The organism is Agriterribacter sp. (assembly GCF_035497235.1).
Lineage (GTDB): Bacteria > Bacteroidota > Bacteroidia > Chitinophagales > Chitinophagaceae > Agriterribacter.
On the sequence record NZ_DATJEB010000041.1, the window covers coordinates 1 to 43,674 of the forward strand.

Annotated in this window: 36 protein-coding genes; 22 read left to right on the plus strand and 14 right to left on the minus strand. The window is 42.6% G+C overall.

Annotation, left to right across the window (positions count from 1 at the left end; translation table 11 throughout):
• Nucleotides 1-288, minus strand: a 288-nt coding sequence (locus VL121_RS14525; RefSeq protein ID WP_325406552.1) for a hypothetical protein, incomplete at its 3' end; no start/stop codon positions are given.
• A gap of 211 nt (nt 289-499) precedes the next feature.
• On the opposite strand from VL121_RS14525, the gene VL121_RS14530 reads away from it, so the two are divergent.
• The 4 genes from VL121_RS14530 (at nt 500) to VL121_RS14545 (ending at nt 6,041) form a co-directional block, all read left to right on the plus strand.
• Nucleotides 500-3,529 (plus strand): amidohydrolase family protein, encoded by a 3,030-nt coding sequence (locus VL121_RS14530; protein WP_325406554.1) that lies wholly within the window; start codon nt 500-502, stop codon nt 3,527-3,529.
• Between the two features lie 34 nt (nt 3,530-3,563).
• The gene (locus tag VL121_RS14535; RefSeq protein WP_325406556.1) at nt 3,564-4,850 is read left to right on the plus strand and encodes an amidohydrolase family protein; all 1,287 of its coding nucleotides are present in this window, start codon (nt 3,564-3,566) and stop codon (nt 4,848-4,850) included.
• A gap of 137 nt (nt 4,851-4,987) precedes the next feature.
• The gene (locus VL121_RS14540) at nt 4,988-5,629 is read left to right on the plus strand and encodes a SanA/YdcF family protein (RefSeq protein ID WP_325406558.1); all 642 of its coding nucleotides are present in this window, start codon (nt 4,988-4,990) and stop codon (nt 5,627-5,629) included.
• 139 nt (nt 5,630-5,768) lie between these two features.
• Nucleotides 5,769-6,041, plus strand: a complete 273-nt coding sequence (locus VL121_RS14545) for a hypothetical protein (RefSeq protein ID WP_325406560.1) — start codon at nt 5,769-5,771, stop codon at nt 6,039-6,041.
• 3 nt (nt 6,042-6,044) lie between these two features.
• On the opposite strand, the gene VL121_RS14550 is transcribed toward VL121_RS14545, so the two are convergent.
• The 3 genes from VL121_RS14550 to VL121_RS14560 form a co-directional block, all read right to left on the minus strand.
• Nucleotides 6,045-7,160, minus strand: coding sequence for a TolB family protein (locus tag VL121_RS14550; protein WP_325406562.1), 1,116 nt, complete (start codon nt 7,158-7,160; stop codon nt 6,045-6,047).
• A gap of 42 nt (nt 7,161-7,202) precedes the next feature.
• Nucleotides 7,203-7,958, minus strand: a complete 756-nt coding sequence (gene fabG / locus VL121_RS14555) for a 3-oxoacyl-[acyl-carrier-protein] reductase (RefSeq protein ID WP_325406564.1) — start codon at nt 7,956-7,958, stop codon at nt 7,203-7,205.
• A gap of 70 nt (nt 7,959-8,028) precedes the next feature.
• Nucleotides 8,029-9,537 carry a GH3 auxin-responsive promoter family protein gene (locus VL121_RS14560; RefSeq protein WP_325406566.1) on the minus strand — a complete coding sequence of 503 codons (1,509 nt, stop codon included), beginning with the start codon at nt 9,535-9,537 and terminating at the stop codon, nt 8,029-8,031.
• Nucleotides 9,538-9,757: 220 nt separating this feature from the next.
• Between VL121_RS14560 and VL121_RS14565 the strand changes: the two genes are divergently transcribed.
• The 4 genes from VL121_RS14565 (at nt 9,758) to VL121_RS14580 (ending at nt 17,423) form a co-directional block, all read left to right on the plus strand.
• Complete coding sequence (locus tag VL121_RS14565) at nt 9,758-12,478, plus strand: DNA methyltransferase (protein WP_325406567.1); 2,721 nt, start codon at nt 9,758-9,760, stop codon at nt 12,476-12,478.
• Nucleotides 12,475-14,124: an RNA-binding domain-containing protein gene (locus VL121_RS14570; RefSeq protein ID WP_325406569.1), complete on the plus strand. Its 1,650-nt coding sequence runs from the start codon at nt 12,475-12,477 to the stop codon at nt 14,122-14,124. The genes VL121_RS14565 and VL121_RS14570 overlap by 4 nt, the downstream gene beginning before the upstream one ends.
• A 142-nt stretch (nt 14,125-14,266) precedes the next feature.
• The gene (locus VL121_RS14575) at nt 14,267-16,234 is read left to right on the plus strand and encodes a DEAD/DEAH box helicase (RefSeq protein WP_325406572.1); all 1,968 of its coding nucleotides are present in this window, start codon (nt 14,267-14,269) and stop codon (nt 16,232-16,234) included.
• Nucleotides 16,224-17,423, plus strand: a complete 1,200-nt coding sequence (locus tag VL121_RS14580; RefSeq protein ID WP_325406574.1) for a GIY-YIG nuclease family protein — start codon at nt 16,224-16,226, stop codon at nt 17,421-17,423. The genes VL121_RS14575 and VL121_RS14580 overlap by 11 nt, the downstream gene beginning before the upstream one ends.
• A 51-nt stretch (nt 17,424-17,474) precedes the next feature.
• Here VL121_RS14580 and lptB read toward each other — a convergent pair whose 3' ends face one another.
• Nucleotides 17,475-18,272 (minus strand): LPS export ABC transporter ATP-binding protein, encoded by a 798-nt coding sequence (gene lptB / locus VL121_RS14585; protein ID WP_325406576.1) that lies wholly within the window; start codon nt 18,270-18,272, stop codon nt 17,475-17,477.
• Nucleotides 18,273-18,468: 196 nt separating this feature from the next.
• Here lptB and VL121_RS14590 point away from each other — a divergent pair, with 196 nt between their 5' ends.
• Entirely contained in the window at nt 18,469-19,422 is a 954-nt protein-coding gene (locus VL121_RS14590) for a methylenetetrahydrofolate reductase (protein ID WP_325406578.1), read from the plus strand.
• A gap of 116 nt (nt 19,423-19,538) precedes the next feature.
• Here the strand turns inward: VL121_RS14590 and VL121_RS14595 are convergent, their stop codons facing one another.
• Complete coding sequence (locus VL121_RS14595; RefSeq protein ID WP_325406580.1) at nt 19,539-21,479, minus strand: peptidylprolyl isomerase; 1,941 nt, start codon at nt 21,477-21,479, stop codon at nt 19,539-19,541.
• Between the two features lie 4 nt (nt 21,480-21,483).
• The gene (locus tag VL121_RS14600; RefSeq protein ID WP_325406582.1) at nt 21,484-22,911 is read right to left on the minus strand and encodes a redoxin domain-containing protein; all 1,428 of its coding nucleotides are present in this window, start codon (nt 22,909-22,911) and stop codon (nt 21,484-21,486) included.
• A 185-nt stretch (nt 22,912-23,096) separates the two neighbouring features.
• On the opposite strand from VL121_RS14600, the gene VL121_RS14605 reads away from it, so the two are divergent.
• Nucleotides 23,097-25,517: a hypothetical protein gene (locus tag VL121_RS14605; protein ID WP_325406584.1), complete on the plus strand. Its 2,421-nt coding sequence runs from the start codon at nt 23,097-23,099 to the stop codon at nt 25,515-25,517.
• A gap of 181 nt (nt 25,518-25,698) precedes the next feature.
• Here VL121_RS14605 and VL121_RS14610 read toward each other — a convergent pair whose 3' ends face one another.
• From VL121_RS14610 to VL121_RS14635, 6 genes are all read right to left on the minus strand, one after another.
• Entirely contained in the window at nt 25,699-26,682 is a 984-nt protein-coding gene (locus VL121_RS14610; protein ID WP_325406586.1) for a Gfo/Idh/MocA family protein, read from the minus strand.
• Nucleotides 26,683-26,773: 91 nt separating this feature from the next.
• A complete protein-coding gene (locus VL121_RS14615; protein WP_325406588.1) occupies nt 26,774-27,589 on the minus strand; it encodes an HpcH/HpaI aldolase family protein in 816 nt (271 codons plus the stop codon).
• Between the two features lie 10 nt (nt 27,590-27,599).
• On the minus strand, nt 27,600-28,775 hold the full coding sequence (locus VL121_RS14620) for a sialidase family protein (protein ID WP_325406590.1): 1,176 nt from the start codon (nt 28,773-28,775) through the stop codon (nt 27,600-27,602).
• Nucleotides 28,776-28,892: 117 nt separating this feature from the next.
• A complete protein-coding gene (locus VL121_RS14625) occupies nt 28,893-29,204 on the minus strand; it encodes a chaperone modulator CbpM (protein WP_325406592.1) in 312 nt (103 codons plus the stop codon).
• Nucleotides 29,205-29,220: 16 nt separating this feature from the next.
• Nucleotides 29,221-30,117 (minus strand): J domain-containing protein, encoded by an 897-nt coding sequence (locus VL121_RS14630; protein ID WP_325406594.1) that lies wholly within the window; start codon nt 30,115-30,117, stop codon nt 29,221-29,223.
• A 226-nt stretch (nt 30,118-30,343) separates the two neighbouring features.
• Nucleotides 30,344-31,930, minus strand: a complete 1,587-nt coding sequence (locus VL121_RS14635; protein WP_325406596.1) for a hypothetical protein — start codon at nt 31,928-31,930, stop codon at nt 30,344-30,346.
• A gap of 507 nt (nt 31,931-32,437) precedes the next feature.
• Here VL121_RS14635 and VL121_RS14640 point away from each other — a divergent pair.
• The 8 genes from VL121_RS14640 to VL121_RS14675 all read left to right on the plus strand — a co-directional run bounded on the left by VL121_RS14640 (nt 32,438) and on the right by VL121_RS14675 (nt 39,651).
• Nucleotides 32,438-32,848: a hypothetical protein gene (locus VL121_RS14640; protein WP_325406598.1), complete on the plus strand. Its 411-nt coding sequence runs from the start codon at nt 32,438-32,440 to the stop codon at nt 32,846-32,848.
• On the plus strand, nt 32,845-33,051 hold the full coding sequence (locus VL121_RS14645) for a helix-turn-helix transcriptional regulator (RefSeq protein WP_325406600.1): 207 nt from the start codon (nt 32,845-32,847) through the stop codon (nt 33,049-33,051). The genes VL121_RS14640 and VL121_RS14645 overlap by 4 nt, the downstream gene beginning before the upstream one ends.
• Before the next feature lie 42 nt (nt 33,052-33,093).
• Nucleotides 33,094-34,524 (plus strand): 23S rRNA (uracil(1939)-C(5))-methyltransferase RlmD, encoded by a 1,431-nt coding sequence (gene rlmD, locus VL121_RS14650; protein WP_325406602.1) that lies wholly within the window; start codon nt 33,094-33,096, stop codon nt 34,522-34,524.
• An 88-nt stretch (nt 34,525-34,612) separates the two neighbouring features.
• Nucleotides 34,613-35,317 (plus strand): rhomboid family intramembrane serine protease, encoded by a 705-nt coding sequence (locus tag VL121_RS14655; protein ID WP_325406604.1) that lies wholly within the window; start codon nt 34,613-34,615, stop codon nt 35,315-35,317.
• 18 nt (nt 35,318-35,335) lie between these two features.
• Nucleotides 35,336-36,280: a rhomboid family intramembrane serine protease gene (locus VL121_RS14660; RefSeq protein ID WP_325406606.1), complete on the plus strand. Its 945-nt coding sequence runs from the start codon at nt 35,336-35,338 to the stop codon at nt 36,278-36,280.
• 9 nt (nt 36,281-36,289) lie between these two features.
• A complete protein-coding gene (locus VL121_RS14665; RefSeq protein ID WP_325406608.1) occupies nt 36,290-37,438 on the plus strand; it encodes an endonuclease/exonuclease/phosphatase family protein in 1,149 nt (382 codons plus the stop codon).
• 90 nt (nt 37,439-37,528) lie between these two features.
• Complete coding sequence (gene cysS, locus VL121_RS14670) at nt 37,529-39,031, plus strand: cysteine--tRNA ligase (RefSeq protein WP_325406610.1); 1,503 nt, start codon at nt 37,529-37,531, stop codon at nt 39,029-39,031.
• Between the two features lie 11 nt (nt 39,032-39,042).
• The gene (locus VL121_RS14675; protein WP_325406612.1) at nt 39,043-39,651 is read left to right on the plus strand and encodes a DNA-3-methyladenine glycosylase family protein; all 609 of its coding nucleotides are present in this window, start codon (nt 39,043-39,045) and stop codon (nt 39,649-39,651) included.
• Nucleotides 39,652-39,889: 238 nt separating this feature from the next.
• On the opposite strand, the gene VL121_RS14680 is transcribed toward VL121_RS14675, so the two are convergent.
• Complete coding sequence (locus VL121_RS14680) at nt 39,890-40,174, minus strand: hypothetical protein (protein WP_325406614.1); 285 nt, start codon at nt 40,172-40,174, stop codon at nt 39,890-39,892.
• Between the two features lie 123 nt (nt 40,175-40,297).
• Here VL121_RS14680 and VL121_RS14685 point away from each other — a divergent pair, with 123 nt between their 5' ends.
• The 4 genes from VL121_RS14685 (at nt 40,298) to VL121_RS14700 (ending at nt 43,590) form a co-directional block, all read left to right on the plus strand.
• Entirely contained in the window at nt 40,298-41,221 is a 924-nt protein-coding gene (locus VL121_RS14685; protein ID WP_325406616.1) for a PfkB family carbohydrate kinase, read from the plus strand.
• A 95-nt stretch (nt 41,222-41,316) separates the two neighbouring features.
• Nucleotides 41,317-41,853 carry a gamma carbonic anhydrase family protein gene (locus VL121_RS14690; RefSeq protein WP_325406618.1) on the plus strand — a complete coding sequence of 179 codons (537 nt, stop codon included), beginning with the start codon at nt 41,317-41,319 and terminating at the stop codon, nt 41,851-41,853.
• Between the two features lie 117 nt (nt 41,854-41,970).
• Nucleotides 41,971-43,089, plus strand: coding sequence for a glycine cleavage system aminomethyltransferase GcvT (gcvT, locus tag VL121_RS14695; protein WP_325406620.1), 1,119 nt, complete (start codon nt 41,971-41,973; stop codon nt 43,087-43,089).
• 27 nt (nt 43,090-43,116) lie between these two features.
• Nucleotides 43,117-43,590 (plus strand): SRPBCC family protein, encoded by a 474-nt coding sequence (locus VL121_RS14700; protein WP_325406622.1) that lies wholly within the window; start codon nt 43,117-43,119, stop codon nt 43,588-43,590.
• Nucleotides 43,591-43,674 lie beyond the last annotated feature (84 nt).

The following is a 43,674-nucleotide window of genomic DNA, read 5'->3' on the forward strand; positions in this document are numbered from 1 at the left end:
ATCCTTCATCGGGCGGTAAGTATCGTCTGGTACCAGCGTTCCGGGGTAAAGCAAGGCACCGGAAAAGGGATGCAGCAAACCTTTGGAAGAAAGTATTTGGATAACGCCATTGCGGTCGGCATACACTTTGTATAACGAAGTGCCACTGTCGGCTATATTATATTTAATGCTATAATCCTGCAGGTAGGATGCATCGGTATGTGTAGTTTGATGATCAGCTTCCTTTTTTTGCGAACATGAAAAAAGGCAAATGGCAGGGATTAATGTAAACAATAATTGCTTTCTCATTGACATAGTCGTAAAAATGAATGAATGATATAACCCAGAGAATTATTTCCGGACTGGCGAGGGTTTTTCAAAAAGGTCAGGTGAATAACCGGTAAGAGAATAAGCGCTGGCTTTGATACTCATGCCTTGTATTAAGGCATAAGCGGATGTGGCAAAAAACAATTTTAAACTTATCTTTCCTGCTCTTATTACAGATATAAAAAATCTGCTTATGAAAAAAATAATGCTTGTCTTGTTTTTGTGCGTAGCGGCCGGGGTGATATACGCCCAGCAAACATTTCCGGTAAATGGCGTGGCCGATGAACGCAGCGGAACCTATATTTTCACCAATGCTACTATAGTAAAAGATGCACAAACCACTTTGCCAAATGCTTCACTCCTTATACAACAGGGAAAGATCATAGCAGTGGGTAATCATATTACTGTTCCCAAAGATGCCGTTGTGGTAGATTGTAATGGAAAGTATATCCTTCCTTCATTTATAGATATGTACAGCGATTATGGCATACCTGTACCCCAAAGAGCATCGCGAGCCTTTAGTTACAGCACTCCCGCTCAGTTAACTTCAAATACAAAAGGCGCATATGGCTGGAACGAGGCCATTAAAGCGGATGCAGATGCTGCCGCTTTGTTTGCTACGGATAACGATAAGGCAAAAGATTTTCGTGCTATTGGCTTTGGCGTGGCGTTAACGCATCGTAAAGATGGCATTGCCCGCGGAACGGGAACATTGGTTACCCTGGCAGATAAAAAAGAAAACCTGGTTATTATAAAAGAAAAAGCATCGGCTCATTATGCTTTTAGTAAAGGCACATCTACCCAAAGTTACCCTACCAGCTTAATGGGTGTAATTGCTTTATTACGTCAAACCTACCTTGATGCGGCCTGGTATAAAAACAATCCAACGGCAGAAGGCGTAAACCTGAGCCTGCAGGCATGGAATAACAACCAGCCATTACCACAGGTATTTGATGCCGGTGACAAATGGGCGGATTTAAGGGCAGACAGGATAGGAGATGAATTTGGTGTTCAATATATTATTAAAGGAGGTGGTAATGAATACCAGCGCATAAAGGAAATAGCGGCTACGGGGGCCGCGTATATTTTACCCGTTAACTACCCGCAGGCAATGGATGTGGAAGATCCGGATAATGCCCGCTTAGTTTCATTAAACGATTTAAAGCACTGGGAGCTGGCTCCGGTAAATACCGCCGCTTTTGAAAAAGCCGGGATCAATTTTTGTTTAACCCCCGCCGATTTAAAGGACTCTAAACAGTTTTTACCCAATATTCGTAAAGCTATTAATAACGGACTGAGTGAGCAGAAAGCATTAGAAGCTTTAACTAAAACACCGGCAATGCTCCTGGGCGTTTACGACAAAGTGGGTAGCATTGAAGCAGGTAAGCTGGCCAATTTCCTTATTACTTCGGGTCCTGTTTTTCACGAAAAAACGATAGTATACCAAAACTGGGTGCAGGGTGAAAAATATACGGTTCAGGATGTGGATTGGGAAGATATAAAAGGCGTGTATTCACTTGTATTGCATTCGGCAAAAGGGGATGTAACCTATACAATAGATGTTAAAAGTTCACGCGCGGCCAGTATCATCAATGCGGATACCCTGCAGACAAAATTTAGCTTTAACGGCAAATTAGTGAACCTGAGCTTTCCACCCGGTAAAAATTCAAAATCGCTTATACGACTGAGTGGTGTGGTGAATAACGATGATGCATGGAAAGGCAATGGCAGTGACGAAGAAGGGAATGCGTTGTTATGGTCGGCAAATTTTATTAAACCCGCAGCCGGCAAAGCAGACAGCGCACAACATAGATATGTAGCCCCTCTTGCAAAGATCACCTATCCCTTTGGCAGTTACGGATGGGATGAGCGGCCCCAGCAGCAAACAGTACTTTTTAAAAACGCTACGGTATGGACGGGAGAAGCGGAAGGAAATCTTACCAGCACAGACGTGCTGGTAAAGGATGGAAGGATTGCACAGGTTGGTAAAGATATTTCCGCCACGGATGCTACAATTATTGATGGCACCGGTAAATATCTTACTGCCGGAATTATTGATGAGCATTCGCATATTGCCACAGCTTCCATTAATGAAGGCGCACAGTCTGTTACTTCGGAAGTGCGCATAGGTGATAACCTGAACCCCGATGATATTAATATATACCGTCAGCTCGCCGGCGGGGTTACGTCTTCCCAGATTTTGCATGGATCGGCAAACACCATTGGCGGACAATCGCAGCTTATTAAACTGCGCTGGGGCGCGGATGATGAGGGATTAAAATTCAAAGGAGCCGCTCCTTTCATTAAGTTTGCGTTAGGTGAAAATGTAAAACGCACCACATCGCCTGCCAACAACCGTTTTCCCGATACCAGGATGGGTGTGGAGCAGGTGCTCATAGATGCCTTTCAGCGGGCAGTGGATTATGAGCGTGCATTGAAAAGCGCTTCTGTAAGTAAGGGGAAAAAGAAGCAGGCGGTAAATCCTTTTGCTGCCATAAGAAGAGACCTTGAGTTAGACGCGCTGGTGGAGATCATGCATCAAAAAAGATTCATTACCTGCCACTCCTATGTGCAGAGTGAAATAACCTATGCCATGCAGGTAGCCGAAAAATTTGGTTTCCGTATCAATACCTTCACGCATATACTGGAAGGGTATAAAGTAGCAGATAAGATGAAGGCGCACGGGGCAAATGTGTCAACGTTTTCCGACTGGTTTGGCTACAAGGTGGAAGTAACCGATGCCATTGCCTATAACGCGGCTATTATGCAAAAAATGGGGTTGAACGTATGCATCAATTCAGATGACGCGGAAATGGCCCGCCGCCTGAACCAGGAAGCTGCCAAAACCGTAAAGTATGGCGGCGTACCGGAAGCGGAGGCATGGAAGATGGTAACCATTAATCCTGCTAAAGCGCTGCATATTGATGATCGTACGGGAAGCATTAAAGCGGGTAAGGATGCCGACCTGGTATTATGGAGCGATAATCCATTGAGCATTTATGCCAAGCCCGAAAAAACAATGGTGGATGGTATCGTGTATTTTGATCTTGCGCATGACATACAATTACGCGGCGCTATTTCGGCTGAGCGTAACCGTATTATTCAAAAAATGGTGGGAGAAAAGAAACCGGGATCGCCGGTAGCCGCGTTTAAACCGAGTAGCTATATCACTTTAAGTTGCAGCGAAGATCACGGGCAGGATGATCATATCATCCTGCAATAGCAGCGGTTCGTTTCTTCATTTTAAAAAATCAGGTATGAAAAAAATATTTTTCCTGGCAGCCATACTTTCTCTAACGCTTAGCGTTCATTCGCAGGATGATGTATACCCCGCAAAAGCCTATAAGGGATTATTGTTTATTACTAACGGTACTGTACACATAGGAAACGGGCAGGTACTGGATAATGCCACTATAGAAGTGAAGGATGGAAAGATCGTTAGGGTGGGAACGGGTATTGCTGTACCGCAGGACGATGTAAAAGTGTTTAATGTGGCTGGAAAACAGGTATACCCCGGGCTTATTCTTCCGCAGAGTGACCTGGGACTGAAAGAAATTTCAGGTAGTGTGCGTGGCTCCAACGATTACCGGGAATTGGGCGATATCAATCCAAACATCCGGTCCATTGTTGCCTATAATACAGCTTCAACAATGATTAATGTACTCAAAGCCAATGGTATTTTACTGGCAGGCATTGTGCCGCAGGGCGGAACCATCAGCGGTTCTTCTTCGGTGGTGCAGTTAGATGCATGGAACTGGGAAGACGCCGCGTATGCAACCGGTAACGGTATGCATATTAATATGCCATCTTTTGCGGTGCCTGCGGCTGCCGCTAAACCTGAAGAAGTGATCCGGGAGGCGCTGGAAAAAACAGAAAAGATCAAAAGCTTTTTCAGGGAAGCGCGGGCCTACCTGCAGGAAGCCACACATACTTCTACCAATCTTAAGCTGGAAGCGGTAAAAGGACTTTTTGATAAAAGCCAGAAATTGTTTGTACATGCCGGACAGGTAAAGCAAATGCTGTTAGCCATTGATTTTGCAAAGGAGTTTGGGTTTAATGTAGTAATTGTGGGCGGTGAAGCAAGCTGGCAGATTGCTTCGTTGCTGAAAGAAAACAATGTAGCGGTTATATTAAACGCTGAACATCATTTGCCATCAACAGAAGATGACGACTATGACCAGCCCTTTAAAACGCCCGCCATACTCCAAAAAGCAGGGGTATTATTTGCTTTGAATGATGACGCAAGTAATGCGCGGTACCGAAACCTGGCTTTTAATGCGGGCACGGCCGCGGCTTTTGGCCTTACCAAAGAAGAAGCCCTGAGTGCCATTACCTTAAACGCTGCTAACATTTTGGGTATTGCCGCCAGAACAGGTTCCCTTGAAGCGGGAAAAGACGCTAATATTGTAATAAGTGAAGGCGATATATTAGATATGCGTACCAGCATTATAACGCATGCTTTTATACAGGGGCGGCAGGTAGATCTTGCCAGTAAACAAACACAGTTATACGAACGTTATATGGGAAAATATGGATTAAAATAAGGGCAGGATAATATAGTTGCTTTGATGAGAATACTGTTAAGTACTTTGTAAAGAAAAGTGGATTCAGCAGCCTCTGCATCCATTTTTGTATATTGCTCTATACAGGTCACCGGGAGCCGGCAGTTATTCAACCCCCTATGCGTAAAGTTAAGATCATATTATATTCTTTTTTGGCGTTGCTGGTTGCTGTATTGCTGGTTATTTTTTTCTGTAACCGGGCTATTACAAACGCGGCGGAAGGAAAATTATATTCCAATATTGAGCATATACCGTACAACAAAACAGGGCTATTACCCGGCACATCCAAATATCTTGTGGCAGGTTTTTTGAATCCGTATTATACCTACCGCATCGAGGCGGCGATCCGGTTGCTAAAGGCCGGGAAGATCACCTACATTATTATCAGTGGCGATAACAGCAGCATTTATTATAATGAGCCTGCTTTAATGCGGGCGGATTTGCTGAAAGCGGGAATTGATTCTTCCTGCATATATTCCGACTATGCCGGGTTCAGAACCTTTGATTCTATGGTTCGGCTTAAAGCCATTTTCGGGCAGGATTCCGTAACCGTAATTTCACAGCCTTTTCAAAATGAAAGAGCTATTTATATCGCTTCGCGGGAAGGTATTGCCGCCATAGGTTTTAATGCGAGAGATGTGAATGCACGCGGCGGTTTTAAAGTGCAGTTCCGCGAAAAATTAGCCAGGGTAAAAGTATTTCTTGATTATTTGCTGGGTGCGGAACCAAAATTTTTGGGAGAGAAAGTGAATATTCCCTGAGAGCGCTTATTAAATTATAAGATCATTTTATGAGGGCATATTTTATTATATTATCCCTTTTGCTGTTGATTTCCTGCCAAAGCAGGCAAACCCAGGTTGCAGGTGAAACGCTTACAGATAGTGCTGTGGTGAACCAATTGTGCTAACCGTAGCGGATTACTTTAAAAAGTTCGTGTACAATGCCGATTTTTTACATGCACCGCAAACCAGCCTGAACAAAATGATCGGGGGTGGTAATGCTCTTAATAATCTTACCACTATTTATAAAGATTGTGTTTTTACAGAGCACCATTTTTCGGGCTTCGATGAAAAATACGGTGGTATGGACTGGTGCTCGCTTCGCCTGGTATTTAAGTCGTACAACAACAATATGTATTTGGTGGCTGTGGTACACGACCAGTGGACCATTTAGCTATTACTCCACCCAGTCCGCTATAAAAACATTGGTATCCCTTGTGCCGCCATTGTTGCGATTACTGGAAAAAGCTACTTTTTTACCATTGGGAGAAAACATGGGGAAAGCATCAAACCCTTTATCGCGGCTTATTTTTTGCAGGTTGCTGCCATCGCTGTTAATGGTATACATATTAAAAGGGAAGCCTCTTTTATATTCGTGATTGGAGGCAAAAATAATGCGTTTACTATCGGGCATAAAACTGGGCGCCCAGTTGGCCTGTCCGAATGAGGTAACCTGCCGGGCATTGCTGCCGTCAGCATTAGCCACAAAAACCTCCATATTGGTGGGCGCTACCATTCCTTCGGCAAGCAGTTCCTTATACTCTTTTATTTCAGCTTCAGTCTTAGGACGGGAAGCGCGCCAGATTATTTTCTTACCATCCGGGCTGAACCATGCGCCGCCGTCATACCCTAAAGTGTGGGTAATCTTTTTTTCCTTTCCCGATTTCAAATCCATTATGTAAAGCTCCAAGTCGCCGTCTTTGTCGCTGGTATAAATCATTTTTTTACCATCGGGTGAAAGGGTGGCTTCCGCGTCATAGCCTTTCGCGCTGGTAAGCTGCTTTACGATATTTCCATCGAGGTCTGCCATAAAAATATCGTAACTGTTGTATAAAGGCCAAATGTACCTGTTGCCGTATTTTTTCCGGTCGGGTACAGGTGGACAGTCATCAGAACCCAGGTGAGTAGAGGCATAAATAATATGCCTGCCATCTTTAGTAAAGAAGGCACAGGTGGTTCTTCCTTTGCCTGTGCTTACCATTTTATATTCAAATTTTTCACCGGAGCGCTGTGGCACTTTGCCGATGAAAATCTGGTCGCAGTTCAATCCTTCTTTAGGGTTTGTGCGTTGAAATACGAGATATTTACTATCGTAGCTCCAGTATGCTTCTGCATTATCTCCGCCAAAAGTAAGTTGCTGAATATTTTTGAAATGCTTTTCTTCAGCATAATGTAGCGTATCGGTTAAGGGCTGAAAGCCAGGGGCCAACAGGCTGATTGTATCAGTAGGTTTAAAGGATGTGATCATAAACCACACCAGAGCGGGAAAAAGAGCCAGGTACTTTTTTTTCATTATGCCTGTTTTAAAAACTGCCGCAAAAGTAAGCCTGCCAGGCTAAGTATTTAATCCCCCGCAAACGCTGATCGCCTGTCCGGTTATATAGCTGCTCCAGTCGCTTGCCAGGAATAGTGCTACATCTGCAATATCTCCACCCGTTCCAAACCGGCCCAGGGGAATACTGCTTTTGTATTTATCCGCGGCATCACCATCTTTCAAATAACCGGTCATATCGGTTTCAATAAAACCAGGGGCTATGGCATTGCAGCGGATATTACGGCTGCCCATTTCTTTAGCAATGCTTTTGGTGAATCCAATAATGCCCGCCTTGCTGGCCGCATAGCTGCTTTGCCCGGCATTACCCGTAATACCAATAATAGAACTCATATTAATAATACTGCCGCTTTTTGCTTTCATCATGGGGCGAATGACCTGTTTGGTCATGTTGAAAACACTCCGGAGATTGGTATTTATTACTTCATCCCATTGATCGGGCGACATGCGAAGCAATAGATTGTCTTTTGAAATGCCGGCATTATTTACGCAAATGTCAATAGATCCAAATGCTTTAAGCACATCATTCACCAGCGTTTCACATTGTGCAAAATCGCCCGCATTACTTTGATATGCTTTTGCCTTTACGCCAAACGCCTGTAGTTTTTCCTGCAACGCGGCGGCTTTTCCGCTGCTGCTGTCGCTCACATAGGTAAAGGCAATATGCGCGCCATGTGCCGCAAGTTTAAGTGCAATGGCTTCCCCGATGCCACGGGCGGCGCCGGTTACAATAGCTACTTTGTTGTTGAGTAATTTCATGAATAATTCCGAATTATTGCTGCAAGATAACAGAAAGAATATAAAGTTGGTATGGCTCCGTTGCCATGTATTATAATTTAAAACGGAGAATTTCTTCAATAAGTGTTCGTTCATTGCTCAGCCTCGGCACTTTATGCTGTCCTCCCAGCTTGCCCTTGCTTTTCAGCCATTCATTAAACAATCCTTTGGGCATTGTGTGAAGCAGTGGCAGGTGAAGGGCTATATTTTTATAGCGTTTTGCTTCATAATCACTATTGATGCTTTGCAGGGCCTTGTCTAATGCAATGGTAAACTGATCCAGGTTATCGGGTTCTTTTTCAAATTCCACCAGCCATTCATGCGCTCCGTTCCCGTTATCGCTGAAGTAAACCGGTGCGGCTGTATAATCATTTACAATAGCGCCGGTTATTTCACATGCCATCGAAACCGCTTTATCCGTATTGTCTACAATCACTTCTTCACCAAAAGCATTGATGAAGTGCTTTAAACGCCCGGTTATTTTAATACGAAAAGGATACAGGGTCGTAAACTGTATGGTGTCGCCCAGCAAATACCGCCATAATCCGCCATTGGTACTGATCACCAGTGCGTAATTTTTTCCTGTTTCTACATTCCTCAGCCCTATGGTTTGCGGATCCTTTTTTCCATATTCCTCAATAGGCATAAATTCCATAAATACGCCATGATCTAAGTATAGCAGCATGCCTTCTTCTCCCGGCTTATCCTGCGCCGCAAAAAATCCTTCGCTGGCATTATAGCTGTCAATATAATAAATATCCTTTCCTATTATTTTCCTGAACTGCTCGCGGTAAGGGGTAAACGAAACGCCGCCATGAATGTACAGTTCCAGGGAAGGCCATACTTCGGCAATGCAGCTTTTACCCGTTATTTCCAATATTCTTTTAAACAATACGAGCGTCCATGTGGGTACGCCTGAAATGGAGGTAACATTTTCAACAATAGTGGTTTTGGCGAGTTTTTCAATCTTGCTCTCCCATTCATCCATCAGGGCAATGGCCAGTTCCGGGGTGCGGATCCACTGTCCCCACACCGGGGAGTTTTGTAACAGCACGGCACTCAGATCGCCATAGTGTACCTCCTCGTTTACCTGGTTAATGGTATGACTGCCGCCAATGACCAGCCCCTTACCCGTTAACAACTCCGAATCCGGGTTGAAATTGTAATACATGGTAAGGGTATCTTTGGCGCCTTTATAGTGGCAGTCTTCTAAGCTTTCTTTGCTGATAGGAATAAACTTACTTTTGTCGCTGGTGGTGCCGCTGCTTTTGGCAAACCAGCGGATAGGCGTATTCCACAAAATATTTTCTTCACCATCCATCATACGCTGTATATAAGGCTTCAGGTCATCATACTCATGTATGGGTACTGCCTTTTTAAAATCGCGTGTAGAAAATAAGGAAGAAAAATTGTACTTGCGGCCGAACTCCGTATACTGTGCCGAGGTAACCAGGTCCTGCAGTACCTCCCGCTGTGAAGCAATAGGATGTTGTACCCATGCTTCAATACGCCACAGGCGCATGCGGGCCAGTTGCGATATGGTTGTGCTTAATATTCCCATTGAATGTTGGCAAAATAAAGCATTTGTGATAAATGAGAAACTAATTCTTTCCTGTGATTATTCACCCGCCATTTCCCTTAAAATATTCATTATGGCAATTAGCGGTGGATTTTCGTAATTGCTCCGGGTTATGGTTTTTATATCTTTATGTAAAACAGTATAAAATATCAAAACGGATAGGCTACATTGTGCCTGTCGCAGATTTCAACTCTATTAGAAAATGAACAGCCACGAAATAGAAAGTAATGTAAAACGCATCATTGAAAATTTTTCAATAGAAAATTTCATTTATGATTTGCTTTTGGCCTATGGTATTTCCAAAACCTCCATTACCAGGTTAAAAAATGGCGACTTCAATCTTTCAAAAGTAGAAGGTGAAATACTGTACAAGAAAAAGGTATTCTTCAGGGAAGAGGACTCCAACAAGCTGCTTAGCACTATTGATGCCATTTCTAAAGAAGAGCGGATATTAAAGCATAAGCCCCGTTTTGCCCTTGTTACAGATTATAAAACATTGCTGGCAAAAGATCTGAAGCTCGGTAAGAACTTAGACATTGCTATTGAAGAATTGCCCAGGTATTTCAATTTCTTTCTACCGCTTGCAGGCAGCGAAGTGTATCATTCCACCAATGACAATGAAGCCGACCGGAATGCAGCATACAAGATGGCACAACTGTACGATCTGCTGATCAATGAAAATCACGACATATACAATTCAAAAGAAAGCGTACACAACCTGAATATTTTCCTGTCGAGACTATTGTTCTGTTTTTTCGCGGAGGATACTGAAATATTTGAAGGCGAAAGTGTTTTCACCAATAACTTGGCCCAGCATACAGCCGATAACGGAAGTGACACGCACTTATTTTTAAACCGTCTTTTTGAACGGTTGAATACTGAAAACACCAAAGGTCTATCTGCACATTTGGCTGCATTTCCCTATGTAAACGGCGGCCTGTTCAGGGATAAAATTGATTCGCCGGTTTTTACTGGAAAAGCGCGGAAAATACTGGTGGAATTGGGAGAGCTGGACTGGAAAGACATTAACCCCGATATTTTCGGCTCTATGATACAGGCGGTGGTAATACCCGAATACCGCAGCGACCTGGGGATGCACTACACCTCTGTGCCAAACATCCTGAAGCTCATCAGGCCCTTGTTTTTAGATGAGTTGTATGAGGCATTTGAAAAGTATCAAAACAATGCAGCGCAATTAAGAAAGCTGATTGCCCGCATTGCCCGTATCAAATTTTTTGACCCGGCCTGCGGCAGCGGAAATTTCTTAATTATTACCTATAAGGAACTCCGGGTATTAGAAATAAAAATCATTCAACAACTCATTTCACTGGAGAAAATACCCTTATTTACAGACGCCTTTACTACATCTATTTCGATAAGCCAGTTTTACGGTATAGAGCTGGATGACTTTGCTCATGAGATGGCAATACTCTCATTGTGGCTTGCCGAGCATCAGATGAACAAGGTGTTTGATGAACGACTTGAAGGCTATGGAAAGAGCAAACCTATATTACCGCTTAAGCAGGCAGGCAAAATAGTACAGGGTAATGCGGCTCGTATAGATTGGAAAGACGTTTGCCCTATTGATAAAAAGGATGAAGTGTATATCATAGGCAATCCACCTTATCTGGGAGCAAGAATGCAGGATGAAGAGCAAAAAAAAGATATGGCTATTGTATTCCAGGGAATTAATGGATACAACAATATGGACTATATATCCTGTTGGTTTTTCAAAGCAAAGAATTACATAGAAGGCTTTAATGCGAAAGCCGCATTTGTAACAACTAATTCTATAACACAAGGCGAGCAGGTGGCTTTATTGTGGCCGCATCTTATTTCCGATAAAATTGAAATTAATTTTGCATACCAATCTTTCAAATGGACGAACAATGCCAAAGGAAATGCGGGTGTTACGGTAATTATTCTAAGTCTTCGTAACACTTCAAATGAGCCTAAGCATTTATTTACAGGCAATGTCATGAAGGACGCTAAAAATATAAATCCCTATTTATTGGATGCCGCCAATGTTGTTATAGCCGGACGTAGCAAACCCTTATCTAATTTTCCAGAAATGAATTTCGGAAGTATGCCTAATGATAACGGCAATTTGATTTTAAATGAAGATGAAAAACAAAAGTTGATTGTCCAATTTCCAAAAGCAAAGCCAGTCATCAAGGAATTTATGGGTGGAGAAGAATTTATCAAAGGAACAAAAAGATATTGTATTTGGATTGATGAAGAAAAGTTAGAAAAAGCCAAAAGCATACAACCGATTGCGGACAGAATTGAAAATGTAAGAAAAATAAGAGAAAAAAGTAGTAGAGGTGCAACTAAAAAACTAGCAGACATGCCTTTTCGTTTTGGTGAAGTAAGGCATCAGGAAACTGATTCTATTATTATTCCCGCAACTTCATCAGAAAGACGAGATTATATTCCAATTGGATTTTTAACTTCTGATACTATTATTTCAAATTCCGCAATGGCAATTTATGACGCCCAACCCTGGCTTTTCGGTGTTATCCATTCCAGAATGCACATGGTTTGGGTACGTGTTGTTGGCGGTAAGTTAAAAACAGATTACAGGTATTCTGCCAAGCTATGTTACAACACATTTCCATTTCCAGACATCAACATTAAACAAAAAGAAAACCTGAACCTGTATGTGTTTGCCATTTTAGATGAGCGCGCCAAACATCCCGAAAAAACCATGGCACAATTGTACAATCCCGGTACAATGCCCAAAGGCTTAAAACAGGCCCACGAAGAACTGGATAGAGCCGTAGAGCAATGTTACCGCCTGCAGCCGTTTAATTCAGATACGGAAAGGCTGGAATATTTGTTTAAGCTGTACGAGGAGATGACAAAAAAGGATACCTTGTTTGCGAAGCAGAAGAAAGAGAGAAAAAAGAAGGAAATACAATGACAGAAGTTCTCAATAAATTATTGACCTTATCTGCCGAAAATGAGGTGGTAGAGTTTAAAGAGGCAAAGACCCAATATGACAAAGACAAATTGGGTCAGTATTATTCTGCCTTAAGCAACGAGGCTAACCTGAAAAATGCAGAAAATGCATGGCTGGTATTGGGTGTAAAAAATGACAGGACGATCACAGGCACTATCATCAACGATAACCAGCTGAATGAATATAAAAATGAGCTGGCACAGCATACCAGTCCACGATTATCGTTTGATAAAACAGAACGGGTAGAAAAAGACGGCAAAACAGTAATCCTTTGTGGAATACCTGCTGCGCCTCAGGGGCAGCCTGTTTCATGGAAAGGGCATTACTATGGCAGGAACGGGGAAAGCCTGGGAGCATTAAGCGACAGGGAGTTTGACATTATCCGCATGCAAAACAAAGCCTTTGACTGGTCGGCGCAAATCATTCCCATGGCTAACCTTGCCGACCTTTCAAAAGAAGCCATTGATTTTTCCCGGAAACAATACATTGAGAAAAACAAAAAAAATGAACGGGAAATCCTGCAATGGGATGATGTTACTTTCCTTAACAAAGCCAAAGTAACCATACAGGGCAAAATAACCCGTGCGGCAATTTTATTGTTGGGCAAACCGGAATCAGACCATTTCATCAGTCCGGCACAGGCTAAAATAAGCTGGATATTGCGGGATAAAGACAATATTGAAAAAGACTATGCTCATTTTGGTTGCCCATTTATACTGGCAGTAAACGAAGTGAAAGACAAAATTCGTAACCTGAAATACAGGTATATAAAAGATGATAGTCTTTTCCCTGATGAGGTTGATCAGTTTGACCCCTACATTATCCGTGAGTCCTTAAACAACTGTATTGCCCACCAGGATTATACTTTGAACGGAAAAATAAATGTGGTGGAACGGGAAGATGCTATGCTTACATTTAGCAACGCCGGTTCATTTATACCGGAATCGGTAGAGCATGTAATAAAATCAGATGCGCCTGAATCAAGGTATCGTAATCCGTTTTTAGCCAATACCATGCTCAATTTAAATATGATAGATACAACAGGCAGCGGTATAAAAAGAATGTTTGTTATTCAGCGAAAAAAATTTTTCCCTTTGCCCGATTATGATTTGAGCAAAAACAAAGTGCAGGTAACTATCGTAGGCAGGGTACTGGACATGAAATACGCCATCAAACTGGCACAAATGCCCGACCTGTCACTGGGTGAAATTATTTTGTTAGATAAAATAGTTAAAAGTAAAAGCATCACCGATGATGAAGCAAAGGGGTTAAAAGTAAAAGGGTTGATTGAGGGACGGAAACCGAATTATTTTATTTCTGCAAACGTAGCGAATGCTACTGATGAGAAAGAAAAATACATAAGAATGAGAGGTTTTAAAGACAACCACTATAAAAAAATGATACTGGACTATATTGACAGGTACGGTTCAGCATCTAAAACAAATATAGACGAACTGCTTTTAGATATTCTTCCGGCTGTTTTAGATGAAAAACAGAAGCTGAATAAAGTCAGAAATTTAATATATGCCCTCTCAAGAAAAGAGCATATTATTGAAAATCAAGGAACTATAAGATATCCTAAGTGGGTTAGAAAAGTTAAAACTTAGATGAACTTTAGTTAAACTTTAGATGAACTTAGTTAAACTTTAGATGAACTTTAGACGCAACAATATCGTAACTATTTGAATATCAATGCAAATATCGTCTAAGACAGCTTTTGTTTAGTCTTTTAGACAAGAAAAACAGATTATGCCAGATTTAGTAAGAGTAGAATACAGCCAAACCGGCAAAAGCAAAAAGACCAATGAGTACGGCATGCGTGAAATGCAGGAAAAAGCTTTCGCGGCCCGAACCGCGCAATATCTTTTGATAAAAGCCCCGCCCGCTTCGGGGAAATCGAGGGCGATGATGTTCATCGCCTTAGACAAGCTGAAGAACCAGGGCATTAAGAAAGCAATTGTTGCGGTTCCCGAAAAAGCAATCGGGGCCTCCTTTAGCTCAACCGGGTTGAAGCAATACGGTTTTTTTGCCGACTGGAATCCCAATCCAAAATATAACCTTTGTACCCCCGGTTCAGAGAAAAGCAAAATATCAGCATTTCTCGGATTTCTGGAAAGCGATGAACAGATTCTGATATGCACCCACGCTACACTTCGCTTTGCTTTTGATGGCTTAGACGAAAAAAGATTGAACAATACTGTGATTGCCATAGATGAATTTCACCACGTATCGGCAGACGGAGATAATCGTTTGGGCGAAGTAATAAAAAACATTATGGCAAACTCAAATGCCCATATTGTAGCAATGACCGGTTCGTATTTCAGAGGAGACAATGTGCCGGTGCTAGTACCCGAAGACGAAGCCAAATTTACTAAGGTTACTTACAACTATTATGAGCAGTTAAATGGGTATGAATACTTAAAATCGTTAGGAATAGGCTATCATTTTTATACGGGCAGGTACTTTAAAAAACAGCCTGACAGACCGGTGTCGGCTTTGGAAGAGATTTTAGATGAAAACAAAAAAACGATCATTCATATACCCAGCGTAAATGCTGCAGAATCATCAAGAGAGAAGTATGAAGAAGTAAACCACATTATTGATGTTTTGGGCGACTTGGATTATCAGGATGAACAAACAGGGGTGTTGTATGTAAAAAGCAAACGTTCCGGCAAAATCCTGAAAGTTGCCGATTTAGTAAACGACAACCCTAAATCGAGAGATAAAATAGCGGACTATTTGAGAACAATAAAATCGCCCGAAGATATAGACATTATTATTGCTCTGGGAATGGCAAAAGAGGGTTTTGACTGGCCTTTTTGCGAACACGCATTAACAATAGGTTACAGAGGTTCGCTGACTGAAATTATTCAGATAATAGGCAGAGCTACCAGGGACAGCTACAACAAGACACACGCACAATTCACCAACCTGATTGCCCAGCCCGATGCAGAAAACGAGGAAGTGAAAGTAGCGGTAAACAATATGCTGAAAGCCATTACGGCATCGTTACTAATGGAACAGGTATTAGCGCCCAATTTCAAATTTAAACTCAAAAGTGATGACAATGATGACGAAGAAAGTGGTGATAAAGACGAGCATACCATTAAAATAAGAGGCTTCAAGCTGCCTACCTCACAAAGAGCCAAAGATATTATTGAAACCGACCTGAACGATTTAAAAGCAAGAATTTTACAGGACGACCAGATGTTGAAAGCTATGCCGGGCAATGTAGAGCCGGAAATCATCAATACCGTGCTGATTCCGAAAATCATTCGTGAAGTTTATCCCGGTTTAAGCGAAGATGATGTGGAAGCAGTGAGGCAGCATGTAGTAGTGGATTCTGTTATAAAAAACAGTATCATAGAAATACAGGGTGATAAAAAATTTATCAGAATGGCGGGCAGCTTTGTGAATATAGACGATATACACATTGACCTGATAGACCAGGTAAATCCATTTCAAAAGGCATTTGAAATTTTATCAAAATCTGTCACTACCCAGGTGCTGAAACTGATTGATGAGCATATTCAATCCATTAAAATAGAAATGACTGAGGAAGAAGCTATTTTACTCTGGCCCAAAATAAAGGAATGGAGAGAGAAAACCGGAGAAGCCCCTGATATTCGTTCTTTTGATCCTAAGCAGCGAAGAATGGCAGAAGCTTTAATATTTTTGCGTGAGCTAAAAAGACAAAGGGCATTGAATGAGCAGTAACAAAAAAATATCGTTGGACGATATCTTTAATGATGACGATTTTGGCTTGTTAGATTCAAAAGCCAAAGTCTCAAATATCAAATCCGAGGAGGACAGGCTTGTTGATTCTTTTGAAGAAATCAATACTTTTTTTGACAAAACCGGCAGGGAACCGGATGCTTCCAGTATGTCGGAATACGGACTTTTGGCCAAGTTGAAAAATTTCAGACAGGATGAGCAGAAAAAAAGAATAGTAAAACCTTATGACAGGCACAACCTTTTAGGCGAAGTGGAAATGGAAAAGCCTTCTATTGACGATATATTGAATGATGATGGTTTTGGTTTATTAGACTCAGAAAAAGATTTATCTATTTTCAAGTATAAGCATATTCCAAAAGAGGAAGAAAGGGCTGAAGCAGATTTTGTAGCACAACGAAAACCAATGAAGGAGGAGGATTTTAGGCTCTATGAGGAAATGTTCCAAAAAGTGCATCAGGAAATAAAAGACGGGAAACGCAAAATTCTTCCTTTCAGAAATATTGAAAAAAACCTGCACATCGGCAACTTTTATTTGATTGACGGTGTGATGTTATATTTAGAATCAGCGAATTTAGGGTCAGTTCAGGTAGGTAAGGATATTCGAAAAGATGGAAGAACAACAACTGTTTTTGAAAACGGCACTTACAGCAATATGCTTTACCGTTCATTAGGTAAACAAATTTTGAAAAGTGGCAAATTAATTACGAATACTTACGAGGCAATGGAAAACGAATTTTTTATAAGCCCCAGCCTTGTAAAGGAAGAAGACATTCAAACTGGCTGGATTTATGTTTTGAAATCCAAATCAATCCATCCTGAAATATCCGTTATTAAAAACTTGTATAAAATTGGCTTTTCCTCTACTCCTATTGAAGAACGGATAAGAAATGCTAAAAACGAAGCAACCTATTTATTTGCAGATGTAATAAAAGTTGCCAGCTACGCCTGTTATAACCAGCATGCTGATAAATTAGAACAACTGCTGCACCGGTTCTTTGCTTCGGCTTGCTTAAATATTGATTTATTTAACGGAAACGGACAACGAATAACCCCCAGAGAATGGTTCCTGGTGCCGTTTGAGATCATTGAAGAGGCTATACGGCTTATCTTAAGTGAAGAAATCATCAATTATAAATATGATGCGGAAAATGGGGTAATTGTTGAAAGATAGCCAAGGTACAGATCAAATATAAATGTAAGAACACAATAAAAGCTGTTTTGCTCACTCACCAGGCTCTACCGCAGGAAACTCTCCCATCGCTTTTATGGCCTCCTCGTGCAAATAATCTTTACGTTTCAATTCAAAATTTCTTCCTAAGTAAAGGCGCCGCACCTGGTCGTCTTCGGCCAGTTCTTCGGCGGTGCCGTGTTTAAATATCTTTCCGTCAATAAGCAAATAGGCCCGGTCGCAAATAGAGAGGGTTTCATTTACATTGTGGTCGGTGATCAAAATACCGATGTTCTTGTATTTCAGCCGGGCAACTACTGCCTGTATATCTTCCACAGCTATAGGGTCAACACCGGCAAAAGGCTCATCTAATAAAATAAACTTGGGATCAACAGCAAGGGCGCGGGCAATTTCCGTTCTGCGTCTTTCTCCGCCACTGAGGGAGTCCCCGTTGTTTTTACGTACATGATGCAGGTGAAACTCATCTAACAGGTCATCCAGTTTCTTCTTTTGTTCGGCTTTGCTCAGGTTTGTTATTTCCAGTACAGCGGCAATATTATCTTCCACGCTTAGCTTGCGAAACACCGATGCTTCCTGTGGCAGGTAACCAATACCCATCTGCGCTCTTTTATACATCGGCAGTTTGGTAATATTCCTGTCTTCCAGGAACACCTCTCCCTCATCCGGCTTTATGAGGCCCACCACCATATAAAAAGTAGTGGTTTTTCCGGCGCCGTTGGGACCCAGCAAGCCTACTATTTCACCTTGCTTTACCTCTACCGACACCTGGTTTACCACCGTGCGGCTGCCATATTGTTTTACTAAATTGCTGGTATGTATGGTTATGCTCAAATTGCAGACATTTGCGGCAAAAATACAGGATAGCGGTTAATTGCTGTCTATTCCGGGGCATTCTTTAACAGGTATTTGGAAGGGAGGCTTTTACCCATGCAGCATATACATGGTTTGCCAATTTTGCCTGGCTGTTTTCTGAATGCCTCCTTTAAACTATGTTTGCAAATTATTTTGATCATGCACAGTTAGAACAATGAAAGTTACAGAACACCTGCGCCAGGCTAAAGGAACATTGGTATCTTTTGAAATATTACCCCCCTTAAAGGGCAAAACCATTAACTCTATTTATGATCATTTAGATCCGTTAATGGAATTCAAGCCTTCTTTTATTAATGTAACCTACCACCGGGCAGAGCATATCTTTAAGAAAAAAGCCGACAGCAGCTTTGAAAAGGTGGAGATCAGGAAGCGGCCGGGAACGGTAGGCATTTGCGCCGCTATTATGAACCACTATAAGGTGGATGCGGTTCCACACCTTATTTGCGGAGGCTTTACCGTTCGTGAAACGGAAGACGCGCTGATTGATCTTTATTTTCTGGGCATTGATAATGTGCTGGTATTACGCGGGGATGCGGCAAAGAATGAAACTTTTTTTGAGCCGGAGCCTGAAGGGCATCAGTATGCTATTGATCTGCTGAAACAAACCGTAAATCTTAACAATGGCATTTACTTGGAAGAAAGTATCCGCAATGGTTTCCGAACCAATTTTTGCATTGGCGTAGCGGGTTACCCCGAAAAGCATTTTGAATCGCCCAATACTTCTACCGACATGCTTTACCTTAAAGCTAAAGTAGATGCAGGCGCGGAATATATTGTAACGCAAATGTTTTTTGATAACCAGAAATATTTTGATTTCGTTAAAAATTGTCGTCAAAACGGCATTGATATTCCCATCATTCCCGGGTTAAAGCCTATTTCTTCTATCAAACAACTGAGTGTATTGCCCCGTACTTTTCATGTGGATATACCCACCGAGCTGAGTACGGAAATACTGAAATGCAAAACAGATGCTGATGTGGAGCTGGTAGGAACGGAGTGGCTGAAACAACAATCCATTGAACTCAAAAAAGCCGGGGCCCCTGTATTGCATTATTATACACTGGGCAGACCAAAGATCATTGAAAACGTGGTAAGAGCGATTTTGTAGATGGATTTGAGGCAATCAGGTATCGGGTGTCAGGTATCAGGTGAGGAACTGTTAACGATAGGCTGAGTACTCCTCTTTCTCCTTTTCACCTCTCACTTTTCACTTTTCACCTCTCTTCATTCTGCTAAGGTGTGCAGCAGCTTTTCATTAATTTTTACAGGGTACTTCTTTTTTAACAATTTAATCCATTTGGCTTCAAGCACCGCCTGGTAATCGTTAATCACCAGTCCCCTGGCTTCATCAAAGCTCCTTTGTGCGGGCTGATGATATACATTTAATACATACATGAAATTAGTTGAGCCACTTGCCGTATCCGTTACGCGTTCTGTAATTTCACCTGGTTGTATATTTTTCTTTGCCCCCGGAATTTGTTCCAGTTCAAACCTGGCCGAATCGGCAATGATTTTTCCCTGGCTGCTTTCTCCCAGGGTTCTCCATTTCCCGGCGTAGTTATTGATATCGCTGCTTACCGCTTCGGCTGTTGCAGGGTCGGTTGTTGTAAAAAAAATAGCATTTGCACTGGGTCCCCAGGTGTAATTTGCTTTATGCTGATTGTAATACGCCGCTAATTCTTTTTTATCTTTTGCGGCTTTATCCCAAACCTGTTCTTCCATTATTTCAAATAGCAGGTTGCCTTCTGAAAACTCAGTTAGCTGGTTGCGGAAATTTATATTGTAATCTTCAAGATGAGCCTGGTAATACGATTTTGCCGATGCGGCAACAAACTGGTTCATTAAAGCTGCATAAGGTAACGGATTGGTATAACCGCTTTTTACCGATTGAATAAAGTTCAGCCAGTCCTTTATCGTGCTGCTTTGTTTATTAAACGAAAACAAAACGGTTTGGCCTGTTATGTTTTCTTGAGGAGTAAAGCTATTCTGTACCAGGAAGCTGTCGGTTAAACGCCACAAAAGTTCGTCCTGGTGAAATTGCTTTTTGTAACCGGTTTCATTTACTATACGGCCGGCAAATTGCCCGCGGGCAATAGCTGTACGGGCATCCTGCGTAACTGCTTCCTTAAACAATGCTTCCGCCTGCATACTGTCTGTACTTACCGGGAAATGTTTGATGCGCTTAACAATATGAATGCCAAATGCGGTTTCAAAAGGAATCGAAACATCCCCGTCTTTTTGTAAGGCAAACACTGCATTTTCAAAAACGGGATCATACCTGCCTGTGCCAAAGTCCGGCATCAGGCCGCCGGTAGTATACGCGTTTCTTTCCGAGCTGAATTGTTTTGCCAGGGTAAAGAAATCACTCCCTTTCTGCAACACCCGGTATAATGAATCCGCTAATTTTTTTTGCGTTTGCTTTTCTCCGGCCGAAGCGCCAGGTGTGTAAGCCAATAGTATTTGTGCGGCCCGCATGTTGCCTGATGCGGGTTTTGCGGCTGTTCTTTTGATGATATGATATCCAGCACTGCTTTTATAAGGCGTGGAAAATGCACCATTTTGCAGGGTATAAGCAATAGACTCCAGTTCATAAGGCAGTGAAAACACGGTAATAAAACCAATATCGCCCTTATTGTTTTTTACCGAAGGGTCTAATGAATACTTTTCTGCAACCGCAGAAAAGCTGCTGCCATTCCGCAATTCGGTGTAGGCCTTATTGATATTTTCAAAAGCTGCTAAAGTATCTGTTGCGGCATGCAGGGAAGCGTTTTGAATATAGCCTGTATCAAAGGGGATAAATATATGTGATATCCGGATGTCTTCCTGGCTGCGTTTAAAAGCTTCCGCTACCAGGGTGTGCATCCTATCGTTATCCGTCATATAATCTGCTTCAATTTGCCGGCGAAAATGAAGAAGATCATTTTTCTGTCCGGGTAATGTGTCCATTTTGCGATCTTTAGCCGCCTGTACCTTTAATTTAAAGGCAATGAAAAGATCAAGATAATCCCGCACAGCCTGTTCGCTTTTATTGCTTGTATTGTTTTTATTAAAGGCCCTTAAAAATTCTTCTTTATCCACTTTATGTTTGCCATAGGTAAAAAGTGTTTGCGCGGAAAGGTAGGTTCCCGGTGAAAACAGCGCCATTAGAAGAAGTATTTTTTTCATCACGTTACTTCAGTTTTATTTGCAGCAGCTCATCCAACTGATCATGATTTAATTTTTTGGCAAGGATGTTTTTATCCTTATCTAACAGGTATAGTACAGGCGTTTGGTACACATCGTACAATTGTTTATACCCTGGTTTATTTGCCGCATATTCCGCGTCTTTTACGGCGGGTAACTGGTATACATGTGTCCAGCCTTTGAGCCGGTGTTCCCGTATAAATTTCAGCCAGGCTTCCTTCCCCCCGTCTGTCATTACCCCATACAACTGAACGCCCTGCCGCTTCCATTTGTTCTGAAAGAGCGAATCTAATTGAGGTACTTCCGTTTGGCAATGACCGCAGGTAGGATCCCAGAAGCAAATAACAATATAGGGCGCTTTAACGCCGTATAGCGGAGCAGGCTTACCTGATGTGTCCACCATATTCATGTCAGCGGCTTTTTCACCAATAAGGTTGGCCATTACACTATACGCGCGGTCAAACACCGCTTTCCTGTACTTGTCGTTAAGCCAGTAATCCGCTTTTCCCGGGGCATAATATCTTTCGAAAAGATTAACGAAAACCGCGTCCTGACCCATGTACACGGGATTGATATATTTTTCAGTAAGGGCGGAAAGGATAAATTTGAACATCTCCTTATTGCTCATCGAAGCGTCTAAGATTTTGTTGGCCGCTTTGCTCAGTGTATCGGGCTGCTGCTGCAGTACATTACTGAAATACCTTTGCAGCTTAGGTTCAAAAACCGGTGTGCGCACCAAACGTTCATCCGTAAACGATACACCGTCCCAGTAATGCTGTTTGTAGTATTGATAGGCAAAGGCTGAATCGTATTTGCCACCCGGATGCGCGGATGCTTCCGGTACTTTGGGTTCCTGCAGGATATGGAAAATAGCGCTGAGTAAATGTGCGGGATGGGCTTTTATAAACTGTTCGCGGTATTGCTGCATATCCGTATTCAGGGCAGTAACCGCCGATTTTATTTTAGCCGAATCCGGATCGCCAGGGTTTTCCTTTAGCCGCTTCTGCAATAAAGCGGCGGCTTTACCTTTTTCCTGTGCCGTTTTCTGGTAAACCTGGAACAACTGGTTGTCCGGCGAATGGATGAACTGCGTTTTACCAATGATGTCGCTGGTATCAGCCGTAACTGCAAAATGTTGTTGTTTATCTACCAGTATTTCAAACCAGCCATTTTTTTGGGGAAAGATAACCATGTATACACCACCAAATAATTTCTCCTTTCCTGAAAAGGTAACTTCATTTTTATCGTTGATGGCAGCAGAGTCAATAATATATTGCTTATTGCCGAAGTGATGCCCGAGGTAGAGATAACCATTAGTAAACGGTTTGAGCGTTACCTTTATCTGGTAGCCATTTTGGGTAAAGCCTGGTATTCCGGCCAAAAGAAATATAAAAAATAAAATGGGGGTCTTCATGCTTTTATTGCTGTAAGGCCTGCAAATCTATTTAAAAAGAGTGTTGGTGCCGGGTAATTAACGTACTATTTAGCTTTTTGTTGAGCAATGAAAACAGGAAATATTTGTTTGCTTTCCGGAAGTGGTAACCATATTTTAAATATACTTGTAATTAATTCTTATCTCCTTAAACCCCGAACGCTGTTATGAAATACTTGAGTCCGATTGCCTGTTTTATTTTTATGCTGGCAGCAATACCCGCTTATACGCAGCATATTGATTTTTCCAAAGCCGTTATATGGGTGAGCAATGATAAAAAAATGCCGCTTGACAAACCCGTGCAGGTATTGCGGGAAGAAATTGCAAAAAGAACGCAGTTATTACTTCCTGTTGTGGCAAAACAGCCCGATGAAGGACAGCCGGTTATTTACGTGCTTACCGGTGACCGTGGGTCTAAACTGCCGAAACCTGTACGTAGCGTATTAAGCGCAGTGGCTGAACCCGGAGATGAAGGCTTCCGGCTGGTAGTAATGAAGGAGCAAAACGCGGTAGTAATAACGGCTAAGGACGCCCGAAGTGTGTTGTATGGTGTGGGACGGTTATTGAGGAAAGCTGATATGCGTCCGGGAGCATTGCTGATGCCGGAAAACCTTGTGCTGTCAACCGCTCCCAGGTATCCCATCCGCGGCCACCAGTTGGGTTACCGGCCCAAAACCAATTCATATGATGCTTTTTCTGTAAAGCAGTTCGATCAGTATATACGCGAACTGGCCCTGTTTGGCGCCAACAGTATTGAAATTATGCCGCCCCGTACAGATGATGATGACAGCAGTGTGCATATGCAGCTTCCATCGGCAAAAATGATGGTAGAGCAATCAAAGATTGCCAAATCGTATAATTTAGATGTGTGGATGTGGTACCCGAATATGGGGCCCGATTATACCAACAGGGATTCTCTTAAAAAGGAAATGCAGGAACGGATAGAAGTGTTTGCTGCTTTACCAAAATTAGATCATCTTTTTGTTCCCGGCGGCGATCCGGGCGACCTGGAACCGGATGTGCTTTTTGACTGGCTCGGTAAGGTAGCTGTGGCATTACGCCAGTTTCATCCCAATGCTAAAATATGGGTTTCACCACAGGTGTTTCGTCCCAATCAAAAATGGTTCAATGATTTTTTCAAACATATAAACAGCGGCTATCCCTGGCTGGGAGGAGTTGTTTTCGGCCCCTGGGTTAAAATACCGCTTCCCGAGATCAGGAAACGGGTTAATGAAAACATTCCTATACGGCGATATCCCGATATCACCCATAGCCTGAGCTGCCAGTACCCAGTACCTGACTGGGATGTAGCCTATGCAATGACGTTAGGGAGAGAATGCGTGAATCCCCGGCCGGAAGACGAAAAACATATTCATAACCTCCTTGCATCCTATGCTTCAGGCAGTATCAGTTATTCGGAAGGCACCAACGATGATGTGAATAAATTTATATGGAGCGACCAGGACTGGGATCCGCAAACGCCGGTAATGGAAACTTTGCGCGATTACAGCCGTTTGTTTATGGATGCTGATATTACGGAAGCAGCGGCACAGGGTATCATGAACCTTGAGGCAAACTTCAGCGGCGCCCTGCTTACCAATGAAAAGGTTGAACAAACCCTGCGGCAATGGCAGCAAATAGAAAGTGCAGCTTCACCTGAACTCATAAAAAATTTTCGTTTCCAGATGTGCCTGTTAAGAGCATATTATGATGCTTATATACAGCGCCGGTTAATGCATGAAAAAGCATTGGAGGCGCAGGCAAAAGATATCCTGCAAAATGCAACCGGCGAAACTTCATCGGTTGCTATTCTCCAGGCAAGGATGATATTGGAAAAGGCCGTGGAAGAGCCGGTAGGACAAGCATTAAAAGAAAAATGCCTGGTGCTTGCCGATTCGTTGTTCAGCAGTATTGGGGCGCAACTTACCATTGAAAAGCACGGCGCCATGCCCGGCAGGGGGAACTTTATAGACAATATAGATATACCCCTCAACAATGCGCCCTGGCTGCTGGATCAGCTTGCTGTATTGGAGAAGATAGCAGATGACACGGAGCGGCTGAATAAAATAAAGGAAATGCTTCACCGGACCGACCCCGGTCCCGGAGGGTTTTATGACCATTTCGGATCCGTGCAAAGCAAGTATAGGGTAGTGGCGGATAAAACATGGGAGCAAGACCCCGGCAGCCTGCAATCGCCAAGAATAAGTTTTGGCGTAGGAGTTATAGGAGAGGAATGGGTACATGAAGTGCGGTCGCAGGGCTTTTCGGGACAAACCACGCCAAATGCCTGGATGAGCCAGATCAATACTTTGTACGATACGCCGCTGAAGATCAGGTATGATAACTTAGATACAACGGCCACCTACAAAATGCGCATAACCTATACCGGCAGGTTCCGGTCAAAACAAAAGCTGGTAGCTAACGGCAATATCGTTATTCATGATTTTATGCAAACCGGTGAGAAGCCTGTATATGAGTTTGATATTCCAAAAGAAGCTACGGCCGGCGGACAGGTAACTTTTACCTGGACATGTGGCGAGGGCCAGCGGGGATCGCAGGTAACGGAGGTGTGGCTGATGAGAAAATAGCCCGGGCTTCGCAAAGGGCGACAATAATTCTGCGTTGAAAAATAGCAAAACACATAGGCTCAATAGAAACATAGGCACACAATAGAGAGAAAAATCACATACTAAAGAGTAATAGAAGATTAAACCTATGTGCGCCTGTGTGGCTATGTGTTTAAATATAGCCACATAGTGAATTACTTTATCATTTAGCAGTAATCCAATCCATAATCAAATTGGCTCTTGCGCCCGTTTCGCCGGTGCTTGGGCATTTGCCCCCGCCTCTCAGTTGCTGCACGATGGTTTCCAGCAGGGGTTGCTGCACATGGGCCGGATAGGGAACATCGTATTCCACTGTTCCTTCCGGCGTTTCTACCAGTATTTTACTGCTTTCAAAAAACGAAAAACTGATCTTCCCTTTGGAGCCAATGAGCTGCGACTGATCAATCCGTTGCGCTTTGTTAACTGTATAACACCAGCTTCCTGTTCCCAATATGCCCGATTCAAATTCAAAACTGGCTACTACCATATCATCGGCCGGATACAAGCCGGCCTGGTTACGTGCTATGCCCTTTGCATATTTCACAGGTCCAAACGCATATTCCAGGAAATCGAACTGGTGCGAGGCAAGATCGTGGAAATGGCCGCCGCCGGAGATTTCCGGGTACACACGCCAGCGGGGTTGTGCATTTTCTCCTACTTCTTCACTATAGGGCTGCCAGTGCAATGCTATAATAATGCAACGGATATCTCCTATCGCTTTCGCGTCAATCAGTGCTTTCAATTTCACAAAATAGGGTAGGGTACGCCGGTAGTAAGCAACAAAAAGGGGTACCCCTGTTTCGCGGCTCACCCTGTTCATCGCTTCGCATTCGGCAAAATTCCGCGCCATAGGTTTTTCAACATATACCGGCTTACCCGCCTGCATGGCTTTTGTAGCGTATTCAGGATGCACATCGGGTGGAGTGGCAATATATATGGCATTTACATCGGGGTCGTTGATCAGGTCGTCCACATTATCGTACCATTTGGGTACGCTATGCCTTTGAGCGTAATCTGCGGCCTTTTCTATTTTCCGGGCCATTACCGCAACTAATTTTGAGTGTGGTACTTTATTAATAGCCGGCGCGCCGCTCTTTTTTTCGGTTACATTACCGCAACCTATCATGCCCCATTGTATTTCCTGCATATATATGTGTTAGAGATATAAAATAAAAAGGAAAAGCACCGTACCGGTTTGCCCCCTGTAACCTGCACCCTATATAACCTGCCCCTTCCTTTTACACCACCGGCATATCTTCCGGTATTGCAGCCTCACCGGCTGTCATATCACCAACCGCTTTTTTTATAGCGCTTATATCGGCATTGAGCTTTTGACTGAACAAAGCAATGTCTGTACTGTGCACTACAATGTTTGCACCTTCCTTTACCCATTTTGCCTGGCGTTCGGGCTCAAGAGAAAAATGGATAGCGATAGACAGTCCTTTATTTCTGGTGGTATGAATGATGTGTTTAACTGCTTTTTCAAATACAGGGTGATCGTATTGCTCGGGTATGCCGAGGCTGATAGACAGATCATGCGGCCCGATAAATACAGCATCTAATCCGGGTACACTTAATAAATCATCCAGCTTATTCATTGCCGGAACGCTTTCAATATTAGCGATGCATATATTACCCTTGTTGTAATTGTTTAAATAAGTTTTCATTTCAGCAGATAATGCCTGCTCTCCTTTTAATACCTTTTGTAATATTTCTCCCTTCAACGGACGGAATTTTGTAGCGCCCGCTAATTCCCTGATTTGTTCCACCGATTCTAAGTAAGGAGCAATAACGCCTTTAGCGCCGCCATCAATGCACTGGCATGCCAGGTAGGGATCGGGAGATGGAATACGTACAATGGGTGTTATGCCGTATACCTGCATAATCTGGCACATCTTTGCCATGTCGGCGCGGTTTATCGCGGTGTGCTCTGTATCTATAAATGCAAAATCGAGTGCGGCCTTTTTAAAAACCAGCGGCCAGCCCGGCGCTGTTGAAGTAAAACAGGTGCCGTATATGTTTTGTCCGTTTTTTAATTTTTGCAACAGATCCATATGCTATATCTTATTTTGTTATTTTTTTTGGGTCTGCTACTGCATACTTAATAGATTTTGCTTTTTCTCCGTTATGCCATGAATAGGTCATATGCAATAATCCGTCCTGTGCCTGAATAAGTGACGGATAAGAATACCTGCCATTTTCTTTTGGATGGTCCTCGATCCTTGTTTTCCATTTCCAGGTTTTTCCTTCATCGTCCGATATATAAAGGCTCAGTATATATCTTCCATCATCAATATCATTGCCCAAAAAGACCCATTTGCCGTCTTTTAATACACAAATTTCTACACTGGCAGAATTGGGTATAGTTGTTTTTACAGAAGTTGTCCATCTTTCACCTTCATCCGCCGACTGGCTGGTATGCACCCTGGTGGGTGAATCACCACTATCACGCATAAACGCTACAACAGTACCATCTTTTTTTTGTGCGAGCGCAGGTTGTATAGGCCCTCTGCCTACGATGGGCAGGCTGGGCCGCCAGGTTTCACCATCATCGTCAGAAATAGCTACCAGCGACATATTAAATCCGTCCGAGTATAACGGGAGTAATATTCTTCCCTTATCGGTGATCAATGGTTTTATACGTGTCATCCACCCTATGCTGCGTTTGCGAGCATCCTTACTTGCTTCAATAATCATATTATCGTATTTGGGTGCATACTCTGACCAGCCATGCCCCAAGGGAGGCATTTGTTTGAATTTTGCTTCCGTTTCCTTGGCAAAATCATCACCGGGCTTAAGCAAAATATTATCCTGCCAGCTCCATACCGGTGCTCCGGGCTTAAGATAATCAGAAGATGTTTTATACCGCAATATGGAATACTCCCAGCGATTGGCCTGCACGGCAATCCATACTAAAAACAATTTACCTTTTTTGTTCAGGAACAATACGGGATTACAATCCGGAAGCCCCGGCGTATCGGCCAGTAAAAAAGGCTCGCTCCATTTTTGCTGGCCCTTTTTCAACCTTGCTCCGATGATCTTTACATCATCGGCGCTTCTTTCGCCACTTCCATAAAACCATGCAGCTAAGTAGTCACCATTGGGTAATGCCACCAGAGTGCTGCCATGAACATGTTTATCCTGAGCAGGAAAGATGAGCTGGGATTCGACTACCGGCGACTGCGAAAAAACAAAATGGGCGAGAAAAGAAAAAATGATAATGAATGCGGGCTTTTTCATTGAAGATGATTAATAGTACTGTGTTGATTGCGAAAAGCCGGATCGGATGCGGATACATCGCCTGCTTTTACTTCTCGGGAAGCATTAATACAGATTAGCAAAATGCCCTGCCGCTCATCACGAATCGTAATCCACAGCGTTTCCTGTTTGCGATTTATTTTTAAGATCTGTTATTTCTTTCTGCATATTTTTCACTTTAAGCAACAGATGTGCAATCGCATCAATACCTTCCATATTTATGCCCAGTTCATAATGCAGTCGTATAAATTTTTCCAGCTCGTGCAACTGCGTGTTGTGAATAAATTGTTTTTCTTCAACAGAGAGGAGTTCAATGAGTCCATACTCATTCAGCGATTGTATAAATGTTAGCTCTATATGGTAATGTGCGCAACATGCTTCAGGAGTAATCAGTTCTTCCGTATTTGGCATCGTTGATGATTTAAAATTAAGATTGAGATAATTCCCTGAATAGGGCTTTTTGCTTTTCGGTAAGGTTAACCGGTATGTTAATAAGCCATGTTATTATCAGATCGCCGTATGTTCCTTCTTTTTTATATACCGGGAAGCCTTTTCCTTTTAGTCTTATTTTAGTGTTGTTTTGTGTCTCAGGATTCACTTTTAATTTTACTTTGCCATCAAGGATATCTATTGTTTTTTCGCCACCCAGCACGGCGGTGTACAAATCGAGCTCCACAGTGGTATACAGGTCATCTCCAAGCCGTTTAAAAACAGGGTCTTCCGCTATGGAGAATGTTATGTACAGGTCGCCGGCCGGCCCCCCGTTTACGCCGGGTCCTCCATGCCCTTTCAGCTTAATGGTTTGCGCGTTGGCAATGCCGGCAGGTATGGTAATGCGGATATTTTTTTCGTTGATCGTAAAAACGCGTTGGTGCGTGGTATACGCTTCTCTTAAGCCGATTTGCAGTTCTGCGTTATAATCCTGCCCCCGGAATTTTGGCTGGCTCCTGCCGCCGCGCGAACTTCCTCCAAACATGGAAGTAAAAAAGTCGGAGAAGTCGCCGGATGAAAAATCGCCGCTAAACGACTCTCCGCCCGTAAAAGCCCCATAGCGTCCCGCTTCCTGTTGCGATTGTTTGGTTTTTTCATAGGACTCCGCGTGCTGCCAGTTTTGCCCGTACTGGTCATATTTTTTTCTTTTTTCGGGATCGCTCAATACTTCATTGGCTTCATTGATCTGTTGAAATTTCTTATTGGCCTCCTTATCGTTCGGGTTCAGATCGGGGTGATATTGGCGTGCTAATTTCCGGTATGCTTTTTTTACTTGTTCTGTGCTGGCGGTTTTATCCAATCCCAGTATCTTATAATAGTCAATGAATTCCATAAAACGAACGTATATATGTTATTAAACCGGGGATAAATGTACTAAAAGAATAGGTTTCCGGGGAAAGAGGCGCCAGGAATCAGAGCCATCAGGCGAATAGCTACTAACTGCAGGATCAATACTCCTTACTTTGTAGTACTCGTAGCCGACAGCCTTCTCCGGAGTTTTTGATTTGTGGTTTATGGTTTGTAGTTACATTTCGCTTCGGATTTCGGATCTACAGGATTCAGGAAGCCTTATGCAATATTTTATGTGTTTTAACCGCGCTGCGGTGGCTTTGCAAATGTTTTTCGTGTATGATGGTGGCAAGCGGTTTGCCATATACTTTGCTTTCCACCCAGGAAATAATATCGAGATAGGCAAAAGCCCTGGTTTCAAAACGGTTTTTTTCGAGATGCTTGATTTTATACAGGAATTTTTCCAGTTCGGGTTTTAACTGGCGTGGCGATACCCGGAATGAACTGCGCAGGAAGCGAAACATCTCTTCTTCCACCACGGTAAGATTTTTCATTTTCGCCATAAAGCGGTAAACCGATTTTATGAGTGATTCAATGATTTCATCATTACCCAGCTCATAATGCGCCATCAGGTGCATCAGGCGTGCATAGCATTGCAGATCATTACGGAGGTCAAGCGGGCCGTTAATGATTCTTTGGAGGTAGTCAATTGCTTTTTCGTATTGTTCCGCCCCAAAGTATAAGGTGGCGATCTTGTAATTAAAAACCAGTATGCGGTGCCTGTCTACATAAAGCGCGTACTCTTTGAGGTTAGCTTCTATTCCGGGGATCAATGCCAGTCCTTCCTCAAAAGTACCGGTCATCAGGTGCCAGTTAACCCGGGCAACGTTAATGTAGATGGAAGTGTGAATGCGGAAATTATCGTGATGCCTGGCAACCGGGGTTTCGGCAAATGCTTCAAACTGGCGCAAAGTGCCCTGGAATTTCCTGTAATTGCGCAGGTCAAAATGAGCGTTCAGCAAATTGTGCATGCCTTTTATAAAGTGGCCTGTTTCCACAGTAATCATAGTAGTATGCTCTTTAAACAGGGTTATCCATTTTTCGCTGTACCGGTAATACATTAAAAAATCCTGCCGTACAAAAGCATACCAGCAATAGCTCTGGTACAGGTAAAGGTTTTCATAAAAACCGTTAATGCTGTTAATAGAAGGCGGGATATTGCTTTTAAAAAACGCTTTAATGTCCTTTTCATCCTCCACATTGCGGGCATGGCCAAATTTAATATACCAGCGGTACAGCAGCAGGGCAAGGTTCGACAAACGGGTTACCCTGTCAATATGCGCGCTGATCTCAAGCGCTTCACTGGTAAGCTGTTCCGTTTTTTCGAGCGTACTGCGGGTAATATGCAGGGTCTCTATTTTTTTTTCGAGGGAAATAACCTGCGCCAGGAAGTTGAACTTCTGGTTGGTTTTAGCCAACTCCTTGGCCTTTTCCAATATTCTGAGACTTTGTATTTTTAAACCTTTATTATAGAGCAAACGGGCATGGTCGAGATGCTCACTCAGTTGAAGATCAGTGTTTTCGGTGGTTTTAAGCAGGCGCAGGCTCGATAAAAGCTGCTTGTATAAGTGTGTTTTTAAATTGGCCAACTGCGGTTTGGTAACGCCTTTAAGCCTGGTAAGCAATTGCTTTTCATCATATTCATGCAGCTTCTCCAGGGCGTCAAACAGTTGAATGATCTTCAGGTCTTCTTTACCCGAACTTCTTTTTATATATAGCTTGAAATGCCTTTTTTCAGCCTTTTCCAGCGATCGAACCAATTGAAATAAAGCATCTGTAAAACTGTTGGACATCATAGTAAAAATTTCCTGAAACACTGTGCCACAAAGGGTTTTATATTAGCACACCGCTTTTTGGCATGATAAAATTACGAACAACTTGTTTTGCAGGGCAAAAATTCGTGTGTTACTTTTACATCAGCAAGTGAGAAAAGAAGAAAAAGGCAAGCAATCGTGAAGCAAGAATCAGGCAAGTGTTAGAGGCATCTCAATGAAAGCAGCAAACTGCAATCATTTACAGAACAAGACTTATTAAGAATTTTCATATGGCAAGCAATCGTTAGAGGTCATCTGTTTCTACAGAAGACCTTCTTTTTTTATTTAGGTGCCAAATCTACAGTATTTTTCTTTGAAAATTAATTTTTCCTTAACTTTTTATTTTGTGTCCGGTTCATCGGGTAATCTCCCTTTTAAATGAAGACTGCTTTCCTCTTCTTTTCCGGGATTTCTTATACATCCCTGTAAAAAGTAATTTTATGAGAATGTAATATATACATTACATTTGGTAAAGTAAAAATTACTTTTATGAAGCACAATTCTTTTCCTTATTCCTATTGGACAAAAATTTTAGGGTTAATGGTAATTATTGCCGGAGTGATCAGCTTTTTCCGGCAATATCATAAAAAGGGAATTTTCGATGTAAATGAATTAGCCATCGGACTTAGCTGGGGACTTGTTTTTATCTTTTTTTCCAAAGAAAGAACAGATGACGAAATGATACACGGACTCAAATTTAAAGCATTAACGCGGGCTATTATTGTAGCGTTTTCTGTCACGCATCTTTATAATTACCTTTTTTTGAATTGGCGTTTCAACAGGGAGCATGATATAATCCTTTCTGTTTCCGCTTATCAGTTTTTGGCCCTAACACTCATTATCGCCACAATAAGCTTTCATTATTTAAAGCACAGGGCAACGTTAAATGACGCGGAATGAAGAATCTTATAAAAGTTGAGCGGGCAAGGCAAAATATGACACAAGCGGAATTAGCGGAAAAAGTGAAAGTTGCCCGGCAAACCATCATTGCAATTGAAGCCGGCAGGTTTGTTCCTTCTACCACGTTAGCCTTTAAAATTGCCGCAGTACTTAATTGTAAAGCAGACGAAATTTTCGAGCTTGAAGATAAGGATTGGCTGTAGGTTTAGACGCAGCATGACAGACAACGCTTATTTTTGCTGTTTATGGGCAGAAAGAAAATTAAAAACCAGGTACTGGAGCAACTATTGGTGGAGAACTACGCGGCGGAGGGTAAATCACTCAGCAGGGTAAACGGTAAAGTAATTTTTATTGAGGGCGCTGTTCCGGGTGACGTAGTGGATGTGTTACTGGGAAAAAATAAAAAAGATTGGGCAGAAGGGAAAGCCATTCGCTTTCATACCTTGTCTGCCGGCAGAACCGAGCCTTTTTGCAATCACTTTGGGGTTTGCGGCGGATGCAAATGGCAAATGCTGCCTTATGAAAAGCAATTGGAATATAAGCAAAATGAAGTGGAGCAGAACCTGCGCAGGCTGGGGCATATCCATTTACCTCCTTTACTGCCTATCCTGGGTTGTGATAAAACCGTACGCTACCGCAATAAATTAGAGTTTACTTTTAGCAATCACAGGTATAAAACATGGGATGAAATACAAAATGATCCCATACCACTACAACTCCGCGGCGAAAGAAAAGAAGATCCGGCGCTGGGTTTTCATGTGCCGCGCATTTTTGACAAGGTTATTGATATTACCACCTGCCACCTGATGGAAGAACCCACCAATCTTATCAAAAACACCGTGCGTGATTTTTCTATACAGCAGGGCTACCCTTTTTATGATATCCGGCGGCATACCGGCTGGCTGCGTAACCTTATTATCCGCGTATGCACAACGGGAGAGGTAATGGTAAATATTTGTTTGGCTTACGATGAAAAAGCGGAGCGGGAAAGGCTGTTGAACCACCTTTTAGAACAGGTACCCTCCATTACTACCTTACTGTATACTATTAATTCAAAGAAGAACGACAGTATATACGACCTGGCGCCCCAAATATATTACGGCAAAGGATATATTACGGAGTGCCTGGAAGATTTTCAGTTTAAAATTAGTCCAAAGTCATTTTTTCAAACCAACAGCAGGCAGGGCGAAAAACTATACCAGGTAACCCGCGATTTTGCTGAACTAACGGGTAAAGAAACCGTATACGACCTGTATTGCGGCACCGGAAGCATTGGTATTTTTGTAAGCAAACTGGCAAAAAAAGTAATAGGGGTGGAACTCATACCCGAAGCCATAACCGATGCTAAGGAAAATGCTTTGTTAAACAATATGGCGCATACCCGGTTTTTTGCGGGTGATGTAATTGCTGTATGCAATGACGCTTTTTTTGAACAGCATGGCAAACCCGATGTAATTATTACCGATCCTCCGCGGGCAGGCATGCATGAAAAATTAGTGCGGAAAATATTAGAAATGCAGGCGCCGCTGGTAGTTTATGTAAGTTGCAATTCGGCAACGCAGGCCAGAGACCTGCAACTGCTGCATGAAAAATACGAGGTAACAAAAGTGCAGCCTGTAGATATGTTTCCGCATACCCACCATATAGAAAATGTGGTGCAGTTGAAACTAAAATAATGTTATTGTGCAGGGCATCAGATTATACGATAAGGTTTATTATCAGCCATAGTTTATTTTCGCATATAATCAAATCAATTGAATCATTATGACAGAATTTCGTCCGGGCGGATTCCAGGTACTACCGGTAGTTGTAAAAAACTTATTGATCATTAACGGGTTGGTTTTTTTGGCGCAGGTAACTTTTGAGCAAACCGGGATGGGTTCCTTGGAAAATCTTTTTGCCCTGCATGATGTGCATTCTGTATACTTCCGCCCTCACCAGTTGGTCACACATCTTTTTATGCATGGGAGCTTAGGGCATATCTTCTTTAATATGTTTGCCTTATGGATGTTTGGGAATGTTTTGGAAAATTACTGGGGCGCTAAAAGGTTTCTCATTTTTTATATTGCCTGCGGACTGGGCGCCGGTATACTACACCTGGGGGTGTTGTACTATGAGAATATTCCCGTCATGGAACTTTTTCATTCCTTACCTGCCCTTCAGCAGGAAGAACTTTTATATTCTCCCAATTTTAAAGTTAATATCGCAACAGTAGGGGCTTCAGGCGCTGTTTTTGGCTGCCTTGCCGCTTTCGGCTACCTTTTTCCCAACAGCCTCATCTACCTGTACTTTTTTATACCTATCAAGGCCAAATGGTTTGTTTTAATGTATGCGGCAATGGAGTTCTTTATGGGCGTACGCAATTCGGCCGGAGATAACGTGGCCCACTGGGCGCATCTGGGCGGTGCCCTGGTAGGCTTTTTGCTGGTATTGTACTGGAATAAAACAAGCCGGAGAAAATTTTATTAGTAATTTTACCGTGTTAACTTGAAGCGAAAATTTTTAAGTATGGGGGTGCTTGAGCAAACAAAAACGAGGAAGGTTTTTTTTGGTGCCGATAACGATGCGCTGGTGCGGATCATTATCATTAATATACTGGTTACCGCTATCCTTTTCTTTATCCGATCCATTTACCAGCTTTCAGATATTGATCTTTCCCGGTTTCAGTCCGACATAGCAGGCTGGTTTATATTGCCTGCCGGCGCAGCCACCTTAATTACCCGCCCGTGGACCTTATTTACTTTCATGTTTTCGCACACTGATATATGGAGCCTTATTGCCAACATGCTTTGGTTATGGGCTTTTGGATTTATTATTCAGAGTTTGTTTGGAGGCAGAAAATTAGCACCCCTGTATATTTACGGCGGGCTGGCAGGAGCCATAGTGTATATTTTGTGCAGTAATTTTATTCCTTCACTCGCGTCCCATGCTTCAACAATGACCTTGTCTGGCGCCAACGCGTCTGTTATGGCCATTGCCGTAGCGGCTACTGTGGCCGCTCCCGGCTATCGCATTTTTCCCATGCTCAATGGGGGCATTCCTTTATGGGTATTGACGGTGATTTACGCGGTAATCAGTTTTGCAGGAACTTCTTTTAGTAATCCTGCCGCATACGGTTCAGCGCTGGCCGGAGCGGCAATGGGCTTTTTATTTGTGAACCGTCTTAATAAAGGATATGATCCCGGAAGGTGGATGACCTGGCTATACGACTGGTTTTTTGATTTATTTAATCCGGATAAAACATTTAATCCGGATTCGGCCCGGCGCCGTATTTTTTATGACGCGCACGGAAAGCCACCCTATAAAAAGAAACCTAATTTAAACCAGGAACGCGTTGATGAAATTTTAGATAAAATCAATAAAACCGGGTATCATAGTCTTTCGCACGATGAAAAAGATATCTTACACCGGGCAAGCGAAGAAGACTTATAATTTTGCTGCATGTTCCGTAAATTCATCAGGCGTTTTTTTCTTATTGCTTATTTTATTGTTGTTGTTTTTTTCCTGGCCGCCTGCCTTTCGCCTTATTTGAATCCTGCTACCTGGTGGTTTTTTGGTTTTTTAGGATTAGCTTTTCCTTACCTGCTTATTGGATTGCTTCTTTTCTTAGGAGGATGGCTTTTTACCCGGTCCAAATGGAGCTGGCTTGCCATTGTTGCCTTGCTGTTAGGGTGGAAGAATATTTCATCGGTTTTCGCTTTCCATCCCTTCCGTTCATTTGATAAAGAAAAAAAAGAAGCGGGTACTTTACGGATCATGACCTGGAATATCAAGGGATTTTTTCCTTCGGAGGATATTAAAAACAAAGCAACACGGATTGCCCATCGGGAAAGCATATTTGGAGTTATACGTGATTATGATCCTGATATCATTGCCATCCAGGAATTTTATGCTATAGAAACCAGCAATTGGTTTAATAATCTCACCGGTCTCAGGAACATGGGCTACCGGTATTATTATTTCCCGGGCGACTTTGAAAGATATAAAGACAATCGAAGTGGCACAGCTATTTTTTCAAAATACCCAATAATAGATTCCGCAAGAACGTATATGCCCCAGGACGCCGGAGATAATGTGGAAAGCCTGCTAAGCGTTGATATTATATACAACACCGATACCATAAGTGTTTTTACCGGTCATTTGCAATCGTACAGGTTTATGCCGGAAGACTATAGTAATTTTTCAAAGATCAGGAGCGACCCCAACGAAAGAATTGACGCCTCAAAAAGCATTATCCGCAAAATGCGGGTGGCTTTTGAGAAACGTGCTGTACAAACGGACATCATACGTCAGCAGTTAGATGAAAGCGCATATCCTGAAATTTTTTGTGGTGATTTAAACGATGTTCCCAACTCCTATGCTTATTTTTCTGTGAAGAATAAAAAAAGAGATGCTTTTATTGCCTGGGGATTTGGTTTTGGGCAAACCTTTTATAATTTTTCGTCCAATTTTATGCGCCGCATCCCTACAATCAGGATAGACTATATTTTTACCGATCCCCGTTTTACAATTAAGCAATGTACCCGCGTTCCGGTAATATTATCAGACCATATACCCGTGGTAGCAGATATTCAACTGAATGCCAAATAGCGGCCTGCGGCCTGTTTAACACGGGGTTTATCAACCGGAATATTATTCCATTTATATTTGCAATAAACATATACAATATCAAACAGAGATATGGCAGAACTGAAAATTTATAACTCACTGACCAGGCAAAAAGAAGTGTTTACGCCCATTACGCCGGAACACGTAGGCATGTATGTATGCGGTCCTACGGTTTACAGTGATGTGCACCTGGGCAACTGCCGTACTTTTATTTCGTTTGATATTATTTACCGTTACTTAAAATACCTTGGATATAAAGTAAGGTATGTACGCAATATTACCGATGCGGGACACTTAGAGGGCGACAGGGATGAAGGGGATGACAAGTTTTCAAAAAAAGCCCGGCTGGAAAAGCTGGAGCCAATGGAAATTGTTCAGAAATATACCCTGGGTTTTCACAAAGTGATGGAATTGTTTAACAACCTTCCGCCCACCATTGAGCCCACGGCAACCGGCCATATTTCCGAACAAATTGAAATGGTAAAGCATATCCTCAAAAATGGCTACGCTTACGAGGTAGATGGTACCGTTTACTTTGATGTGGAGAAATACGATAAGGAAAAACCCTATGGCATTCTTACCAACAGGAAGCTGGAAGATTTGCTGGAAGGTACCCGCGACCTCAGCGGACAGGATGAAAAAAAAGGGCGGCTGGATTTTGCATTATGGATCAAAGCAAAACCAGAGCATTTAATGCAATGGCCCTCCCCATGGGGCATGGGCTTCCCGGGATGGCATATAGAATGTTCGGCGATGAGTGAAAAATACCTGGGGAAACAATTTGATATTCATGGCGGTGGAATGGACCTGGCGGCAACGCATCATACCAATGAAATTGCACAATCGGAGGCCTGCTATAACGTGAGCCCCGCTCATTACTGGATACATACCAATATGCTCACCGTTAATGGTGCACGCATGAGCAAAAGTGCGGGTAATGGCTTTTTGCCCGAACAATTGTTCACAGGCGATCATCCCCTGCTTGAAAAAGCCTATTCGCCCATGACGGTACGCTTTTTTATGCTGCAAACACATTACCGCAGCACACTCGACTTCAGCAATGAGGCTTTGCAGGCCGCTGAAAAAGGACTAAAAAGGTTATGGGAAGCATACGAAAACCTGGAGCAGTTACAGCAGCAGGCATCGGGGTTGCAGGAAGTAGCATCAAACAGTAAAACAGATAGTCATTGCCGTGAGCTGATTGCAGGGTTTGATACCTCCATGAGCGATGATTTTAATACAGCGAAAGTGCTGGCTAATATGTTTGAATTAGTTCCCGTTATTAATTCTTTTAAGGGCGGGCAAATACCAATACACAGTATCAGCAAATCTACATTTGATTTGCTGCAAAAGCAGTTTACTGCCTATTTAAGAGATGTTTTTGGGTTGAAAGATGATAAAGCCGCCGGTAACGGACGCTTAGACGGTGTGCTGCAGCTACTGATACAAATCAGGAAGGAAGCAAGGGCAAGAAAGGATTTTGCAACATCCGATAAAATACGGAATGAACTTCAGCAGCAGGGCATTATATTGAAAGATGAAAAAGACGGGAATATAAGCTGGAGCATTATATAAAAGAACTGCGCATGCACTACGTGGCACATCTTTGTAAAGATAAAAAACTGAAAAACCTGCTCCAATGGCAACCGGCATTTCAGTTAAAGCAAAGGAGGGATATTCATCTCTATCTCTGCGCTTCTATTATGAGTCAGCAACTTTCGGTTAAAGTAGCCGATATTATTTACAAACGTTTTCTTAACCTGTATGGAACTAAAAAGCCCGGTGCCCTGCAGATAAGCCAAACTCCGTTTGATGTTTTACGCTCTATTGGCTTGTCGGCTGCTAAAACCGGTTATGTATTAAACGTAGCTACATTTGCTATCGAGCAGGGAATAACTACCCGCATGTTAAGCCAAATGGATAATGAGGAAGTGATTGCTTATATAACGCAAATAAAAGGTGTTGGCAGGTGGACGGCGGAAATGCTGCTGATGTTTGCCCTTGGGCGGGAAGATGTTTTTTCGGCCGATGACCTGGGCATACAAACGGCTATGCGGCATTTATATAAGCTGGATAATACGGATAAAAAAAAATTCAGACGGCAAATACTAAGCATATCTGAAAAGTGGGCGCCGTACCGCACCTTCGCCTGCATGCATTTATGGGCATGGAAAGATATAAAGGAGGAAATTTGAAAATGTGAGAAATGTGAAAATGTGAGAATGGATAAGGGTTGTAGGGGAAGGAGAACAGATCTGTGAGAGGTGAAAAGAAAAAGGTAAAAGAAAGGGGCGATTCAGCCTGTCAATAGTAGTACTCAACTGATCGCTCCTGACTGCTTGCCATAACCCTTCATTTGCGTTCTTTGCTCCGTTGCGCCCTTTGTGTGAAACAATCCGAATTGATAAACTACAAATTACAAACCACAAATTGCTATAGCAACGTTTTTACCAATTCATCCCATTCCTCCTGCAATGTAACAGAAGGATAAGATTTTCCGGCGCGGTTATACCAATACCGGGCGTTGGCCGCATCGCCTTCTTTACGGTGCAGGTAGGCATGAATATGGGATGCGGTATTGTTATGTATATCCTGTATCATATCATGCGCCTTATTCCAGTCTCCCCGGGCGTCATACCATAAGGATTGCAAATAAGCGGAAACCATTACAGGCGGCTTGCCGGCGCTGAGACTGGAAATAAAATTTTCAAATTCCATGCGGCAAAAGTAAAAAGAAATAATATTTGAGAGCGGTTAAAAACCAGGCCGGCCTTAATTTATTTGGCTTAGTTTTGCACGGTTTTAAAATACTGTATTGATCATTAAAGTAAATATATAATCATGTCTGTGATTGTTGTTGGGTCCATGGCTTTTGATGCAATTGAAACCCCTTTCGGGAAAAGTAATAAAATTGTGGGTGGCGCGGCCACTTATATTGCCTGGAGCGCATCTAACTTCGCCAAACCCATTCATCAAATTTCTGTTGTAGGTGGCGATTTCCCGCAGGAAGAGCTGGATATACTGGAAGCCAGGGGCGTGCAGATGGAAGGCGTACAGATAAAGAAAGATAAAAAATCCTTTTTCTGGAGGGGCAGGTATCACATGGATATGAATACCCGCGATACACTGGAAACACAGTTAAATGTACTGGGCGACTTTGAGCCTGTTGTGCCTGCCAGTTACCAGGGTGCCGATATTTTAATGCTCGGCAACCTGTCGCCTGCCGTTCAGCTCAGCGTGATAAAACAATTAAAAGAACGCCCTAAGCTGGTTGTACTGGATACCATGAATTTTTGGATGGAAACAGCCATGCCCGACCTGGAAAAAGTACTGAAAGAAGTTGATGTATTACTGGTGAACGACAGCGAAGCCAGGCAATTAAGTGCGCAATATTCGCTGGTACGGGCTGCAAAGGTGATCATGAAAATGGGTCCGAAATACCTGGTTATTAAAAAAGGAGAACACGGGGCTTTACTTTTCCATGGAGATCATGTGTTTTTTGCGCCTGCACTGCCCATAGATGAAGTATTTGATCCAACCGGCGCGGGAGATACTTTTGCAGGCGGCTTTGTAGGTTACCTGGACAGTACAAAAGATTTTTCTTTTGAAGGCATGAAATCTGCTATTATTATTGGTTCGGCTATCGCTTCTTTTTGTGTGGAAAAATTTGGAACTACCCGGCTGCGTGAGCTAACGAGGAAAAATATTGATGAAAGAGTACAGCAATTTGTTGAACTGGTGAACTTTGATATCGCATTGGTATAACCCGGCAGCTATTCCATTCAAATAAATTTAAATTACGGCGTAGGTATAGCGCTATGCTTTACCCGCTTCCCGTCAAATAAAAGAAACATACAGCTATGCCAGTAGTATTACCTGTAAAAGGGGTGTCGCCGGTTTTTGGGGAAAACTGTTACTTAGCTCCCAATGCCACAATAGTGGGAGATGTAACAATGGGAGCTGATTGCAGTGTATGGTTCAATGCTGTAGTAAGAGGAGATGTTAATTCCATTCATATTGGTAATAAAGTAAACATACAGGACGGCGCTGTTATTCATTGCACCTATCAAAAAACAAAAACCATTATTGGTAATAACGTCAGTATTGGCCATAATGCCATTGTGCATGGCTGCACGGTACATGATAATGTATTAATTGGTATGGGCGCCATTGTTATGGATAATGCCGAAATAGGCAGTTATTCTATTATTGCGGCAGGCGCGGTAGTGCTGGAAGGAATGAAAGTGGAAGCAGGCGCCATTTATGCAGGCGTACCCGCTAAAAAAATAAAGGAGGCGCCGGAAGCATTGATCAGCGGGGAGATTAACCGTATTGCCAATAATTATCTTATGTACAGCAGTTGGTTTAAAGAGGAGGGAGAAGAGGGAAAGGGGTAAGGTAGAAAGGGGTGCAGGTGGAGGTTGCAAGTTGCAGGTTGCAGGGAGGTGTCAATTACATTATGCAGCAGTGGTTTACAATAAACATAGCACTACATTATTTTAATACTGATTTACATGAAACAAACGCCCTTTACAGCAAAACATATTGCCGCAGGCGCTAAAATGGCCGAATTTGCCGGTTATAATATGCCCATCAGCTATACAGGAATTAATGATGAACATGCAGCCGTACGTAACAATGCAGGTGTTTTTGACGTTAGCCATATGGGGGAGTTTATTTTTAAAGGCGAAGGAGCATTGGACCTGATTCAGCGGCTAACCACCAATGATGCCTCCAAACTTGCTAACGGTAAAATACAATACAGTTGCCTGACTAACGAAAACGGTGGAATTATAGACGACCTGCTGATATATTGTATTGAATACAATAAAGTATACATGCTGGTGGTTAATGCTTCTAATATTGATAAAGACTGGGACTGGATCAGCCATCATAATACCGGTAATGTGGAAATGCATAATATTTCAGACAAAACCTGTCTTTTAGCCATTCAGGGTCCCCATGCGGCCAAAATTTTGCAACCGCTTACAGAACTGGATATTTTAAACCTGAAGTATTACAATTTCATAAAAGGCAAATTTGCAGGCATAGATAATGTGCTGATCAGCGCAACAGGGTATACCGGCGCGGGTGGCGTAGAAATATATTTTGAAGACCTGCCTGCCGGTGGGCAAGGTAAAAATAGTAATGCAGACGTGGTATGGAATGCCCTTTTTGAGGTAGGTGCCCCAATGGGCTTAAAGCCTATAGGACTCGGCGCAAGGGATACGCTTCGCTTAGAAATGGGATATTGTTTGTATGGTAACGATATTGATGATTTTACCACACCGCTGGAAGCAGGCTTGGGCTGGATCACCAAATTTAGCAAACCCTTTATGGCAAGCGAATATCTTCAAAAACAAAAAGCAGCGGGCGTTGATAAAAAATTAGTAGGCTTTGAAATGATAGATAAGGGTATTCCGCGACATGATTACCGCATTAAAGATGCGGAAGGTAATTTAATTGGACGGGTAACATCGGGTACCCAATCGCCTACTTTGGGAAGAGCCATTGGAATGGGATATGTAACAACTGAATTTGCGGGTATAGACAGCGAAATATACATTGAAGTAAGGGATAAACTCCTGAAGGCGAAAGTGTCAAAACTGCCCTTTGTTCAGCAACAATCATAATGCTTATAAAACAACCTTTAATATCCTATGGTCTCCATTCATCTTACCACATTTATAAAAGCCCCGGTTGAGCGGGTATTTGATCTTTGCCGTAATACCACTGTATATAAAAAAGCACTGGAAGGCCGTAGCGAAAATTTATCGGCCAGTGCCGGAGGAATTTTAGTAAACGCGGGCGATACCATTACGCTTTCTGCCAAACACCTCGCTAAAACAAGGGTTATTACTGCAAGGGTAATGGAAATGACTATACCCGAAAAATTTGTTGAAGAACAGGTAAAAGGAGATATGAAGAGTTTCCGCCATGAGCATCATTTTAAACCGGTTGAAAATGGTACCCTGGTAATTGATTTGGTTGAAATGGAAGAGCCCAGGGATGCCGTGGGAGGCGTGCTGGGCAAATTGTTTATGAAAAATTATTTTGAAAAATTATTGAACAAACGCAATGCGCTGATTAAGCTATACGCCGAATCGGAGAAATGGCGTGCGGTAATGGGCTGATCTTTTGCGCAAATTCCGCTTTCTTTCAGATATTTGCAGCTTTCGCTATAGCGTGGTATTAACGATATGAAAGGTAACAAACCT

Excerpts from the sequence above, each read along its gene's own strand:
- VL121_RS14655 (WP_325406604.1), top strand. The coding sequence starts at position 34,613 with ATGACAGAATTTCGTCCGGGCGGATTCCAGGTACTACCGGTAGTTGTA.
- VL121_RS14700 (WP_325406622.1), top strand. The coding sequence starts at position 43,117 with ATGGTCTCCATTCATCTTACCACATTTATAAAAGCCCCGGTTGAGCGG.
- VL121_RS14580 (WP_325406574.1), top strand. The coding sequence starts at position 16,224 with ATGAGCAGTAACAAAAAAATATCGTTGGACGATATCTTTAATGATGAC.
- VL121_RS14610 (WP_325406586.1), bottom strand. The coding sequence starts at position 26,682 with ATGCAGGAAATACAATGGGGCATGATAGGTTGCGGTAATGTAACCGAA.
- VL121_RS14615 (WP_325406588.1), bottom strand. The coding sequence starts at position 27,589 with ATGGATCTGTTGCAAAAATTAAAAAACGGACAAAACATATACGGCACC.
- VL121_RS14635 (WP_325406596.1), bottom strand. The coding sequence starts at position 31,930 with ATGATGTCCAACAGTTTTACAGATGCTTTATTTCAATTGGTTCGATCG.
- VL121_RS14620 (WP_325406590.1), bottom strand. The coding sequence starts at position 28,775 with ATGAAAAAGCCCGCATTCATTATCATTTTTTCTTTTCTCGCCCATTTT.
- VL121_RS14625 (WP_325406592.1), bottom strand. The coding sequence starts at position 29,204 with ATGCCAAATACGGAAGAACTGATTACTCCTGAAGCATGTTGCGCACAT.
- VL121_RS14570 (WP_325406569.1), top strand. The coding sequence starts at position 12,475 with ATGACAGAAGTTCTCAATAAATTATTGACCTTATCTGCCGAAAATGAG.
- gcvT (WP_325406620.1), top strand. The coding sequence starts at position 41,971 with ATGAAACAAACGCCCTTTACAGCAAAACATATTGCCGCAGGCGCTAAA.
- VL121_RS14540 (WP_325406558.1), top strand. The coding sequence starts at position 4,988 with ATGCGTAAAGTTAAGATCATATTATATTCTTTTTTGGCGTTGCTGGTT.
- VL121_RS14640 (WP_325406598.1), top strand. The coding sequence starts at position 32,438 with ATGAAGCACAATTCTTTTCCTTATTCCTATTGGACAAAAATTTTAGGG.
- VL121_RS14630 (WP_325406594.1), bottom strand. The coding sequence starts at position 30,117 with ATGGAATTCATTGACTATTATAAGATACTGGGATTGGATAAAACCGCC.
- VL121_RS14675 (WP_325406612.1), top strand. The coding sequence starts at position 39,043 with ATGCACTACGTGGCACATCTTTGTAAAGATAAAAAACTGAAAAACCTG.
- VL121_RS14600 (WP_325406582.1), bottom strand. The coding sequence starts at position 22,911 with ATGAAGACCCCCATTTTATTTTTTATATTTCTTTTGGCCGGAATACCA.
- VL121_RS14605 (WP_325406584.1), top strand. The coding sequence starts at position 23,097 with ATGAAATACTTGAGTCCGATTGCCTGTTTTATTTTTATGCTGGCAGCA.
- fabG (WP_325406564.1), bottom strand. The coding sequence starts at position 7,958 with ATGAAATTACTCAACAACAAAGTAGCTATTGTAACCGGCGCCGCCCGT.
- VL121_RS14590 (WP_325406578.1), top strand. The coding sequence starts at position 18,469 with ATGAAAGTTACAGAACACCTGCGCCAGGCTAAAGGAACATTGGTATCT.
- VL121_RS14560 (WP_325406566.1), bottom strand. The coding sequence starts at position 9,537 with ATGGGAATATTAAGCACAACCATATCGCAACTGGCCCGCATGCGCCTG.
- VL121_RS14535 (WP_325406556.1), top strand. The coding sequence starts at position 3,564 with ATGAAAAAAATATTTTTCCTGGCAGCCATACTTTCTCTAACGCTTAGC.
- VL121_RS14595 (WP_325406580.1), bottom strand. The coding sequence starts at position 21,479 with ATGAAAAAAATACTTCTTCTAATGGCGCTGTTTTCACCGGGAACCTAC.
- VL121_RS14680 (WP_325406614.1), bottom strand. The coding sequence starts at position 40,174 with ATGGAATTTGAAAATTTTATTTCCAGTCTCAGCGCCGGCAAGCCGCCT.
- VL121_RS14575 (WP_325406572.1), top strand. The coding sequence starts at position 14,267 with ATGCCAGATTTAGTAAGAGTAGAATACAGCCAAACCGGCAAAAGCAAA.
- VL121_RS14690 (WP_325406618.1), top strand. The coding sequence starts at position 41,317 with ATGCCAGTAGTATTACCTGTAAAAGGGGTGTCGCCGGTTTTTGGGGAA.
- VL121_RS14685 (WP_325406616.1), top strand. The coding sequence starts at position 40,298 with ATGTCTGTGATTGTTGTTGGGTCCATGGCTTTTGATGCAATTGAAACC.
- VL121_RS14645 (WP_325406600.1), top strand. The coding sequence starts at position 32,845 with ATGAAGAATCTTATAAAAGTTGAGCGGGCAAGGCAAAATATGACACAA.
- VL121_RS14530 (WP_325406554.1), top strand. The coding sequence starts at position 500 with ATGAAAAAAATAATGCTTGTCTTGTTTTTGTGCGTAGCGGCCGGGGTG.
- VL121_RS14665 (WP_325406608.1), top strand. The coding sequence starts at position 36,290 with ATGTTCCGTAAATTCATCAGGCGTTTTTTTCTTATTGCTTATTTTATT.
- VL121_RS14565 (WP_325406567.1), top strand. The coding sequence starts at position 9,758 with ATGAACAGCCACGAAATAGAAAGTAATGTAAAACGCATCATTGAAAAT.
- rlmD (WP_325406602.1), top strand. The coding sequence starts at position 33,094 with ATGGGCAGAAAGAAAATTAAAAACCAGGTACTGGAGCAACTATTGGTG.
- cysS (WP_325406610.1), top strand. The coding sequence starts at position 37,529 with ATGGCAGAACTGAAAATTTATAACTCACTGACCAGGCAAAAAGAAGTG.
- VL121_RS14550 (WP_325406562.1), bottom strand. The coding sequence starts at position 7,160 with ATGAAAAAAAAGTACCTGGCTCTTTTTCCCGCTCTGGTGTGGTTTATG.